The organism is Pseudomonas nabeulensis, from assembly GCF_004682045.1.
GTDB lineage: Bacteria > Pseudomonadota > Gammaproteobacteria > Pseudomonadales > Pseudomonadaceae > Aquipseudomonas > Aquipseudomonas nabeulensis.
On record NZ_QUZT01000046.1, the window covers coordinates 1 to 56,453 of the forward strand.

At 61.1% G+C, this 56,453-nt stretch carries 51 protein-coding genes; 20 read left to right on the top strand and 31 right to left on the bottom strand.

Translation table 11 applies throughout. The features are described 5' to 3' along the window. Positions 1 to 46 precede the first annotated feature (46 nt). The 9 genes from DYL61_RS21505 to DYL61_RS21550 all read right to left on the bottom strand — a co-directional run bounded on the left by DYL61_RS21505 (position 47) and on the right by DYL61_RS21550 (position 10,382). Positions 47 to 2,383, bottom strand: coding sequence for a putative bifunctional diguanylate cyclase/phosphodiesterase (locus DYL61_RS21505; protein ID WP_135310001.1), 2,337 nt, complete (start codon positions 2,381 to 2,383; stop codon positions 47 to 49). Positions 2,384 to 2,580: 197 nt separating this feature from the next. After that, positions 2,581 to 3,753, bottom strand: coding sequence for an ABC transporter substrate-binding protein (locus DYL61_RS21510; protein ID WP_105696415.1), 1,173 nt, complete (start codon positions 3,751 to 3,753; stop codon positions 2,581 to 2,583). Continuing rightward, complete coding sequence (locus DYL61_RS21515; protein WP_135310002.1) at positions 3,750 to 4,724, bottom strand: CobW family GTP-binding protein; 975 nt, start codon at positions 4,722 to 4,724, stop codon at positions 3,750 to 3,752. Before DYL61_RS21515 ends, DYL61_RS21510 begins: the two co-directional genes overlap by 4 nt. A 120-nt stretch (positions 4,725 to 4,844) precedes the next feature. After that, positions 4,845 to 5,138: a hypothetical protein gene (locus DYL61_RS21525; RefSeq protein WP_105696417.1), complete on the bottom strand. Its 294-nt coding sequence runs from the start codon at positions 5,136 to 5,138 to the stop codon at positions 4,845 to 4,847. 13 nt (positions 5,139 to 5,151) lie between these two features. Next, entirely contained in the window at positions 5,152 to 5,901 is a 750-nt protein-coding gene (locus DYL61_RS21530; RefSeq protein WP_135310004.1) for an SDR family NAD(P)-dependent oxidoreductase, read from the bottom strand. A 137-nt stretch (positions 5,902 to 6,038) separates the two neighbouring features. After that, entirely contained in the window at positions 6,039 to 6,800 is a 762-nt protein-coding gene (locus tag DYL61_RS21535) for an SDR family NAD(P)-dependent oxidoreductase (protein WP_135310005.1), read from the bottom strand. A 10-nt stretch (positions 6,801 to 6,810) separates the two neighbouring features. Further along, complete coding sequence (locus DYL61_RS21540; RefSeq protein WP_135310006.1) at positions 6,811 to 8,151, bottom strand: MFS transporter; 1,341 nt, start codon at positions 8,149 to 8,151, stop codon at positions 6,811 to 6,813. Between the two features lie 18 nt (positions 8,152 to 8,169). Beyond that, positions 8,170 to 9,048 (bottom strand): polysaccharide deacetylase family protein, encoded by an 879-nt coding sequence (locus DYL61_RS21545; RefSeq protein ID WP_010212857.1) that lies wholly within the window; start codon positions 9,046 to 9,048, stop codon positions 8,170 to 8,172. An 11-nt stretch (positions 9,049 to 9,059) separates the two neighbouring features. Beyond that, a complete protein-coding gene (locus DYL61_RS21550) occupies positions 9,060 to 10,382 on the bottom strand; it encodes an amidase (protein ID WP_135310007.1) in 1,323 nt (440 codons plus the stop codon). A 337-nt stretch (positions 10,383 to 10,719) separates the two neighbouring features. Between DYL61_RS21550 and DYL61_RS21555 the strand changes: the two genes are divergently transcribed. The 3 genes from DYL61_RS21555 (at position 10,720) to DYL61_RS21565 (ending at position 14,944) form a co-directional block, all read left to right on the top strand. Next, positions 10,720 to 11,709, top strand: a complete 990-nt coding sequence (locus tag DYL61_RS21555; RefSeq protein ID WP_135310008.1) for a GntR family transcriptional regulator — start codon at positions 10,720 to 10,722, stop codon at positions 11,707 to 11,709. 221 nt (positions 11,710 to 11,930) lie between these two features. Next, positions 11,931 to 14,351 carry an endopeptidase La gene (gene lon, locus DYL61_RS21560; protein WP_135310009.1) on the top strand — a complete coding sequence of 807 codons (2,421 nt, stop codon included), beginning with the start codon at positions 11,931 to 11,933 and terminating at the stop codon, positions 14,349 to 14,351. Between the two features lie 203 nt (positions 14,352 to 14,554). Next, entirely contained in the window at positions 14,555 to 14,944 is a 390-nt protein-coding gene (locus tag DYL61_RS21565) for a protease inhibitor I42 family protein (RefSeq protein ID WP_135310010.1), read from the top strand. 1 nt (position 14,945) lies between these two features. On the opposite strand, the gene DYL61_RS21570 is transcribed toward DYL61_RS21565, so the two are convergent. Continuing rightward, on the bottom strand, positions 14,946 to 15,311 hold the full coding sequence (locus tag DYL61_RS21570; RefSeq protein WP_135310011.1) for a hypothetical protein: 366 nt from the start codon (positions 15,309 to 15,311) through the stop codon (positions 14,946 to 14,948). Between the two features lie 175 nt (positions 15,312 to 15,486). Between DYL61_RS21570 and cmoA the strand changes: the two genes are divergently transcribed. Both cmoA and cmoB read left to right on the top strand, forming a co-directional pair. Continuing rightward, positions 15,487 to 16,230 (top strand): carboxy-S-adenosyl-L-methionine synthase CmoA, encoded by a 744-nt coding sequence (gene cmoA / locus DYL61_RS21575; protein ID WP_135310012.1) that lies wholly within the window; start codon positions 15,487 to 15,489, stop codon positions 16,228 to 16,230. Beyond that, positions 16,227 to 17,183 carry a tRNA 5-methoxyuridine(34)/uridine 5-oxyacetic acid(34) synthase CmoB gene (gene cmoB / locus DYL61_RS21580; protein WP_135310013.1) on the top strand — a complete coding sequence of 319 codons (957 nt, stop codon included), beginning with the start codon at positions 16,227 to 16,229 and terminating at the stop codon, positions 17,181 to 17,183. Before cmoA ends, cmoB begins: the two co-directional genes overlap by 4 nt. A 139-nt stretch (positions 17,184 to 17,322) precedes the next feature. Here cmoB and tadA read toward each other — a convergent pair whose 3' ends face one another. From tadA to lptF, 10 genes are all read right to left on the bottom strand, one after another. Further along, positions 17,323 to 17,820 (bottom strand): tRNA adenosine(34) deaminase TadA, encoded by a 498-nt coding sequence (gene tadA, locus DYL61_RS21585; protein ID WP_135310014.1) that lies wholly within the window; start codon positions 17,818 to 17,820, stop codon positions 17,323 to 17,325. Beyond that, positions 17,820 to 19,196: a multicopper oxidase family protein gene (locus DYL61_RS21590; RefSeq protein ID WP_135310015.1), complete on the bottom strand. Its 1,377-nt coding sequence runs from the start codon at positions 19,194 to 19,196 to the stop codon at positions 17,820 to 17,822. Before DYL61_RS21590 ends, tadA begins: the two co-directional genes overlap by 1 nt. Positions 19,197 to 19,471: 275 nt before the next feature. Continuing rightward, positions 19,472 to 20,215 carry a pyridoxine 5'-phosphate synthase gene (gene pdxJ, locus DYL61_RS21595; protein ID WP_135310016.1) on the bottom strand — a complete coding sequence of 248 codons (744 nt, stop codon included), beginning with the start codon at positions 20,213 to 20,215 and terminating at the stop codon, positions 19,472 to 19,474. Positions 20,216 to 20,266: 51 nt separating this feature from the next. Next, positions 20,267 to 20,950: a DNA repair protein RecO gene (gene recO / locus DYL61_RS21600; protein WP_135310017.1), complete on the bottom strand. Its 684-nt coding sequence runs from the start codon at positions 20,948 to 20,950 to the stop codon at positions 20,267 to 20,269. A 149-nt stretch (positions 20,951 to 21,099) separates the two neighbouring features. Beyond that, positions 21,100 to 22,002: a GTPase Era gene (gene era, locus DYL61_RS21605; RefSeq protein WP_016978271.1), complete on the bottom strand. Its 903-nt coding sequence runs from the start codon at positions 22,000 to 22,002 to the stop codon at positions 21,100 to 21,102. Continuing rightward, the gene (rnc, locus tag DYL61_RS21610; protein WP_012722401.1) at positions 21,995 to 22,684 is read right to left on the bottom strand and encodes a ribonuclease III; all 690 of its coding nucleotides are present in this window, start codon (positions 22,682 to 22,684) and stop codon (positions 21,995 to 21,997) included. The genes era and rnc overlap by 8 nt, the downstream gene beginning before the upstream one ends. A gap of 146 nt (positions 22,685 to 22,830) precedes the next feature. Next, positions 22,831 to 23,685 (bottom strand): signal peptidase I, encoded by an 855-nt coding sequence (gene lepB / locus DYL61_RS21615; protein ID WP_135310018.1) that lies wholly within the window; start codon positions 23,683 to 23,685, stop codon positions 22,831 to 22,833. A gap of 5 nt (positions 23,686 to 23,690) precedes the next feature. Continuing rightward, positions 23,691 to 25,490, bottom strand: coding sequence for a translation elongation factor 4 (gene lepA, locus DYL61_RS21620; RefSeq protein ID WP_105700148.1), 1,800 nt, complete (start codon positions 25,488 to 25,490; stop codon positions 23,691 to 23,693). 151 nt (positions 25,491 to 25,641) lie between these two features. Beyond that, a complete protein-coding gene (gene lptG, locus DYL61_RS21625) occupies positions 25,642 to 26,721 on the bottom strand; it encodes an LPS export ABC transporter permease LptG (RefSeq protein WP_135310019.1) in 1,080 nt (359 codons plus the stop codon). Continuing rightward, the gene (lptF, locus tag DYL61_RS21630; protein ID WP_135310020.1) at positions 26,714 to 27,832 is read right to left on the bottom strand and encodes an LPS export ABC transporter permease LptF; all 1,119 of its coding nucleotides are present in this window, start codon (positions 27,830 to 27,832) and stop codon (positions 26,714 to 26,716) included. The genes lptG and lptF overlap by 8 nt, the downstream gene beginning before the upstream one ends. Positions 27,833 to 28,116: 284 nt before the next feature. Between lptF and DYL61_RS21635 the strand changes: the two genes are divergently transcribed. The 5 genes from DYL61_RS21635 to rlmF all read left to right on the top strand — a co-directional run bounded on the left by DYL61_RS21635 (position 28,117) and on the right by rlmF (position 34,878). Continuing rightward, the gene (locus DYL61_RS21635; protein ID WP_135310021.1) at positions 28,117 to 29,607 is read left to right on the top strand and encodes a leucyl aminopeptidase; all 1,491 of its coding nucleotides are present in this window, start codon (positions 28,117 to 28,119) and stop codon (positions 29,605 to 29,607) included. A gap of 145 nt (positions 29,608 to 29,752) precedes the next feature. After that, positions 29,753 to 30,181 carry a DNA polymerase III subunit chi gene (locus tag DYL61_RS21640; protein WP_135310022.1) on the top strand — a complete coding sequence of 143 codons (429 nt, stop codon included), beginning with the start codon at positions 29,753 to 29,755 and terminating at the stop codon, positions 30,179 to 30,181. Between the two features lie 7 nt (positions 30,182 to 30,188). Continuing rightward, positions 30,189 to 30,545 carry a DNA polymerase III subunit chi gene (locus tag DYL61_RS21645; protein WP_105700143.1) on the top strand — a complete coding sequence of 119 codons (357 nt, stop codon included), beginning with the start codon at positions 30,189 to 30,191 and terminating at the stop codon, positions 30,543 to 30,545. A gap of 227 nt (positions 30,546 to 30,772) precedes the next feature. Beyond that, positions 30,773 to 33,619 carry a valine--tRNA ligase gene (locus tag DYL61_RS21650; RefSeq protein ID WP_135310023.1) on the top strand — a complete coding sequence of 949 codons (2,847 nt, stop codon included), beginning with the start codon at positions 30,773 to 30,775 and terminating at the stop codon, positions 33,617 to 33,619. A gap of 239 nt (positions 33,620 to 33,858) precedes the next feature. Further along, the gene (rlmF, locus tag DYL61_RS21655; RefSeq protein WP_135310024.1) at positions 33,859 to 34,878 is read left to right on the top strand and encodes a 23S rRNA (adenine(1618)-N(6))-methyltransferase RlmF; all 1,020 of its coding nucleotides are present in this window, start codon (positions 33,859 to 33,861) and stop codon (positions 34,876 to 34,878) included. Between the two features lie 219 nt (positions 34,879 to 35,097). Here the strand turns inward: rlmF and DYL61_RS21660 are convergent, their stop codons facing one another. Continuing rightward, positions 35,098 to 35,379, bottom strand: a complete 282-nt coding sequence (locus tag DYL61_RS21660) for an HU family DNA-binding protein (protein WP_003188840.1) — start codon at positions 35,377 to 35,379, stop codon at positions 35,098 to 35,100. A 396-nt stretch (positions 35,380 to 35,775) separates the two neighbouring features. On the opposite strand from DYL61_RS21660, the gene yejK reads away from it, so the two are divergent. Further along, positions 35,776 to 36,780: a nucleoid-associated protein YejK gene (gene yejK / locus DYL61_RS21665; protein WP_032893412.1), complete on the top strand. Its 1,005-nt coding sequence runs from the start codon at positions 35,776 to 35,778 to the stop codon at positions 36,778 to 36,780. After that, positions 36,780 to 37,130, top strand: coding sequence for a glutaredoxin family protein (locus tag DYL61_RS21670; RefSeq protein ID WP_135310025.1), 351 nt, complete (start codon positions 36,780 to 36,782; stop codon positions 37,128 to 37,130). The genes yejK and DYL61_RS21670 overlap by 1 nt, the downstream gene beginning before the upstream one ends. Here the strand turns inward: DYL61_RS21670 and DYL61_RS21675 are convergent, their stop codons facing one another. Genes DYL61_RS21675 through DYL61_RS21695 form a run of 5 tightly spaced genes read right to left on the bottom strand, consistent with a single transcriptional unit; the run spans position 37,131 to position 40,894 of the window. After that, the gene (locus DYL61_RS21675) at positions 37,131 to 38,108 is read right to left on the bottom strand and encodes a FecR family protein (protein WP_135310026.1); all 978 of its coding nucleotides are present in this window, start codon (positions 38,106 to 38,108) and stop codon (positions 37,131 to 37,133) included. Then, the gene (locus tag DYL61_RS21680; RefSeq protein WP_135310027.1) at positions 38,105 to 38,683 is read right to left on the bottom strand and encodes an RNA polymerase sigma factor; all 579 of its coding nucleotides are present in this window, start codon (positions 38,681 to 38,683) and stop codon (positions 38,105 to 38,107) included. Before DYL61_RS21680 ends, DYL61_RS21675 begins: the two co-directional genes overlap by 4 nt. Before the next feature lie 10 nt (positions 38,684 to 38,693). Then, positions 38,694 to 39,020 carry a DUF3325 domain-containing protein gene (locus tag DYL61_RS21685; RefSeq protein WP_135310028.1) on the bottom strand — a complete coding sequence of 109 codons (327 nt, stop codon included), beginning with the start codon at positions 39,018 to 39,020 and terminating at the stop codon, positions 38,694 to 38,696. After that, the gene (locus DYL61_RS21690) at positions 39,021 to 40,595 is read right to left on the bottom strand and encodes a PepSY-associated TM helix domain-containing protein (RefSeq protein WP_135310029.1); all 1,575 of its coding nucleotides are present in this window, start codon (positions 40,593 to 40,595) and stop codon (positions 39,021 to 39,023) included. After that, complete coding sequence (locus tag DYL61_RS21695; RefSeq protein ID WP_135310030.1) at positions 40,592 to 40,894, bottom strand: DUF3649 domain-containing protein; 303 nt, start codon at positions 40,892 to 40,894, stop codon at positions 40,592 to 40,594. The genes DYL61_RS21690 and DYL61_RS21695 overlap by 4 nt, the downstream gene beginning before the upstream one ends. Before the next feature lie 169 nt (positions 40,895 to 41,063). Between DYL61_RS21695 and DYL61_RS21700 the strand changes: the two genes are divergently transcribed. From DYL61_RS21700 to fecA, 3 genes are all read left to right on the top strand, one after another. Then, positions 41,064 to 41,552, top strand: a complete 489-nt coding sequence (locus DYL61_RS21700; RefSeq protein WP_135310031.1) for a sigma-70 family RNA polymerase sigma factor — start codon at positions 41,064 to 41,066, stop codon at positions 41,550 to 41,552. Further along, positions 41,549 to 42,490, top strand: coding sequence for a FecR domain-containing protein (locus DYL61_RS21705; protein WP_135310032.1), 942 nt, complete (start codon positions 41,549 to 41,551; stop codon positions 42,488 to 42,490). The genes DYL61_RS21700 and DYL61_RS21705 overlap by 4 nt, the downstream gene beginning before the upstream one ends. Positions 42,491 to 42,581: 91 nt before the next feature. After that, a complete protein-coding gene (fecA, locus tag DYL61_RS21710) occupies positions 42,582 to 44,918 on the top strand; it encodes a TonB-dependent Fe(3+) dicitrate receptor FecA (RefSeq protein WP_135310033.1) in 2,337 nt (778 codons plus the stop codon). A 62-nt stretch (positions 44,919 to 44,980) separates the two neighbouring features. Here fecA and DYL61_RS21715 read toward each other — a convergent pair whose 3' ends face one another. Beyond that, on the bottom strand, positions 44,981 to 45,853 hold the full coding sequence (locus tag DYL61_RS21715; protein ID WP_135310034.1) for a LysR family transcriptional regulator: 873 nt from the start codon (positions 45,851 to 45,853) through the stop codon (positions 44,981 to 44,983). Positions 45,854 to 45,958: 105 nt separating this feature from the next. Between DYL61_RS21715 and DYL61_RS21720 the strand changes: the two genes are divergently transcribed. Next, on the top strand, positions 45,959 to 47,473 hold the full coding sequence (locus DYL61_RS21720) for an MFS transporter (RefSeq protein WP_135310035.1): 1,515 nt from the start codon (positions 45,959 to 45,961) through the stop codon (positions 47,471 to 47,473). A 54-nt stretch (positions 47,474 to 47,527) separates the two neighbouring features. Here DYL61_RS21720 and DYL61_RS21725 read toward each other — a convergent pair whose 3' ends face one another. Both DYL61_RS21725 and DYL61_RS21730 read right to left on the bottom strand, forming a co-directional pair. Continuing rightward, complete coding sequence (locus DYL61_RS21725; protein ID WP_135310036.1) at positions 47,528 to 47,938, bottom strand: HPF/RaiA family ribosome-associated protein; 411 nt, start codon at positions 47,936 to 47,938, stop codon at positions 47,528 to 47,530. Between the two features lie 212 nt (positions 47,939 to 48,150). Then, complete coding sequence (locus DYL61_RS21730; RefSeq protein WP_105696032.1) at positions 48,151 to 49,098, bottom strand: LysR substrate-binding domain-containing protein; 948 nt, start codon at positions 49,096 to 49,098, stop codon at positions 48,151 to 48,153. A gap of 137 nt (positions 49,099 to 49,235) precedes the next feature. Here DYL61_RS21730 and DYL61_RS21735 point away from each other — a divergent pair, with 137 nt between their 5' ends. From DYL61_RS21735 to DYL61_RS21745, 3 genes are all read left to right on the top strand, one after another. Beyond that, positions 49,236 to 50,612, top strand: a complete 1,377-nt coding sequence (locus DYL61_RS21735) for an L-serine ammonia-lyase (protein ID WP_135310037.1) — start codon at positions 49,236 to 49,238, stop codon at positions 50,610 to 50,612. Between the two features lie 62 nt (positions 50,613 to 50,674). Then, positions 50,675 to 51,961, top strand: a complete 1,287-nt coding sequence (locus DYL61_RS21740) for a serine/threonine transporter (RefSeq protein WP_135310038.1) — start codon at positions 50,675 to 50,677, stop codon at positions 51,959 to 51,961. Positions 51,962 to 52,234: 273 nt separating this feature from the next. Next, on the top strand, positions 52,235 to 52,549 hold the full coding sequence (locus DYL61_RS21745; RefSeq protein WP_105696035.1) for a DUF3509 domain-containing protein: 315 nt from the start codon (positions 52,235 to 52,237) through the stop codon (positions 52,547 to 52,549). Here the strand turns inward: DYL61_RS21745 and DYL61_RS21750 are convergent. After that, positions 52,546 to 53,034 (bottom strand): phosphate-starvation-inducible protein PsiE, encoded by a 489-nt coding sequence (locus DYL61_RS21750; protein ID WP_135310039.1) that lies wholly within the window; start codon positions 53,032 to 53,034, stop codon positions 52,546 to 52,548. The genes DYL61_RS21745 and DYL61_RS21750 overlap by 4 nt on opposite strands. A 477-nt stretch (positions 53,035 to 53,511) precedes the next feature. Here DYL61_RS21750 and DYL61_RS21755 point away from each other — a divergent pair, with 477 nt between their 5' ends. Beyond that, a complete protein-coding gene (locus DYL61_RS21755) occupies positions 53,512 to 53,763 on the top strand; it encodes a YebG family protein (protein WP_105696040.1) in 252 nt (83 codons plus the stop codon). Positions 53,764 to 53,816: 53 nt separating this feature from the next. Here the strand turns inward: DYL61_RS21755 and DYL61_RS21760 are convergent, their stop codons facing one another. Then, positions 53,817 to 56,198 (bottom strand): membrane-bound PQQ-dependent dehydrogenase, glucose/quinate/shikimate family, encoded by a 2,382-nt coding sequence (locus tag DYL61_RS21760; protein WP_135310040.1) that lies wholly within the window; start codon positions 56,196 to 56,198, stop codon positions 53,817 to 53,819. Between the last annotated feature and the right edge of the window lie 255 nt (positions 56,199 to 56,453).

The following is a 56,453-nucleotide window of genomic DNA, read 5'->3' on the forward strand; positions in this document are numbered from 1 at the left end:
CTGGCATTAGGGCAAGCCCCCTCCCACATTTGATCTTCACAAGGCTTTAGATCGGGGCGCGCTCGCGGCGCATCCACATCTCGAACGCCATGGCATTCAACGGCCGGCTGATCAGGTAACCCTGGGCCGTGTCGCAATTCCATTGTTTGAGCAGTTTCAGGCTGGGGGCAAACTCCACGCCTTCCGCCACGACTTTCAGCCCCAGGTTATGGCTCATCTCAATGGTGGACCGCACGATCACCCCATCGCCCGTATCGCTGTCGAGGTTGCGCACAAACGACTGGTCGATCTTCAACTCTTGCACCGGCAAACGCTGCAATTGCGCAAGGGACGAATAACCGGTGCCGAAGTCATCCACCGACAGGCTGATACCACAGCCGCGCAGCTGCTCCAGCACGCTGAGGGCCTGTTGCGGGTTGTGCATGATCGCGCTTTCGGTGATCTCGAAAATCAATTGCTCGGCGTCCACGTTGTATTGCATGAGCAAGGCCGTGACGCGAATCGCCAGGTCATCATCGGCCAGGTCGTCCACCGAGATATTCACCGACAACTGCACCAGCAACCCGCGCTGCGCCCACTCGCCAATCTGGCGGATAGCCTCTTCGATCACCCACAGGGTCAGGCTGCTCATGCTGCCGGTGCGTTCGGCCAGGGGGATGAATTCGGCGGGAGACACCTGGCCCAACGTCGGGTGCTGCCAACGCAGCAGGGCTTCGGCCTGGCGCACGTGGCCGTGCTTGAGGTCGAGCTTGGGCTGGTAGCACAGGAACAACTCGCCTTCGACGGCGGCGCGGCGCAGGTCACGGATCAAGGTGATCTGGCGTTGGTGGGCGAGGTCGCGGTCCTGTTGGTAGATCTGCAAATGCCCGGGCAGGCTCGCCGCATCATGACGGGCGATGGCGGCGCGACTGATCAGTTCTTCAACCTGCTGGCCGTCATCCGGGTACGCGGCGATGCCGATGCTCACTTCATGGCGCAACTCGTCGTTGCCGATACGCTGGGGTTCGGTGAGCAACGCATAAAGGCGGTCGGCCCGCGCCACGGCGCGGTCGATCTCGGTGTTTTCCAGCAACAACAGGAATTCGCTGCCGGCAATGCGGGCCGCCGTGTCGCTGGCCAACAGGCTCATGGACAGGCAGCGGCTGGCTTCACGCAGCATTTCCTCGACGCCTTGCGGGCCAAACCCTTCGTTGATCACCCGGTAGTTTTCGATCCCCAGATACAGCAGCACCACCGGCCTGCGCGCACTGATCGCGCTGCCCAGCCGCTCCATGGCCAGGGCGCGATTCGGCAGCCCGGTGAGCGGGTCATGCAGCGCATTGTGGGCCAACTGGCGCTCGCGCACGGCGATGCCACTTTGCATGGCATTGAACGCGCGGGCCAACAGGCCGAACTCATCATGGCTGCGCACCCGTACCGGCGTGCGGTAGTCACCGGCGCCAATACGATCGGCCGCCTGCACCAGCGCATTCAGCGGGCGCGACACCCGCCGCGCCAGGAACAACGCACCAGCCAGCGACACCAGCAGCACCGCCAGGGCGATCCCGAGGAATTGCCGGTCCAGCGGCGCAAAGGATTCAAGCGCATGATCCAACGGGCTTTGCAACAACACCCGCACCTCATCGCCATCGCCGGTGTTGGCCAGCGGCAGCACTTGGCTGAGTACGCGCTGGCCGTAAAACAGGTTGATCTGCGGTTCGGGGCTGACCTGTGCTTCGCGCAACAGGCTGACGACTGCGGCCTGATACGCATCGGGCTGAGTGCTGAACAGCGGACCGGGTTGGCCGTTTTGCACGCTGAGGAATGACACTTCCAGATTGCTCATGGAGCGCAGTTCATTGGCGAACAGCTTGTCCATGGGAAAGCCCATGATCACGCGGGCGATGGGCAACGGGTCGAGGACTTCTTCCTGCACCAGCAGGTAGGGTCGCCCGTCCATGGCCACGATCAGCATTTGCAAACCACTGCGGCGCGCATGGCGCAGTGCGTCGGTGTAAGGGAACGGCTGGCCACGGGAAAACACCGGTAATGTGCTGACCATGACCTTGCCATCCAGGCCCAGCACAAATACTTCGCTGGAACGAATACCGGTGCCGTGACGACGCAGGGCGCTCAGGATCGGCCCGGTCTTGCCCTCGGCGACCGCTTGCTTGAAAGGGCCGTCGACGGTCAGCCAATCAAGGCCGTATTGCAGGCGCCGCCCGCGCAAATCCAACAGGCGCTCGAACACCTGGCTACCGGTTTTCAGTTGGACTTGCGCCTGGTTTTCCACGGCGCGGGAGGTGGCGACCTTGACCGCAAAGTAAGTCGCGCCGACCACCACCAGCAACAGCAAGGCCAGCACCCCGGCAATACGGGTTTGGAATGTGTGGCGCCACCTCATTGCAGTGCCCTCTGCCAGCATGCGCCTGTCCTTGCCACTGCGTCCCTTTGTCATATGCTTTCCTGGCAACCGCTGACCTGGCGTCAAAAAAATATCCATTTGAATAGGATATTCGATCCAAGCAGATTAGCTGGGACAAAGCAGAAGTGCACCCAATAAAACCGGGGATTTAGCCGTCATTTTATTGGCGACAAGGATCAACCTCTCGCGCGCATGAAATCCCCCCAGCGCCGCACCAAATAGTTGTGTTCATCCATCACCGCGTTCCACACGGCGATATGCCCCATACGCTGCTCGTAGGAGCCGCCGTCGCGCACTTCGCCGATGTCGATCAGCGGCAAACCATCGCTGCCCAGCAGTTCTTCCCGCGCGGGTTTGCCGGCGTACCAGTAGTCCCACTCGGCGCTGCTCAGATGATCGCGACTTCGCGCCGGGTTGCCGATGTAGTAACCCTGACGCGCCATCACCGCACCGGGCCAGCCGGACAGCCACCAATTCAAATAGGCATAGGCCGCATCCAGCACCGGGCCTTGGGCATGCCGCGACAAGGACAAACCGCCAAACCACGCGCGATAACCTTCACGCGGCACCGCCACGCGGTATTTCACGCCGGCGCGATGCAGGCGCATCAGGGCCGGCGACCACAGGCTCTGGATATCAACGCTGGGGCTGAGCATCAATTGCGCGGCCTCTTCGTCATCCGACCAGAACGCGGCGAAATGCCCTTCCTTCTGCTTGCGCACCAGGATGTCGGCGAGCACGTCGATCTCTTCGATGCTCATGTTGCCGATGTCGTTGAACTGCGCCAGCCCCGCGCCCTGTACGGCCAGCGCGGCATCCAAAGCGCCGATGGCGGCGTCGCTTTGCAGGGCCGTGCGCGCACTCCAGGCCGGGTCGAGCAGCCAGCCCCAGCTCTCGTTACCGTGGCAAAAACCTTCGGGCAAGCGTTCCGGGCGATAGGCAAAACTGTCGGCGTTGTGGGTCAGGGGCAACATGCTGATGCGTTCGGTGACCGTGCTGCCCAGGCTGCCGTCGTGCTGCACGAACAGGCGCTCGCTGGGCACACTGCCGCTGCCGAGGCGGTCGTTGGGCGACAGGCGACCGCGCTTGGGCAGGTCGTTGATTTCGTGCCACAACGCGATGCGCCGAGTGTCGATGGGCTGGATCGCCCGCGCCGGCCACACGAAGTCGACGTTGTGAAACCACTGGTCATACAGGTCGTAGCTGTCGGGCTGCATCACCGCGATGCGCTGGGCCTGTTCGACATCGTGCACCTGGTACACCAGGCGAATGCCCAGCTCTTGTTCGGCGCGCACACGCAGACATTCCAGCAACGTGACCGAGGTACCGAGGACACGCAATGTGATCATGCGGCGAACCGCCGCGAGAAGGCCTCGAACGACCGGCGCAACAGCGCGGGGTCGAGCCCGCGCAGGATAAACACCAGGCGCGATTGGCGGTCACTGCCCGGCCACGCCGGCAAATGGACCGGCGCATGCAGGCAATGCTGCACACCATGGATGACGATGGGGGCGTTACTGGCATTCACGTTGAGCAACCCTTTGACACGGAGGATTCGTTCGCCGTGGCATCTTAACAGCATCGACAACCACACCCCGAACCCCACCCAATCCAGCGGCTGGTCGAAGGTCAGGCTGCACACTTGCGCAGTGCCATGGGTGGCGGTGGTGGTCTGGTGCAATTGCCAGCGGCTGACTTCCACGGCGGGTTCGGCGCTGCGCAGGCCTTCGCCGAGCAGCAGTTGATCGCCGCTGTGGATGTCATGGGTATCGAGGATCGGCGTGCCGGCGTTCAGCGCCTGCAGATGGGCACGCAGGGGCGCGCAATCACCCGCCAGGTCGGTCTTGCTCAGCAACAGGCGATCGGCGGCCGCGACCTGCGCCAACCATTCCGGGTGCAGGCGTTCTTGCAAGGTCGCGTGGCTCGCATCCACCAGGGTGATCACCAGGCCGATATGGAAGCGCCCGCGCAGTTGCACGTCGTTGTTCAAGGTGGCGAGGATCGGCGCCGGGTCCGCCAGGCCAGTGGTCTCCAGGATCACACGCTTGAACGCGGGAATCTCACCGCGTTCGCGGCGTTGCAGCAGGCCGAGCAGCGCGTCTTTCAGCTCGCCGCGGATCGAGCAGCACACGCAGCCGCTGGGCAGCAAAACAGTGTCCGGCGCGACCTCCTCCACCAACAGATGGTCGATGCCGACGTCGCCGAATTCATTGATCAGCAACGCCGTATCGCCGAGGCTCTCGCCTTGCAGCAGGCGCTTGAGCAAGGTGGTCTTGCCGCTGCCGAGGAAGCCGGTGATGACGTTCAGGGCAATGCTCATAACTCATACCTACGAGTGTGGCGAGGGAGCTTGCTCCCGCTGGGCTGCGAAGCGGCCCCAAAAGCTTGGGAGCGCTGCGCACTCCAGCGGGAGCAAGCTCCCTCGCCACAGGGGTTGGACTCAATGTTCAAGATGGTCGAGCAGTTGCGGATCAAGCGGGTCCAACGGGCGGCCGAGCATGGTTTCGGCGGCTTGCCAGAGTTGATCCAGGCCGCTGGCCAGTTCCTGTTTGCCGGTGGCGCCGAGCAGCAGGTAAGACGCACCCTGGAAGTCCTCGACCTTAAGCCGAAACACCGCCAGCACCTGGTTGATCGCTGCAATCCGCCGCAGGCGCTCGCGGCGCCTGGGCAGCTCGTCGCCCAAGGGATCACTCCAGTGCAAGTCTTCGCCGAGCAGTCCGCAGAGTCCACACATGGCTACACCTCGCTCATGGCATGACGTCGCCGGAGTTCGGGCCGAGGGTCTGGCCGACGAACAGGTTGCCGCCGGGCTCGCTGGCCAGCAGCACAGCAGTGGGCGCCACTTCATCAGCCAGGCCGAAGCGGCCCAGGGGCAATTCCTTGGCCTTGGCGCGTTTCCAGTCATCGCTGATACCGCCCACCAACGGTGTTTCAATCGGGCCGGGGGCGATGGCGTTGACCAGCACATTGTCCTTGGCCACTTCCAGGGCCAGGGACTTGGTGAAGCCAATCACACCGGCCTTGGCCGCCGCGTAATGGGTGAGTTCGGCGCCGCCCTTGATGCCCAGTTGTGAAGCCACGTTGATAATGCGCCCCCAGCGCTGGGCGAGCATGTGCGGCAACGCACGCTGGCTGGCGACGAACACGCTGGTGAGGTCGACGCGCAGCATGTCGTTCCACATGTCGAGGGTGAGCTCGACACAACGCGCCTGGGTGAGCATGCCGGCGTTGTTGACCAGGATGTCGATGCCGCCGAACTGTTCGACGCATTTATCCACACTGGCCTGGGCGCCTTCGACGGTGCCCACATCGCCCAGGCATTCGAACACCTCGGCGCCGAGGTTGCGGCAGGTGATCGCGGTTTCGGCCAGGCTCGCGGCGTTGCGGTCGGCCAGCACCAGGCGTGCGCCTTCGGCGGCGTAGGCACGGGCGATGGCGGCACCGATGCCGCTGCCGGCGCCGGTGATCACAGCGCGGCGGTTAGAAAGTTGAGGCATATACACATCTCCTAAATCAGACACAGATCCAATGTGGGAGGGGGCTTGCCCCCGATGAGGGAGTGTCAGTTGACACATCTGTGACTGACCCACTGCAATCGGGGGCAAGCCCCCTCCCACATTTAGACCCCGTACATTCAGTCAGGCCAGCGCACGGTCAAACCACCGTCGATAACGATGCTTTGCCCCGTGAGATAACTCGACGCCTCACTGGTCAGAAACTGCACCAACGACGCCACTTCATCCGCCCGGCCTACCCGTCCCAATGGGATCGCCCGCGCCGCTTTCGCCAATCCTTCCGGCCCCAGCGAATTCTTCGCATCCAACGACTGCGGCGTCTCGATCAGCCCCGGGATCACCGCATTGCAGCGAATCCCCTTGCCCGCCAATTCCACCGCAAGCGAGCGGCACAACCCCGGCACACCGGCTTTGGCCGCCGCGTAGTGGCTGTGTTCCTGCCAGCCATACACACCGCCGGCAATCGAGGAAATCGCCACCAATGCGCCGCCTTCGGGCATATGCCGCGTCGCCGCGCGGAAGGTGCGCATCACCCCCGTCAGGTCGACATTGAGCATCTCGTCCCACAGCGCGTCGGTCATTTCCAGCAGCGGTGCGCGGCGCAGCAAACCGGCGTTGGCCACGGCGTAATCCAGGCGGCCGAAGTGCTGCACGGCTTGCTCGGCCAACGCGTCCACCGAAGCGCTATTGCCCACGTCCAACGGCAACATCAGGCACTCGCCGCCAGCTTTCTCCACCAGTGACACAGTGGTCTGCGGGTCATGGGGATCGGCCGGGTAATACCCGCCGACCACCGCTACACCGTTGCGCGCATAGGCCACGGCAAGGGCTTGGCCGATGCCGCTGGCGGCGCCGGTAATCAAGGCAACTTTACGGCTCATCTTTCACTCCTTACTGAACGGTTTCCGGACGCACATGGCGCGCGGCAAACATCAACACGCCGGACAGGAAGCACGGCACCGCACCGAACCACAGCGCAGCGGTCTGCCAGTCACTGCCGGCGGACAACACCTGAGTCGCGCCGAAGCCTGCGACCACCGCACCAATCGGGCCCATGGCGTGAATGATCGCGCCGCCGGTGGCACGGATGCTGGTGGGGAAACTTTCACTGATAAAGAACAACGCCGCCGAGTACGGGCCGATCAGGAAGAACAGGCCCAGGCTGTACAGGCCGACCACCATCGCCATATTGCTCGGGCCAAACAACATGCCGGCGAACGACAAACCGCCCAGCATCCAGCCCAGGGCAATCACGTTGCGACGGCCGATCTTGTCGCCCATCCAGCCGTGGCTGAGGTAACCGCAATAACCCACCAGGTTCGACAGCACGAGGATGATCAGCGAGTTCTCGAACGAAATGTGGTGCACGCTGACGATCACCGAGGTGCCCAATACGCTGAACACCTGGATCGCCGCCCAGTTGAGCAACAGCGCGGCGCCGATCACCAAGGTGGCGCGACGGGCCGGGCCACGGAACGCGGCTTTCAGACCCGCCTTGCTGTGTTCGTCGTAGTCCACGCCGTAGGTGATGGCGACGTTTTGCGCTTCCTTCACCGCGCCGCTTTTACGCAACTGGCTGATGCGTTCATGGATCTGGAACTGCGGGCTCTCCTTGAGCTTGCGCGCCATGATCGCGATCACAATCGCCGGGATCGCGGCGAAGATGAAGCAGCCCTGCCAGCCAATGATCGGCAGCAACAGCGCAGTCAAACCGGCAGCAATCAACGCACCGACCGGCCAGCCGCCCTGCACCAGGCTGTAGATAAAACCACGGCGCTTGGTCAGCTTCGGGTCTTCCGAGGCGCCGTACAGCTCACTCAGGTACGTGGCGTTGACGGTTTCCTCGGCATAGCCCAGGCCGCCCAACGAACGGATCAGAATCAGCGGCGACTTGCCCCACGCCCCGCCAATCGCGGTCAGTGCCGAACACAGCGCGGAACCTGCCACGGTGAAAATGATGCCTTTGCGACGGCCCAATTTATCGACGATCGGGCCAATGGCGAAGGCGACCACTGCCGTGCCCACCGCGACCCAGGTCGCAATTTCAGCTTGCTCCACTTCACCCCAGCCAAAGTGTCGGCCGATCTCCGGCAACAAGGTGCCGAACAGGATGAAGTCGTACACCGCAAACACCCAGGCGAAAAACGCGATCCAGGTCGCAAAGCGCACTTCCTGGGACGTCAGTTGCCGGGGTTTCCAGCCAGTCAGGTCAAGCTTGTTGTAGATGGACATGGGTCATGCCTCAGGGGGTCAGGTACGCGGTTGGCGGCGGATGAAGTCGTCGGCGATTTCGTCGAAGGTGACGAAGCGCACGCCGGCATGGCTCTGGATGTGTTCGATCAGGCGCTCAAGCATCAGCAGCACTTGCGGGCGGCCGGAGACGTCGGGGTGGATGGTCATGGTGAACACCGCGTGTTCGTGTTCGCGGTAGACCCAGTCGAACTGGTCGCGCCACATTTCTTCGAGGTGACGCGGGTTGACGAAGCCGTGGCTGTTGGGGGCTTTCTTGATGAACATCATCGGCGGCAGGTCGTCCAGGTACCAGTTGGCCGGGATCTCCACCAGGTCGGTTTCTTCGCCGCGCACCAGGGGTTTCATCCAGGTGTCGGGGTGCTGGCTGTAGTCGATCTTGGTCCAGCTGTCGCCCTTGCGCACGTAGTAGGGGTGGAAGTCGTTGTGCATCAGGCTGTGGTCGTACTTGATGCCTTTTTTCAGCAGCAGTTCGTTGGTGACCTTGCTGAATTCCCACCACGGCGCGACGTAGCCGGTGGGGCGCTTGCCGGTGACCTGGGTGATCAGCTCGATGGACTTGTCGAGGACGATTTCTTCCTGCTCGGCGGTCATGGCGATGGGGTTTTCGTGGCTGTAGCCATGCACGCCGATTTCATGACCGGCGTCGGCCACGGCCTTCATCTGCTCGGGGAAGGTTTCCATCGAGTGGCCGGGGATAAACCAGGTGGTACGCAGGCCGTAACGCTCGAACAATTTGAGCAGGCGCGGCGCACCGACTTCACCGGCGAACAGACCACGGGAGATGTCGTCCGGCGAGTCTTCGCCGCCGTAGGAACCGAGCCAGCCAGCGACGGCGTCAACGTCGACGCCAAATGCACAAAGAATGTCTTTAGCCATGATGTGTCTCCTTAAACGTTAAGTGCGGATTCGACGGACAACGCAGCGCGCAACAGGCGTGCGTCCTCCCCCACCGGAGCGCTGAGCAGCAGGCCGGTGGGCAGGCCCTGGGCATCGCGGCCGCTGGGCAGGGTCACGCCGGGCATGTCCAGCAAACTGCCAGGCATGGTCAAGCGCAGGGTGGCGAGGTTGGTTGTTACAAAGAGGTCGTCGTCGGCTTCCAAAGGGGCCAGCGCGGGCGCGACGTGGGCGACGGTGGGGGTGATCAGGAGCGCGCCGTCGAGGTCATCCACCAGTTGCTGTTGCAGGCGGCGGCGGGCGTCGAGCAGGTGCAGCAGGTGGTTGGCGGGCAGTGCGCGGGCGGCTTCGAGGCGGCGGCGCACGCGGGGGTCCAGCCGTTCGGCGTCGGGGCTGTCGAGCATGGTTTCGTGCAGGGCGAACGCTTCGAATGAACCGAGCCAGCCGTGCTGTTTGATCAGGTCCAGGGTGGCCTGGAACGTCGGGCACTCGCGCTCTTCGACCAACGCGCCTTGGGCCTTGAGTTGTTCTACTGCGCGCAACAGGTTATCGCGCACTGCGGGCTCGACATCCTGTTGCGCCAACACAAAACGCTGACCCTTGAGGCTGCGGGCGCTGTGGGTTTGGCGGCGGCCGTGGAGCAGATCGTCGATGGCCAGGGCATCGCGCACGCTGTGGGTCAGCGGGCCGAGGCTGTCGAGGGTGTGGGCCAACGGGAATACGCCGTCGCGGCTGTAGCGTCGGCTGCTGCTGCGGTAACCCACCAGACCATTCAACGCCGCCGGGATGCGGATGGAGCCAGCGGTGTCGGTGCCCATGGCAATGGGCACGATTCCGGCCGCGACGGCAACGGCCGAACCGGAGGACGAACCGCCCGGGATGCGCGGTTGGTCGCTGCCATGGGGGTTATGTGGCGTGCCGAAATGCGGGTTCAGGCCCAGGCCGGAATAGGCCAACTCGCTGAGATTGGTCTTGCCCACGCTGACCATGCCGGCGCGGCACAACAGGCCGACGCTTGGCGCATCCAGCAAGGCGGCGGGGGCGTTGCGGCGATAGGCGGCACCCGCGGTGGTGACGCTGCCGGCCACATCAAACAGGTCTTTCCAGGCCAGCGGCACCCCATCAAACACGCTCAAGGGCTGGCCGGCGCGCCACCGCGCGGCAGCAGCCTCGGCTTCCCGGCGAGCGCGCTCGGCGGTCAGGGAGATAAACACGCTGGGCGCCATGCTCGCGTGAACGAGCACTTGCTCAAGGGCTTGCACCGGATCATTGCGACCGCTGGCGAAATCCTCGGCCATGGAAGTGGCGTCTGACATCTGGCTGACCCTCACAAAACGTACATATTAATAAAATGTACATTTTACAAAGGCAGGTTTCATGCCAGTCTTCATGTAGACGATTTTGCGTGCTACTGGTTTTTCGCCCAGAGCTACGGGATAGATGGTTTAGATCGGTGGAAAAAAATCTTGCCCGAACGTTGAGAAGCACCTTCAATGAAATAATGTATCTTTTATGAATAAGTACATTTTGGTGCAGAAAAGTAACATTCCTACATTCCCAGCCCCAAAAAAGTGCCACCGCTGTGGCGCAGGGTGACAGGCGCAACTTATGAGAGAATCCCCGGCCACCGTCCTACAAGCCCCTGAGAAAGTAATGAAAGCAGTGTCCGCCTCGGCCTCCCGGTACGCGATGATTCACCAAGTGTTGCGCGACGCGATCGTCAATGGCACCGCCCGCCACGGCCTGGTGTTGCTGGAAGCGCCGCTGGCCGAACTGTTCGGCACCAGCCGTGTACCGGTGCGCAAGGCCCTGGACCTGCTGCATGAAGAAGGGTTGATCTGCCGCTTCAATGGCCGGGGTTACCTGATCAACCCCGAAGGCCTGGCCATGGAGCCGTTGCGCCTGCCCTTGAGCCACGCGCACCTGGGGCTGAATGGCGAGGACGAGTTGGTGGACACCCGTCCATTGGGGGAACGCATCGTCGAGGAAATCGGCGCGGCGCTGTCCACCTGCATTGCCTTCGGCCATTACCGCCTGGATGAACAAGCCGCCGCCGACCATTACGGCGTCAGCCGTGCGGTGGTGCGTGAGGCACTGATGCGCCTGCGCGACCGTGGCCTGGTGGAAAAAGAGCCCTATTCCCAATGGCTGGCCGGGCCGTTGACCGCAAGGGAAGTGACCGAAGACTACGAGCTGCGCGCCTGCCTGGAGCCCGAGGCGTTGCGCCAGAGTGCACCGAACCTCGACCGCGAAATGCTTGAAGCCATGTTGCAACGGGTGCTGGATGCCCAGGACAGCGCCCAGTGCAGCCTGGAAGCCATCGAACAGATCGAGGAGGACTTGCACCAACGCTGCCTGGCGGGCCTGCAGAATCGCAAGATCGCCGCGTTGATTCGTCAGGGCCAGAGCCCGATGATCATCAGCCGGATTTTTTACCGTTTACTGGGGATCGGCGCTGATCCGGCGATGTTGGCCGAACATCGCTTGATTCTGGAGTTGCTGCTGCATGGGGCGGTGGATGCGGCGGCGTTGAATCTGCGCGAGCATTTGCAACGGGCTCGGCAGCGGATGTTGCAGCGACTCAAGGTGTTGTCGGTGTTGCCGGAACAACCCTTGCCCAGCTACCTGCACAAAATCAGCTGACTGCACTCGGTTAAAACTGTGGGAGGGGGCTTGCCCCCGATAGCGGTGGTTCAGATAACACAACAGTGACTGACACACTGCCATCGGGGGCAAGCCCCCTCCCACATTTGGATTGGTGACATTCTGAGAATTTGTGCAATTTGTTGCTAACTGCACCTGACCATTGAAACCACCACCGCCCCGCCCCATCTAACCTGCATACTTCCTTATGCAGGTGCCCCATGAGCGACCAGCAAGCCTTCCCCGATTACGACCTGAACGACTACGCCGACCCCGAAAACGCTGAAACTCCGTCGTCGAACACCGGCCTGGCCCTGCCTGGGCAAAACCTGCCGGACAAGGTCTATATCATCCCGATCCACAATCGGCCGTTCTTCCCGGCGCAAGTGTTGCCGGTGATCGTCAATGAAGAACCGTGGGCCGAAACCCTGGAGCTGGTGAGCAAATCCGAGCATCACTCCCTTGCCCTGTTTTTCATGGAGACACCTCCGGAAGACCCACGCCACTTCGACACCTCCGCCTTGCCGTTGTACGGCACCCTGGTGAAGGTGCACCACGCCAGCCGCGAAAACGGCAAGTTGCAATTCGTCGCACAGGGCCTGACCCGTGTGCGCATCAAGACCTGGCTCAAGCATCATCGCCCACCGTACCTGGTGGAAGTCGAATACCCGCACCAGCCTTCCGAGCCCACCGATGAGGTGAAGGCCTACGGCATGGCGCTGATCAATGCGATCAAGGAACTGCTGCCGCTCAACCCGCTGTACAGCGAAGAGTTGAAAAACTACCTCAACCGCTTCAGTCCCAACGACCCGTCGCCCCTCACTGACTTCGCCGCCGCGCTGACGTCGGCCACCGGTAACGAGTTGCAGGAAGTGCTGGACTGCGTGCCCATGCTCAAGCGCATGGAAAAAGTGCTGCCCATGCTGCGCAAAGAGGTTGAAGTGGCGCGCCTGCAAAAGGAACTGTCCGCCGAGGTCAACCGCAAGATCGGCGAGCACCAGCGCGAGTTTTTCCTCAAGGAACAACTCAAGGTCATCCAACAGGAACTGGGCCTGACCAAAGACGACCGCAGTGCGGACGTCGAGCAGTTCGAGCAACGCCTCGAAGGCAAGGTGCTGCCGGCCCAGGCGCAAAAGCGCATTGATGAAGAACTGAACAAACTGTCGATCCTGGAAACCGGCTCGCCGGAATACGCGGTCACCCGCAACTACCTCGACTGGGCCACCTCGGTGCCATGGGGCGTATACGGCGAAGACAAGCTCGACCTGAAACATGCGCGCAAGGTACTGGATAAACACCACGCGGGCCTGGACGATATCAAGAGCCGTATCCTCGAATTCCTCGCGGTGGGCGCCTACAAGGGTGAAGTCGCCGGTTCCATCGTCTTGCTGGTGGGCCCGCCGGGTGTGGGCAAGACCAGTGTGGGCAAGTCCATTGCCGAGTCCCTGGGCCGACCGTTTTATCGGTTCAGCGTCGGCGGCATGCGCGACGAGGCCGAGATCAAGGGCCATCGCCGCACCTACATCGGCGCCCTGCCCGGCAAGCTGGTGCAGGCGCTTAAAGATGTGGAAGTGATGAACCCGGTGATCATGCTCGACGAGATCGACAAGATGGGCCAGAGCTTCCAGGGCGACCCGGCGTCGGCACTGCTGGAAACCCTCGACCCGGAACAGAACGTCGAATTCCTCGACCACTACCTGGACCTGCGCCTGGACCTGTCCAAGGTGCTGTTCGTGTGCACCGCCAACACCCTGGACTCCATCCCCGGCCCGTTGCTGGACCGCATGGAAGTGATTCGCCTGTCGGGCTATATCACCGAAGAAAAAGTCGCCATCGCCAAACGCCACCTGTGGCCGAAGCAACTGGAAAAAGCCGGCGTGGCCAAAACCAGCCTGAGCATCAGCGACAGCGCCCTGCGCGCACTGATCGACGGTTATGCCCGCGAAGCCGGGGTGCGCCAGTTGGAGAAACAACTGGGCAAACTGGTGCGCAAGGCGGTGGTCAAGCTGCTGGATGAGCCGGACTCGGTGATCAAGATCGGCAACAAAGACCTGGAAAGCTCCCTGGGTGTGCCGGTGTTCCGCAATGAGCAAGTGCTGTCGGGCACCGGAGTGATCACCGGTTTGGCCTGGACCAGCATGGGCGGTGCGACCCTGCCGATTGAGGCGACGCGTATCCATACGCTCAACCGTGGCTTCAAGCTCACCGGGCAGTTGGGTGAGGTGATGAAAGAGTCTGCCGAAATTGCCTACAGCTACATCAGTTCGAACCTCAAGTCGTTTGGCGGTGATGCCAAGTTCTTCGACGAGGCTTTCGTGCACTTGCACGTACCGGAAGGTGCCACACCGAAAGACGGCCCGAGTGCCGGGGTGACCATGGCCAGTGCGCTGCTGTCGCTGGCGCGTAACCAGCCGCCGAAAAAAGGCGTGGCCATGACCGGCGAGCTAACGCTGACAGGGCATGTGCTGCCAATTGGCGGGGTGCGTGAGAAGGTGATTGCGGCGCGGCGCCAGAAGATTCATGAGCTGATCCTGCCGGAGCCGAACCGGGGCAGCTATGAAGAGTTGCCCGACTACTTGAAGGAAGGCATGACTGTGCACTTTGCCAAGCGGTTTGCGGATGTGGCCAAGGTGCTCTTCTGATAGATCTATAGTTCCTGGGCCGGCCTCATCGGGGGCAAGCCCCCTCCCACACTGACCGCAGTACTCGGTCAAATGTGGGAGGGGCGGTGCGACGATTCGACTTGCCCCCGATGAGGCCGGCCCTGCCAACACTGCCCCAGCCTGTAACACCCTGTCTCATCTTCGGTTATGCTCGCCGTTCGTCGTGAATGAACGGAGCCCCCATGACCGCTGCCCGCCTGCTTCTCCCCTTGAGCCTTGCCCTGCTGGCCGCGTGCGCCAGTGCGCCGAAGCAAAACATCAGCGTGGACAATCAGAGCGCCTGCCCGCTCCAGCTTAAATCCGGCCAGAACCTGATCCTCAGCCTCCCGAGCAACCCCACCACCGGCTACCGCTGGGCCATCCAGGACTCCGCCGGCGGCGTATTGCGCGCCTTGAGCCCCGAGGTCTACAGCAGTGCAGAATCCGGTGTGATCGGTGGCGGCGGCCAATCTACTTGGCGCTTCCAGGCGTTCGCCCAAGGCCAGGGACGCTTGCGTTTGACCTCCCAGCAACCCTGGGAGCCGGAAGCTGAACCGGTCGAAACCTTCGACTGCGCCATTACGGTGAACTGAATCAGAGCTTGCCGAGTGTGAATTCATAGCTCGTGATGACATACGCCAACTGGTACTCAACCGCCTTTTTAAGCGCGGCTTTTTCTGCATCCTTCTTGGCATTTTTTACCGGATCCTTATCGGGAACGCCGTAGTCCAGGCGGCGTAACTCCAGGTACAGGATCTTCATCGCGTCGGCCAGAATATCTGCGGCATTGCCGATAATGCGCATGTTGTCCCGCACCGCCAGCAGTGAGCTCTTCGCCACCTCGTCATCCGCCTGTTTTCTCAGGTCGATAAACTCGGCGGGGTCGATCTTCTTATCCTTGTTGATCTTTGCCAGCAGCGCTTTCAATTTCTTGTCAGTGACGGTCAATTTCAGGCTCATGGTTCCATCCTCGGAGAGTGTCGGACTTCTGGAATCTAGGCCCGCGTAGATAGGGCGTCTACTGTCAGAGTTAACAGGTAGCGAGCCCTGACGGGCTGACGGTCCGATCAACCATGCACGTCTGGACCAAGTTGGCTAAAATGCCGGCCTTTCCCACATCACCGCCGGAACAACCGTGAGCAAAGAACCCGATCGCCTATTCGCCCAGCCCCTGTCCCAGGTGCCGGACTTCGCCTTTAACGAGGACGTGGTGCGGGTGTTCCCCGACATGATCAAGCGCTCGGTGCCCGGTTACCCGACCATCGTTGAGAACCTCGGCGTACTCGCGGCGCAGTTTGCCCAGCCCAATAGCGTGCTCTACGACCTGGGCGCGTCCCTCGGCGCAGTCACCCAGGCCCTGCGCCGCCATGTACGCACCGACGGTTGCCGGGTGATCGCGGTGGATAACTCGGCGGCGATGGTCGAACGCTGCCGCGAATACCTCAACGGTCAGGACTCGATGTTCCAGGAGCTGCTGCCGGTCGAGGTGGTCGAGGGCGATATCCTCGCCTTGCAGTTCCAGCCGGCTTCGGTGGTGGCGCTGAACTTCACCCTGCAATTTATCGCGCCGGATGAGCGCCTGGCGTTGCTCTCGCGCATCCGCCAATCGTTGCTCCCGGGTGGCGCGCTGATCCTCTCGGAAAAGCTGCGTTTCAATGACCCCGAAGAACACGCGCTGCTCACCGACCTGCATATCGCGTTCAAACGCGCCAACGGCTACAGCGAACTGGAAATCGCCCAGAAGCGCAGTGCCATCGAAAACGTCATGAAGCCCGACAGCCTCGAAGAACACCGCGAACGCCTACTGGCCGCCGGGTTCTCGAAAGTCGTACCGTGGTTCCAGTGTCTTAACTTTGCCTCGTTGATTGCCCTGCCATGATTGATCTGTCCCCCCTCGCCCGCCATTTGGTCGGCACGCCCCTGGCCGTATGGGCCCAAGGCCTGCAAGCGCAACTCGATAGCAAGATGGAAAAAGGCCACGGCGACCTGGCGCGTTGGCAGAGTGCGTTGGATGCATTGCCGAAGATCCAACCCAGCGAAGTGGATTTGCTCAACGGCCTGACCCTCGACACCGATTGCGACGACGCCACCCGCGCACAGATGCATACGGCGTTGATGGGCCTGAGCCCATGGCGCAAAGGCCCATTCAACCTGTTCGGCGTGCACGTCGACACCGAATGGCGTTCGGACTGGAAATGGTCCCGCGTCGCGCCGCATTTGAACTTGAAGGGCAAGCGCATCCTCGATGTGGGCTGCGGCAACGGTTACTACATGTGGCGCATGCTCGGCGCCGGCGCCGACAGCGTGATTGGCGTCGATACGAACTGGTTGTTCTTCTGCCAGTTCCAGGCGGTGCAGCGTTACCTGTCGGAGCCGAAAGCCTGGCACCTGCCCTTCCCGTTCGAAGACCTGCCGGCGAACCTGGAAGGCTTCGACACGGTGTTTTCCATGGGTGTGTTCTACCATCGCCGCTCGCCCATCGAGCATTTGCTGGCGCTGAAAGACACCCTGGTCAAAGGCGGCGAGCTGGTGCTGGAAACCCTGGTGATCGAAGGTGATCAGCAGCAAGTGCTGGTGCCGGAAGACCGCTACGCGCAGATGCGTAACGTGTGGTTTTTGCCGTCGGTACCGGCGTTGATGCTGTGGCTGCGGCGTGCCGGGTTCAGTGATGTGCGGTGTGTGGATGTGAGCGTCACGACCGTCGAGGAACAGCGGGGGACTGAGTGGATGAAATATCAGTCGCTCAGCGATTTCCTGGATCCTGAGGATCACAGCAAGACCATTGAAGGGCTGCCGGCGCCGATGCGGGCGGTGGTCATTGCTCGCAAGTAAACGCCGATCTCCCTGAATACATGGCGATCAAATGTGGGAGGGGGCTTGCCCCCGATAGCGGTGTGTCAGTTAATAAATAAGTGACTGACACACTGCCATCGGGGGCAAGCCCCCTCCCACATTTGACCTCCGGTGTTCTTTAGAGGGGTGGCTTGGCCCGGCGAGCCTTGAAGAATTCGCTCAGCACCGTGCCGCATTCTTCGGCCAGCACCCCGCCTTCAAACAGCACCTTATGGTTGAGAAAGCCCTGGGTAAAAAACTGCCCCTGGCTCTGCACAATCCCCGCCTTCGGCTCCAGCGCGCCATACACCACCCGCGCAATCCGCGAATGCACGATCAAACCGGCGCACATGCTGCACGGTTCCAGGGTCACATACAGCGTGCTGCCCACCAGCCGATAGTTGCTGATGGCTTGGGCGGCATTGCGGATGGCGACCATTTCGGCATGGGCGCTGGGGTCGTTGCCGCTGATGGGGCAATTGAAGCCTCGGCCGATGATTTCACCGTCTTGCACCAGCACGGCGCCCACGGGCACTTCACCCAATGCAGCACCTTGGGCGGCAAGGGCCAGGGCTTCGCGCATAAAATCCTGGTCACGGCTGCGGTCGATAATCGCCGCAGGACGAATCTGGCGCATCACGCCACCTCGATGGCGGCCATCAGGCCGGTTTCCATATGGTCGATCACGTGGCAGTGGAACATCCACACGCCAGGGTTATCCGCCACCAACGCCACGCGGGCGCGTTCGTTCTTGCCCAGCAGGTAAGTGTCGGTGAAGTACGGAATCACCTTGTGCCGGTTCGAGGCGATCACTTTGAAGCTCATGCCGTGCAGGTGGATCGGGTGTTGGTACTGGGTCATGTTCTTCAATTCGAAAATGTAGCTCTTGCCCTTTTCCAGCTTGGCAATGGGCCGATCCGCGCAGGTCTTGTCGGTGATGTCCCAGGCCTGGCCGTTGATCTGCCACAGGCTCGGCGGCCTGCCGTCGTCCACGGAGACCGTGCCCACCCACTCGAAATTGAAGTTGAGTTTCTCCGCATTGGCCAGGTCCGGCTCGGCAATCGGGTTGGCGGGCAGCGCCGGTGGCCACGCGGTCGGCGCATCGGTGTTGGCCACCGAGCGGAAGGTGCCCAGGCGTACCGGGCCATTGCGGATCGACAGTTCTTCACCGGCCGGCGGTGCCTTGATCGCCAGGCAGATGCGCATGCCCGGGCCCAGCCAGTATTCCTTGCCCAGAGGGCGCGGCTCCACCGGGTTGCCGTCCAGCGCGTAGATCTGCGCTTCGACGCCGGGAATGTTGATGCGATAAGTCAGGGTGTTATCGAGGTTGAGCAGGCGCACGCGGGTGATCTGCCCCGCCGGCAAATCGACCACCGCCTGGGACACGCCGTTGATGGTCGACAAGCGCCCGGCCGTACCGCCGCGCGCCGCTTCACGGGGAACGCTGAACGCGACGAACGCGCCCTCCTCGTCCACGTGCCAGCTTTTCAGGCTCAAGGTGCGTTCATGTTTGAAACCGGTGGGTTCGCGCTCCTCGATGATCAGCGGGCCGACCAGTCCCCGGCCAAGTTCTTCGCTGCTGTTCACATGGGGGTGATACCAGTAGCTGCCGGCATCGGGCACGCGGAATTTGTAGTCGAAGTATTCGCCGGGTAGTACCGGCAATTGGGAGACGTAGGGCACGCCGTCCATTTCCAGCGGCAGGCGGATGCCGTGCCAGTGAATAGTAGTCGCGACCGGCAGGTGGTTGATAAAGCGCACCCGCAGCCATTCGCCCTGACGCACCCGCAACTCGGTGCCCGGCGCCGAAGGGCCGAACGCCCAGGCTTCGGTCTTGTGGCCTGGCACCAGTTCCACGTCCAACGGCGCTGCAATCAACTCGTAATCATGCCCCGCCTCGGCCTCGGCAACTTTCCCCAGCCAGTAGCGATAGGCGCCACCGGCACCCACGCCTACGACGGCCAGGCCTGCAAGACCACCCAGGATTTGTCGACGGGAAAAGGATCGGGACACAACAACCTCACGTATCTGCCGCTGGCTCAAGGCCTGCAAAGGGCAGATACGATACACCTGCGTCGGCTAAACAGTAAGGCTTCGCATTGCCGCACGGCTGATTTCAAGTGTTTAGCTGGGTGGTCACAGTCAGAGCTACACCACATATCAACTGTGGGAGGGGGCTTGCTCCCGATGGCAGTGGGTCAGTCACTTATGTGTTAACTGAACCACCGCTATCGGGAGCAAGCCCCCTCCCACATTTTGAATTTCAGTGTTTATCAGACCGTGTTTGCTCAGGCCTTGGCGGCAGCCAGGATCAGGGCTTTCATCTCGGCCACCGCGCCTTTGAAACCGACGAACAGCGCATGAGCCACCAGCGCATGGCCGATGTTCAGCTCGTTGATGCCTTTGATCGCAGCCACGGCTTCAACGTTGTGGTAGTGCAAGCCATGACCGGCGTTGACGATCAAACCTTCACGCAGGCCGACGGCGACACCGTCGATGATGCGTTGCAGTTCGTCGGCCACTTCGGTCGGCGTGGTGGCATCGGCGTAACGGCCGGTGTGCAGCTCGATGGCCGGCGCGCCGACACGGCGGGAGGCTTCGATCTGGCGTTCGTCGGCGTCGATGAACAGCGAAACTTCGCTGCCGATCTGCGACAGGCGATCCACCGCTGTCTTGATCCGCGCCTCCTGGCCAGCCACGTCGAGGCCGCCTTCGGTGGTCAGTTCCTGGCGGGTTTCCGGCACCAGGCAGATATGCGCCGGGCGGATGCGCTCGGCGAACGCCATCATTTCTTCGGTGACGCCCATTTCGAAGTTCATGCGGGTTTGCAGCACATCCTTGAGCACCAGCACGTCGCGCTCCTGGATATGGCGGCGGTCTTCGCGCAGGTGCACGGTGATGCCGTCGGCGCCCGCTTCTTCGGCGTCCAGCGCGGCCTTGACCGGGTCAGGGTAACGGGTGCCCCGAGCCTGGCGCAGGGTAGCGACGTGGTCGATGTTGACGCCAAGAAGAATGCGATTGCTGGTGGTCACGGAAGCGCTCCTGAAAAGGGAAAGAAACGCTGCACAGCATACACGGGGTTGTCAGGGCTTTCGAAACAACTCGCGGCTGACCAGCGGCCTTCCGCCCAAGTGCACGGCCAAGGCCTGGCGCATCAGGCGCTTGGCAGCGGACAAGGCACCGGGGGCGCTCCAGTCGGCTTCGCTCATGGCCAGCAGTTCGGTGCCCTGGAACAGGCCCGGTTGCAGCAAGTAAACACGCTCAAGGCCAGCATCGACTTGCAGGCGATACATACCGTCGGCGGCGATGGGCTCGCCGTGCAGGTCGTTGGCCAGTTCGAAGCCGTAGCCCAGGTCGTCGAGCAGGCGCCATTCGAAAGCGCGCAACAACGGCTCCAAGGGGCGCCCCTCGGCCAGGGCCAGCAAGGTGGCGGCGTAGTGATCGAAGACCGCTGGGTGCGGATCTTCGGCGGGCAACAAACGAATCAGTAATTCATTGAGATAGAGGCCGCTGAATAATGCATCGCCATTGAGCCAGGCAGAAGTGCCGACACTTTCCAGGCGGCCAACGTTTTTCAGCTCGCCCTTGCCACGGAACTCCACGTCCAACGCCACGAATGGCCGCGCCTGCGTGCCGGCCTTGCCCCGTGCGCTGCGCAACACTGCACGCAGGCGGCCTTGGGGCGTGAGGAAGTCCACCAGCGCGCTGGTCTCGCGGTAGGCGCGGCTGTGCAGGACGTAGGCGGGTTGGCTGAGGGGTTGGGACATGGGTTCTCTATCTCGAAAACTACACAAACCTAATGTGGGAGGGGGCTTGCCCCCGATGGCGGTGTTTCAGTCACTTATCTGTTAACTGACCCGCCGCTATCGGGGGCAAGCCCCCTCCCACATTTGTCCTGCTGTGTGCTCAGGATTTGTTACAGGTCGCCGTAGCCCAGCGAGCGCAACGCACGCTCATCATCGGACCAGCCACCCTTCACCTTCACCCACAGGTTGAGCATGATCTTGGAGTCGAACAGCAACTCCATGTCCTTGCGCGCTTCGGTGCCGATGCGCTTGATGCGCTCGCCCTTGTCGCCAATGATGATTTTCTTCTGGCCGTCACGTTCGACGAGGATCAACGCATGGATGTGCAAGGTCTTGCCCTGCTGCTTGAACTCTTCGATTTCCACCGTGATCTGGTACGGCAGCTCGGCACCCATCTGGCGCATGATTTTCTCGCGTACCAGTTCGGCGGCGAGGAAGCGGCTGCTGCGGTCGGTGATCTGGTCTTCCGGGAAGAAGTGCTCGTTCTCCGGCAGGTGCTCGGCGATCACGCGCTCCAGGGCATCGAGGTTGTGGCCGTGCTGGGCCGAGATCGGGATGATCTGGGCGTTCGGCAGTTGTTCCTGCAGCCAGCTCAGGTGCGGCATCAACTCGGCTTTGTCTTCGATGCGGTCGGTCTTGTTCAACGCGACGATCAACGGGCCGGTGACGTACTGCACACGCTCAAGGACCATCTGGTCTTCGTCGGTCCACTTGGTGCGGTCCACGACGAAGATCACCACGTCGACGTCTTTCAACGCCGCCGAAGCGGTCTTGTTCATGTAGCGGTTTAGGGCTTTCTCGCCACCTTTGTGCATGCCCGGAGTGTCGACGTAGACCGCTTGCACGTTGCCTTCGGTCTTGATGCCGAGCATGTTGTGGCGGGTGGTCTGCGGCTTGCGCGAGGTGATCGCGAGCTTCTGGCCGAGGATGTGGTTCAGCAGCGTGGACTTGCCCACGTTCGGGCGGCCGACGATGGCAACATAGCCACAGCGTGTTGCGGTTGAATCAGTCATGGCCATTCTCCACGCCCAGGGCAATCAGTGCTGCAGCGGCCGCTACCTGTTCGGCAATACGACGGCTCACACCCTGACCTCGGCTTTTTTCGTTCAGTAAGGTGATTTCACATTCCACGAAGAACACGCGGCAATGGGGCTCACCCTGGATATCCACCACTTCGTAGCGTGGCAGTTCGCAACCACGGGACTGCAGGAACTCCTGCAGGCGGGTCTTGGGATCTTTGTTGGTATCGACCAGCGTCAGGCTCTCGATCTCGGAGGTCAGCCAGGCGGTCACCCGCTCCTTGGCTGCTTCCATGCCTGCATCGAGGTAGATCGCACCGATCAGCGCCTCGAGGGCGTCGGCCAGGATCGACTCACGGCGGAAACCGCCGCTTTTCAATTCACCGGAACCCAGGCGCAGGTATTCGCCCAGGCCAAAACCGCGGGCCAGCACGGCCAGGGTCTCGCCCTTGACCAGGCGCGCACGCAGGCGCGACAGCTGGCCTTCTCGGGCTTGGGGGAAACGCTCGAACAGCGCTTCACCGGCAACAAAATTGAGGATGGCATCACCGAGGAATTCCAGGCGCTCGTTATTGCGCCCTGCGAAGCTGCGGTGTGTGAGGGCAAGGACCATCAATTCCTGGTCCTTGAAGGTGTAGCCGAGCTGGCGCTCGAGACGTGCTAGAGAAACGGTCACGGTTTACCCATATCTGTTTGGTGGCACCGGCGGCCATCGACGATTGACGCAGTGTTCAAATTCAAATCCTGGTTGGTGCAGCATGAGGCCGAAAATGTCCAAGCCCCAGAAAAGCATTCGGCGCTGTGTCAACAGCGCCGCCTGTATTACTTGATCAGCCCGACCCGCGAGAAGTTCGGCAGGTGGCTGAGCTTGGATTCCGGCCAACTCATCCAGACCGCAAAGGCCTTGCCGACAATGTTCTCGTCGGGAACCATGCCCAGCAGATCCTTGGGAATTGAAGGGTCATCCCAGTATCGGCTGTCATTGGAGTTGTCGCGGTTGTCGCCCATCATGAAATAGTGGCCGGCGGGCACTTTCCATTCACCGCCAGGCTGTGCGCGATAGCGGGTCATTTCCTTACGGATTTCGTGCTCTACCGTGCCGAGTTTCTCCCGGTACAGCTCGGCGCTGCCCAGGGAGTTGGGCTCGGAGCCGATCAACGTCTCGGCCACCGACTCGCCGTTGATGAACAGACGCTTGTCAGCGGTGTAGCGAATCTCGTCACCCGGCAGGCCCACCACACGCTTGATGTAGTTGACGTTCGGATCGCTTGGGTAGCGGAACACCATCACGTCGCCGCGTTGCGGGTCACCGACTTCGATGACCTTCTTGTCGATCACCGGCAGGCGGATCCCATAGGAAAACTTGTTCACCAGGATGAAGTCACCCACTTCCAGTGTCGGTTTCATCGACCCCGAAGGGATCTGAAACGGCTCCACCAGGAACGAACGCAGCACCAACACGATGAACAACACCGGGAAGAACGACTTGCCGTACTCGACCAGCAACGGCTCTTTGTTCAGCTTCTCGACGACCACGGCATCGGGCTGGCTGACGCTGCCTTGATAGGACGCGATAGCCGCCCGACGACGCGGGGCGAAGAACACCAGATCGAGCAACGCCAGGAGGCCGCAGACGGCAACGGCGATAACCAGCAACAGCGGGAAATTTAGTGACATAGGACCTAACTATCCAACCTGAGCACTGCAAGGAAGGCTTCTTGTGGAACTTCCACGTTGCCGACTTGCTTCATGCGTTTTTTACCGGCCTTTTGCTTCTCAAGCAGCTTGCGCTTACGGCTTACGTCACCGCCGTAGCATTTGGCCAGTACGTTCTTTCTGAGAGCCTTGACGGAGGTCCGCGCAATGATCTGCCCGCCAATGGCGGCCTGGATCGCGACGTCGAACATCTGGCGCGGAATCAGTTCTTTCATCTTCTCGGTCAACTGGCGACCTTTGTAGTGCGCGTTGTCCTTGTGCACGATCAGTGCCAGGGCATCGACCTTGTCGCCGTTGATCAACACATCCAGTTTCACCAGATTAGCCGATTGGTAACGGTCGAAATGGTAATCCAGCGAAGCATAGCCGCGGCTGGTGGATTTGAGGCGGTCGAAGAAGTCCAGGACCACTTCGTTCATCGGCATGTCGTAGGTCACTTGCACCTGGGTACCGAGGAACAGCATGTCACGCTGGACGCCACGCTTTTCGATACACAGGGTGATGACGTTGCCCAAGTGTTCCTGCGGCACCAGGATATTGGCCCGCACGATCGGCTCGCGCATGTCTTCAATGGCCGACAGGTCCGGAAGCTTGGACGGGTTGTCGACGTAAATCGTTTCACCGGTTTTCAGCACCAGCTCGAAAATTACCGTTGGTGCGGTGGTGATCAGGTCCAGGTCATATTCGCGCTCCAGGCGCTCCTGGATGATCTCCATGTGCAGCATGCCCAGGAACCCGCAACGGAAGCCGAAGCCCAGTGCATCGGAGCTTTCCGGGGTGTACTGCAACGACGAGTCGTTGAGGGTCAGCTTTTGCAGGGCTTCGCGGAAGTCTTCGAAGTCATCGGAGCTGACCGGGAACAGGCCGGCGTAAACCTGTGGCTGGATACGCTTGAAGCCAGGCAGCACGTCGACGTCCGGGGTGCTGCTCAAGGTCAGGGTGTCACCGACCGGTGCACCGTGGATGTCCTTGATGCCAGCGATGATGAAGCCTACTTCACCGGCTTTCAGATCAACGGTCGCGGTGTGTTTCGGGTTGAATACACCGACGCTGTCCACCAGGTGGATCTTGCCGGTGGACTTGACCAGGATCTTGTCGCCCTTCTTCACGCGGCCGTTTCGCACACGTACCAGGGAAACAACGCCCAGGTAGTTATCGAACCAGGAGTCGATGATCAGCGCTTGCAGCGGACCTTCGATATCGCCGGTAGGCGCAGGAATGGTGTGCACCAGACGCTCGAGCACTTCGTCGACACCCAGGCCGGTCTTGGCACTGCAGGTGACGGCGTCGGTGGCGTCGATGCCGATGATCTTCTCGATCTCTTCCTTGACGCGCTCAGGCTCGGCTTGGGGCAGGTCGATCTTGTTCAGCACGGGCATGACTTCCAGGCCCTGCTCGATCGCGGTGTAGCAGTTGGCAACCGATTGCGCTTCAACGCCCTGGCCGGCGTCGACCACCAGCAAGGCACCTTCACAGGCCGCCAGGGAACGGCTGACTTCGTAGGTGAAGTCAACGTGGCCCGGGGTGTCAATGAAGTTCAGTTGGTAGGTAATGCCGTCTTTGGCCTTGTAGTACAGCGTAACGCTGTGGGCCTTGATGGTGATCCCGCGCTCGCGTTCGAGGTCCATGGAATCCAGTACCTGGGCTTCCATTTCACGCTCGGCAAGGCCGCCGCACATCTGGATGAATCGATCGGCCAGCGTCGACTTGCCATGGTCAATGTGGGCGATGATGGAGAAATTGCGGATATGACTCAAATCACTCACGGATCAACACTCAAAAAGGCTGCAGGCAGATTGCCCGCTGAAAAATAGCCGGGAATTGTACCTGATGCTCGGGCCAGACGTCATCTTTGCTGACCAGAACAAAAATGCCCCGATCTTTCGAACGGGGCATTTTTTGAACATAAGCGCGGAATCAACCGGCTCGGCGCAACAGCCAGAAGCCGGCCAGGGCGCAGATGGCGGTGGGCACCAGCACCGCAAACAGCGGCGAGAAGCCAAACACCAGGCTCGACGGGCCGAGCAGGTCCTGGGCGATGCGGAACGTGAAGCCCACCAATACGCCAGTAAACACGCGCTGGCCCAAGGTTACCGAACGCAGCGGACCAAAGATGAACGAGATCGCCATCAGCACCAGCGCGGCAGTCACTACCGGCTGCAACACCTTGACCCAAAATGCCAGCCAGTAACGGCCGTTGTTCAGGCCCTGGTCCTTCAAATAGTGGATGTAACCCCACAATCCGGAGATCGGCAGGCTTTCGGGGATCATTACCACCGTATTCAACAGTTCCGGCTTGAGGGCGATATCCCACTCCTGGCTCGGCACATTGATCACTTCGGTACTGGCCTTGGTGCCTTGGCCGATGTTACGGAAGTAGGTCGTAGTGACGTCGCTGAGTTGCCATTTTTCGCTGCCGTATTGCGCACGTTTGGCGAAGCTGGACTCCAACAGGTGACGTTCTTTGTCGAACGTGTAACGCGTCACACCAATCAACAGGCCACCCGGCTGCACGGCGTTGATGTGGATGAACTCGTCACCCTGGCGGTGCCACAGGCCGTGCTTGGAGCTTTGTGCATCGCCCGAACCCTGCGCCAGCGCGCGATTGGCCTGGGCGGTGGTCTCGGCGGGTGGAGCGACGTACTCGCCGATCAATACGCTGCAGGCCATCAGCAGCAACATAGGCTTCATGACGGCCCAGACAATTCGACCGATGGACACGCCGGCCGCGCGCATGATGGTCAGTTCACTGTTGCTGGCCAGGCTGCCCAGGCCGATCAGGCAACCGATCAGTGCGGCCATCGGCATCATGTCGTAGAGGCGACGCGGCGCAGTGAGGGCCACGTAGCTCATCACGTCCCACACGGTGTAGGTGTCGCTGACGTTGCCGACCTCATCGATGAAGGCGAACAACGACGCCAGCCCAAGGATAATGCCCAATACCGCCAGGATGGCGATCAGTACGCTGCTACCAATGTAGCGATCGAGCTTAGCCACGAGCCAACTCCTTCTGGCCACGACGGCTCTTCATTTTCAAACGGATCGGTTCCCAATAGAGCAGCCCCAGGCCGATCACCAGGAAGATCCCGTGCACCCACCACAGGCCCAGGGTCGGCGACAGCTTGCCCTTCTCCAGGGCGCCGCGGGCGGAAATCAGGATGGTGAGGTAAGCCATGTACAGCAGGATCGCCGGCAACAGCTTGAGGAAACGGCCCTGACGCGGGTTGACGCGGGACAGCGGTACAGCCATCAAGGTCACGATAAACACCAGCAACGGCAAGGACAGGCGCCATTGCAGCTCGGCAATGGAGCGCAGTTCCTGGCTGCCGAACAGATCGAGCGTAGGGATCGCGTCGCGGTCGGTGACCTCGTCACTGACATCAGGGCGCTCCAGCATTACGCCGTAGGTGTCGTACTTGATGGCACGGTAGTCGGCCTGGCCGGGGCTGCCGTCATAGCGATAGCCGTTCTCCAGGATCAGGTAGCGGCTGCCGTCCGGGCGCACTTCCTGGCGGCCCGAGTCGGCGACCAGGATGGAAATGCCACGGTCTTTCTTGTCTTGCCCCAGGCGCTTCTCGGAGATAAACACGCCGCCGAGGTTGGCGCGGTTTTCGGTCAGGGTCTCGGTGTAGGTCACACGGGAGCCGTCATTGAGCGCCTGGAAACGGCCCGGTTCGAGGGTATCGAACTCGGTCATCGCGTCCTGTTTGTTCAGCACCAGCTGAAACTGCATGGCGCCTTGAGGGGCCAGGCTCAGGCTCAGCCAGGCCACGATCAAGGCAATACCGGCGGCCGGGATCATGGTCATGCCCAGCAAACGTTGCTGGCTCATGCCGGTGGCCGAGAGCACGGTCATTTCGCTTTCAAGGTACAGGCGACCGTAGGCCAGCAGGATCCCGAGGAACAGGCCCAACGGCAGGATCAGTTGCATGAACCCCGGCAGGCGAAAGCCCATGATCAGGAACAGCGAGCCAGGGTCCAGGGCGCCAGAAGCAGCCTGGGCCAGGTATTTGACGAAACGACCACTCATGATGATGACCAGCAGCACCGCACTCACGGCACTCAGGGTCAACAGGACTTCGCGGGACAGATAACGGAAGACGATCAAACCAGACACTCCAGGGTTGTCAGGCTAAGGCGGCCAAACAAGCAAGCATACCGAGTCAGCCCGTTTAAAGGGGCCGGCTAAAAAGATGGCGCATTATCCTGTGATTGGCCGCGCCTGTCACGGAGCAAGCTCTGCACACACGCACAAAGCGTTCTGCAAGGGTTGTCAGGCTCCGTCGGCGAGGTTCAAACTGCGGCCTTTGTCGCTGGCGGCTTACACCGCTGCCATGCATTAAAGCCTGCGTACAGACGCAACGCTCTCAGACCTTGATAAGGGACCCGAAAATGGAATTGGTTGTAAAAAGCGTTAGCCCCGAAACGTTGAAAACCGCCACCCTCGTGGTCGCCATTGGCGAAGGCCGCAAGCTCGGCGTTGCCGCCAAGCAACTCGACGAACTGAGCGGCGGCGCGATCAGCGCGGTCCTCAAACGCGGCGACCTGGCTGGCAAAGTCGGCCAGAGCCTGCTGCTGCAAAGCCTGCCCAACCTTAAAGCCGACCGCGTATTGCTGGTGGGCGTGGGCAAGGACGCCGAACTGGGCGACCGCCCGTTCCGCAAAATTGTCAGCGGTATCCTCAACACCCTCAAGGGCCTGGGCGGCAGCGATGCCACCCTGGCGCTGGATGAAGTCGTGGTAAAAGGCCGCGACAGCTACGGCAAGACCCGCCTGCTGGCCGAAAGCCTGGTGGACGGCGGCTATATCTTCGACCAGTTCAAGAGCACCAAGGCCGAACCCCGCGCCCTGAAGAAAATCACCCTGCTGACCATCAAGGCCGCACAAGCCGAAGTGCAGCGCGCCGTGACCCACGCTACCGCCATCGCCAACGGCATGTCGTTCACCCGTGACCTGGGTAACCTGCCGCCGAACATCTGCCATCCTACGTTCCTCGGCGAACAGGCCAAGGCGCTGGGCAAAGAGTTCAAGGGCCTCAAAGTCGAGGTGCTGGACGAGAAGAAGATCAAGGAACTGGGCATGGGCTCGTTCTATGCCGTGGGTCAAGGCAGCGACCAGCCGCCACGCTTGATCGTGATGCAATACAACGGCGGCAAGAAGGCCGACAAGCCATACGCCCTGGTCGGTAAAGGCATCACCTTCGACACCGGCGGCATCAGCCTCAAGCCGGGCGCCGGCATGGACGAGATGAAATACGACATGGGCGGCGCCGCCAGCGTGTTCGGCACCCTGCGTGCCGTGCTGGAACTCAAGCTGCCGATCAACCTGGTGTGCATTCTGGCCTGCGCCGAGAACATGCCGAGTGGCGGCGCAGCGCGCCCGGGCGATATCGTCACGACCATGAGCGGCCAGACCGTTGAAATCCTCAACACCGACGCCGAAGGCCGCCTGGTGCTGTGCGATGCGCTGACCTACGCCGAACGTTTCAAGCCACAGGCTGTGATCGACATCGCTACCCTGACCGGCGCGTGCATCGTCGCACTGGGCTCCCACACTTCGGGCCTGCTGGGCAACAATGACGAACTGATCGAGCAACTGCTCAGCGCCGGCAAGGCGGCTGACGATCGCGCCTGGCAACTGCCGCTGTTCGATGAGTACCAGGAACAGTTGGACAGCCCGTTCGCCGACATCGCCAACATCGGCGGCCCGAAAGCCGGCACCATCACGGCGGCCTGCTTCCTGTCGCGTTTTGCCAAGAACTTCAACTGGGCTCACCTGGACATCGCCGGCACCGCCTGGACCAGCGGCGGCAAGGACAAGGGCGCCACTGGCCGTCCGGTGCCATTGCTGACCCAGTACCTGCTGGATCGCGCCAAGGCCTGAAACTGAACTGTGGCGAGGGAGCTTGCTCCCGCTGGATTGCGCAGCAGTCCCCCGACTTTTGGGGGCGCTTCGCACCCCAACGGGAGCAAGCTCCCTCGCCACAAAAAGCTCGCCCTAGAGCTTCCAAGGTCGCTCAGGAACCGCAATGACCCAAGTCGACTTCTATATATTGCCCAGCGCCGACCCGCTCGCGCGCCTGGACTTTGCTTGCAAACTCACCGAAAAAGCCTGGCGCATGGGCCACCGCATCTACCTGCATTGCAGCGATGCCGCCCAACGCGACGAACTGGACGCCCGCCTGTGGCGCTTCAAGGGTGAAAGCTTCGTGCCCCATGGACCCGCTGAATCCGAACCCGAAGGCCTGGTGGTACTAGGGCTGGGCGAGAGCTGCGGTGATCACCATGACCTGCTGGTGAACCTGGACCTGAAAGTACCGCCCTTCGCCAAGGCGTTTGCCCGTGTGGCAGAAGTCGTGGTGGAGGACCCGGCTATTCGTCAGGCCGCGCGGGAGAGTTTCCGTTTCTATCGCGAACAGGGCTATCCTTTGCAAGATCACCGGCTACAACGACTTTGAGTACACGATGGACACTCCCAACCCGCTGAAAAAAGACGACCACCTGCTGGATGACCTTGAGTCGATCCGCCAGTTGCTGGGTGATGATGACTTACAGCCGCCGCTGCTGACCGAAACGGTCGAGAGCGAGGTACAGATTCCAATGCTGTTCGATTTGGCGGAGAGCAAGCCCCCTGCGCCGGAGCCTGCCGCTGTCGAAAAAAGCCCCGACGCCCTGCTGCTGCACCTGGACAACGAACTGCGCGCCGCCGCGCAACTGATCATGCAAGACGTGATCGACGACTTTGCCCCGCATATCGAAACCGAGATCAAGCGTCGGCTGGATGCGCGGATGGAGCGGTTGTTGAGCCAATACCAGTCCTGAGGCTTGCATAGATTCCCTGTGGGAGGGGGCTTGCCCCCGATGGCGGTGGGTCAGCCAGTTCATCTTTAACTGACACGCCGCCATCGGGGGCAAGTCGAATCGTCGCACCGCCCCTCCCACATTGGTTTTGCATCAACCTTTAGACCGTCTTCAACTCGCCCTCCACGCCCTCCCCCGTTATACTTGCCGGCTTTCCTGAATAAATGCCAACTAGGGTCCCGCCGCGCATGGATAAGACCTACCAGCCGCACGCCATCGAAACTTCCTGGTACAACACCTGGGAATCCGAGAATTATTTCGCCCCGCAAGGCGCGGGCGATTCCTACACCATCATGATTCCGCCACCGAACGTCACTGGCAGCCTGCACATGGGCCATGGCTTCAACAATGCGATCATGGATGCGTTGATCCGTTTCCGCCGCATGCAGGGCCGCAACACCCTGTGGCAACCGGGCACCGACCACGCCGGTATCGCCACCCAAATGCTGGTGGAACGCCAACTCGAAGCCACTGGCCAGAGCCGTCACGACCTGGGTCGCGAGAAATTCCTGGAAAAGATCTGGGAATGGAAAGACCAGTCCGGCGGCAATATCAGCCGTCAGATCCGTCGCCTAGGCTCGTCCGTCGACTGGAGCCGCGAGCGCTTCACCATGGACGACGGCCTGTCGGAAGCCGTAAAAGAAGCCTTCGTGCGCCTGCATGAAGACGGCCTGATCTACCGCGGCAAGCGCTTGGTCAACTGGGACACCAAGTTGCACACGGCAATTTCCGACCTCGAAGTGGAAAACCACGACGAGAAAGGTTTCCTGTGGAACCTCAAGTATCCGCTGGCCGACGGCGCCAAGACCGCCGAAGGCAACGACTACCTGATCGTCGCTACCACCCGTCCGGAAACCATGCTCGGCGACGCCGCCGTCGCGGTTAACCCGAACGATGAGCGCTACCAGGCACTGATCGGCAAGTTCGTCGAGTTGCCGCTGGTTGGCCGTCGCATCCCGATCATCGCGGACGACTACTGCGACCCGGAATTCGGCACCGGCTGCGTGAAAATCACCCCGGCCCACGATTTCAACGACTATGAAGTCGGCAAGCGCCACAACCTGCCGCTGCTGAACATCTTCGACAAAAACGCCGCCGTACTGCCGGCCTGTCAGGTGTTCAACCTGGACGGCACGCTGAACGACAGCATCGACGGCAAGATCCCGGCCGAATACGCCGGCCTCGACCGTTTCGAAGCACGCAAGCAGATCGTTGCCGCCTTCGACGCCGCCGGCCTGCTGGTGAGCGTTGACGACCACGGCCTCAAAGTGCCGAAAGGCGACCGTTCCGGCACCGTGATCGAGCCGTGGCTGACCGACCAGTGGTACGTGTCCACAAAGCCGCTGGCAGAACCTGCCATTGCCGCCGTGGAAGACGGCCGTATCCAGTTCGTGCCCAAGCAGTACGAAAACATGTACTTCTCGTGGATGCGTGACATCCAGGATTGGTGCATCAGCCGTCAGCTGTGGTGGGGCCACCGCATTCCGGCCTGGTACGACGAGTCGGGCAAGGTCTATGTAGGCCGCGACGAAGCCGAAGTGCGTGCCAAGCACAACCTCGGTGCCGACGTTGCGCTGCAACAGGACAACGACGTACTGGACACCTGGTTCAGTTCGGGCCTGTGGACCTTCTCCACCCTGGGCTGGCCGCAGCAGACCGAGTTCCTCAAGAAATTCCACTCCACCGACGTGCTGGTCACCGGTTTCGACATCATTTTCTTCTGGGTTGCCCGGATGATCATGCTGACCATGCACTTGGTGAAGAACGAGGACGGCACCCCGCAGGTTCCGTTCAAGACCGTGTACGTGCACGGCCTGGTACGTGACGGCCAGGGCCAGAAGATGTCCAAGTCCAAGGGCAACGTCCTGGACCCGCTGGACATCATCGACGGCATCGACCTGGAAACCCTGGTGCAGAAACGCACCTCGGGCCTGATGCAGCCGAAACTGGCGAAGAAGATCGAGAAGCAGACCCGCGACGAGTTCGCCGACGGCATCGCCAGCTACGGCACCGACGCCCTGCGCTTCACCTTCTGCTCGCTGGCGTCCACCGGTCGCGACATCAAGTTCGACATGGGCCGCGTCGAAGGCTATCGCAACTTCTGCAACAAGATCTGGAACGCCGCGCGCTACGTGCTGGATAAAGGCGAAGACTGCGGCCAGAACGGCGAAGCGTATGAGCTGTCCCTGGCGGATCGCTGGATTATCTCGCAGCTGCAACGCACCGAAGCCGAAGTGACGCGCCAACTCGACCAGTTCCGTTTCGACCTGGCGGCGCAGGCCTTGTACGAGTTCATCTGGAACCAGTATTGCGACTGGTACCTGGAACTGTCCAAGCCAGTGCTGTGGGACGAAAACGCGCCGGTTGAACGCCAGCGCGGCACCCGCCGCACCCTGGTTCGCGTGCTGGAAGTGGCACTGCGCCTGGCGCACCCGTTCATGCCGTTCATCACCGAAGAAATCTGGCAGCGCCTGGCGCCGCTGGCCGGTATCGAAGGCAAGACCATCATGCTGCAACCTTGGCCAGTGGCCAATGAAGCGCGCATTGATGAGGCAGCCGAAAGCGATATCGAATGGCTCAAGACCCTGATGCTCGGCACGCGCAACATCCGCGCCGAGATGAACATCGGGCCGGGCAAGCCGTTGGCCGTGTTCGTGAAGAACGCCAGTGCCGAAGACCAGCGTCGTCTCGCCGAGAACGATGCGCTGCTCAAGAAGCTGGCGAAGCTGGAGTCCATCACTGTATTGGCGGCTGACGCCGAAGCACCGCTGTCCGCCACCGCACTGGTGGGCGAGATGGAAGTGCTGGTGCCGATGGCCGGCCTGATCGACAAGGGCGCCGAACTGGCCCGCCTCGACAAGGAAATCGCGCGCTTGCAAGGCGAAGTGCAGCGGGTGGGCGGCAAGCTGTCCAACGCGGCATTCGTCGACAAGGCGCCGGCCGAAGTGATCGACAAGGAACGCGCCAAGCTGGCCGAGGCCGAACAGGCCCTGGGCAAGCTGGCGGAGCAACATGCGCGGATTTCCAGCCTGTAAGCTGGAACCTGTGCAGATAAAGAGGCCTTCGGGCCTCTTTTTTTGGCCTGAAATTCCCCACTGCCAAACTGGCAATGCAATCAATGTGGGAGGGGGCTTGCCCCCGATAGCAGTGTGTCAGCAACCTACAGATTGGCTGATACACCGCCATCGGGGGCAAGCCCCCTCCCACATTTGACCGAGGTGACCTCAAGAATGTGTGACAATACCCGCCACATTGAGCCAACCCCAGAATCATCATGACCGCCCCCAGCACACCCAAGCCTCCGCGCAAGAAGCCTAAAACCGCCGCCACGGCCAAACCCGTCGCGCCGCGCAAAGAGGCCACCCTGCACCCGCGCAACCGCCACACAGGCCGTTACGACTTCCCGGCGCTGATCAAGACCACGCCGGAACTGGCGAAATACGTGATCATCAACCCGTATGGCAAAGAGAGCATCGACTTCGCCAGCCCGGATGCGGTGCGGGTGTTCAACCGGGCGTTGCTCAAGTCCTTCTATGGCATCCAGCATTGGGACATTCCCGCCGACTACCTGTGCCCACCGGTGCCGGGGCGTGCGGACTACGTGCATTTCCTCGCCGACCTGCTGGCCAGCAACAACGACGGCAAGATCCCACGCGGTTCGATCATCAAGGTGCTGGACATCGGCATGGGCGCCAACTGCGTCTATCCGCTGATTGGCTACATGGAATACCGCTGGAATTTCCTCGGTTCGGAAGTCGACCCGATCGCCGTGGCCGCTGCCAGGGCCATCGTGCAGTCCAATGACTTGAGCAAAGTCATTCAACTGCGTCAGCAAACCAATCCCAAGCACATCCTGCTCAACCTGTTGGAAACAGGCGAGGCGTTTGACCTGACCATGTGCAACCCGCCCTTTCATGCGTCGATGGAGGAAGCCACCAAGGGCAGCGAGCGTAAATGGCGCGCCCTGGGCAAGGCCGATCCCAAGCGCAAGTTGCCGGTGTTGAACTTCGGTGGCCAATCCGCCGAGCTGTGGTGTGAAGGGGGTGAAGCGCGATTTGTGACCCAGTTGATCGCGGAAAGCGCCAAGGTCGCGCATCGGGTACTGTGGTTCAGCACACTGGTCTCGAAAGCCTCCAACCTGCCGGCCATTGAAACCGCGCTGAAAAAGGCCGGTGCGTTGGAAAGCCAGGTGGTGGAAATGTCCCAGGGCCAGAAACAAAGCCGTTTTGTCGCCTGGACGTTCCAGACCAAGAACGAGCAGAAAATCTGGCGTCAGCGCTGGGTTCGCGACTGACTCACTGTAGTGAGCGGGCTTGTCCCGCGCTGGGCTGCGAAGCAGCCCTAATTCGGTCGACGCGTTCTGCCAGTTAGAACCTGATTGCCTGGTTTTGGGGCCGCTTCGCGGCCCAGCGCGGGACAAGCCCGCTCACTACAATAAACCTGCACCTGCAAATCGCAGGCAACAAAAAACCGTGCCCGGATCGCTCCGGTGCACGGTTTTTTTTGCTGCGTCTTACTTGTTAACAGCGTCGGTCAGGCCTTTGGCCACAACCAGCTTGATAACTTTCTTGGCAGCGATTTCGATGGCAGCGCCAGTCGAAGGGTTACGGCCAGTACGGGCAGGACGCTCGGTCACTTTCAGTTTGCCAACGCCTGGCAGAGTGATTTCGCCGCCGTTTTCCAGCTGGTCAGCAACAACTTGGCTCAGTTGGTCCAGCAGAGCGCGCACGGTAGTTTTCGGTGCGTCTACTGCTTCAGCCAGGTCAGCGATCAGTTGGTCTTTAGTAATAGCCATTGTGGTGTTCCTTCCCTATCAAATTCATATGGATTGCAGAGTGCAGTGTCAGCCATCGAGCCCGACCGTCAAGGCCTGGCACCCCCGACCATAACCACGAAGTTCGGGGTTATAGATGCTTGAAACGGGGATTGGTTCGACCTGACAGATGCTGAATGCACGCTTAACGCCGAGACTTGGCGTAAGACGGGGCAAAACTAGCACAGAGACGGGGAAATATCCGCTTCTACCTAGCCATTTGGTCAGCTTTATCGCTCTAAACCGTGAAAAAAAGGCATATGCCCCGTCGGACAGCGCCCAAAACACCCTTCGACGGGTGTCTTGGCCAATGGGTGCGGTACACTGGGCGACTTTTCGGGGAGGCAACCGCTCCCCGCTCAACCAGCCGAGAAGCCCATGCCGATCCGTCATTGCATCGTCCACCTGATCGACAAAAAACCCGACGGCACACCCGCAGTTCTCCACGCCCGTGACACGGAGTTGGCCGAATCCGCCGCCATCGAGAACATGCTTGCCGACCTCAACGAGAGCTACAACGCCAAACAAGGCAAGGCCTGGGGTTTCTTCCATGCCGAGTCGGGCGCGCACCCGTTCAGCGGCTGGTTGAAGGACTATTTCGACGGTGGCCAGGATTTCACCACCTTCAGCCGTACGGCGGTCGAGCACCTGCAAAAACTGATGGAAGAGTCCAACCTCTCCACCGGCGGCCATGTGCTGTTTGCCCACTACCAACAAGGCATGACCGACTACCTGGCCATCGCCCTGCTGCACCACAGCGAAGGCGTGGCGGTGACCGATGAGCTGGACGTGACCCCTTCGCGTCACCTGGACCTCGGCCAACTGCACCTGGCGGCGCGCATCAACGTCTCCGAATGGCAGAACAACAAGCAGTCCAAGCAGTACATCTCGTTTATCAAGGGCAAGAACGGCAAGAAGGTCTCGGAGTACTTCCGCGACTTTATCGGCTGCCAGGAAGGTGTCGACGGCCCCGGCGAGACCCGCACCCTGCTCAAGGCGTTCAGCGATTTCGTCGAAAGCGAAGACCTGCCGGACGAATCCGCCCGCGAAAAAACCAAGACCCTGGTGGACTACGCCAGCAGCCAGGCCAAGCTCGGCGAGCCCATGGGCCTGGAAGAATTGTCCGGTTTGATCGATGAAGATCGGCCCAAGGCGTTCTACGACCATATCCGCAACAAGGACTACGGCCTGTCGCCGGAAATCCCGGCGGATAAACGCACCCTTAACCAGTTCCGCCGCTTCACCGGCCGCGCCGAAGGCTTGTCGATCAGTTTTGAAGCGCACCTGCTGGGCGACAAAATCGAATACGACGAAGCCGCCGGCACCCTGATCATCAAGGGCCTGCCGACCCAATTGACCGACCAGCTCAAGCGCCGCAACTGATGCTCGGCGGGGTCTTCAAGAAAGTCCTGCTGGTATTGCTGGTCGTGGTGGTGATCCAGAACTGGGGCAAGATCGAGCGGCTGTTCAATCCGTCGCAGGTCGCGCCCGAACACGTGCGCGCTTCGGCGCGCGTGGTGCTCTATTCCACCGAATGGTGCGGGTACTGCAAGCAGATCCGCCGCTTTCTGGATCAGAAGGGCATCCCGTACCAGGCCTTTGATATCGAGAAGGATGCCCAGGCGCGCAATGCGTATGAAGCGCTGGGGGGTGGGGGGATTCCGTTTGTGGACGTAAACGGCTCGTTGATCCGCGAATACAGCCCCGAAAAGATCATGGCCGCGCTGAAGTAATCAGCGCACCACGATCATCCGCCCGAGCACGTTGTGCTGCTCAAACCCCAACACCGCCTGCAACGCATTCAGCACCGCCTGCGGGTCCTTGCTCGGGAAACTGCCGCTGACGCGCTTGGCGCCCATTTCTTCGTTGAGCAACAGGATGCGGCCAGGGTAGTAGCGGCCCAGGTCCTGGATCACATCGGCCAGCGGCGCCTTGTAGTAGTTCAGCCAGCCGTCCCGCCAGGCCAGGCGGGACTCGCTGTCTACGGGGTGCATCGCATCGGCGCTGCCGTCGGCGTAGGCCACTTGCTGGCCGGCGGTCAGAATCTGCTGTTGGGCTTGCTTGGACGGCGTCACCCCCACCCGCCCCGATAACACCGTTACCTGGGCGCCCGCCGGTTGCAGGCGCACTTCGAATTGCGTACCGAGCACGCGCGCTTCACCACTGCCCGCCTCCACCACGAACGACTGACCGGTGTGGGTCACGCTGAAAAATCCTGCGCCGCGACGCAACTGGATATGCCGCTCGCCATGGCTGAAATCCACGGCAATCGCGCTGTCGGCATCCAGCGTGACCTGGGATTGGTCGGCCAAGGTGACGGTCTTCACTTCTCCCGGCGCACTCACATAGTCGGCGCCAAAGTCGTCGACCCAACGCGATGGCTGCCAACCGGCGCCCATGGACACCATCAACAGCAGGCACGCGGCCATGGCCAGCGCGCCGGACCAACGCACTACCCGTGAACGTTTCGAGGTGTTCATTGCCTTGAGGTAGCGCTGCAAGGCCAGTGCATCTTCGTCCGCCAGTTGGCGCGCGGGCACTTCGCTCAACTCCCACACGACCTGGGCCTGTGAATAGGCCTCGACATGCGCCGGGTCGGCCCGCAGCCAACGGCTGAACGTGGCCTGGTCGCCGCTGCTGGGTTGGTCGTGCAACAGGCTCAGCCAGGCCAGCGCGGCTTGTTCCTGGTCGGGCGTGGGGATGGGGTTCACGGTGCTTTCCCTGGCGTGCGTGGAGAAGAGGGTTCACGAAGGCTGGCCTTGCAGGCTTCGAGGGCACGCATCATATGTTTTTCCACGGCACTTTGGGACAGGCCCATGGCCTTGGCGATTTCCGCGTACTTGCGACCGTGAATGCGGTTGAGCAGGAAAATCTGCCGGGTGCGCTCCGGCAAGCTGCGCAGCGCGGCTTCGACATGGCGCAGATCATTGCCCGCTTCGAGCGCCGCCTGGGGTTCCGAACTCTGGTTATCTGACGGTTCCGGCAGCCAGCCTTCGCTGCTGCGCGCACGAGCGCCTTCGCTGCGCAGGTGGTCGATGGCGATGTTGCCAGCGCAGCGCAGCAAGTAAGTACTGAGCTCTTCGACCTGTACCAGCGGTCGGCGCCAGAAGCGCAGGAACAGGTCCTGCACCAAGTCCGCCGCCGTGGCTCGGCAACCTACCCGCCGGCTGACCAGCGCTTCCATCTGCGAACGCTGGGACAAAAACACCTGAAGGAAATGCGCACGCCCGCCCGCCGCGTCAGCGTGCGGGCTGTCTTGGGACTCGGGCGGTGTGCTGATCATCATCGGGTGGGGCTCAGAGGGTGGCGAAGGCCGCAACGGGGCTGGCCAGCAGGCCAACGCCCGCCAGGATCAAGGCCAGCCTTGGCCGATACGGCAACAACAGCACCAACAGCAGTGCGCTGAGCATCAGTACCGCGCACCACTCCACCAAACCCTGGCTCCAGCCGGCGACGGTCACAGCAGGCCAGATCGACGCGATCAGTAATAACCAACCGGCTGCGCGCAACATCCGCCGCCGATGGGGCGACGGTTTACTGTGCAGCAATTCACCATGGTGGCGGTCGGTGGACAGACACAGCGCGGTGAACCCGACGTAGCACATCAACAGCGCGAGGAGCATTCAGTGCGCCTCCTGCTTGAGGGTCAATGCGCGTGCCCGTTCGGCCTTGGGTTGCGGCGCCGTACGGTGCTGCATTTTCCACGCGGCCCACGCGAGGAACACACCGCTGGCCAGGCATGTCAGATCAAAGCCGGCCATGGCCCAGTCGCCCTTGGCCAACGAGGCGCCCAGATGGTAAGGCGTGGTCAACGCGTTGAGCAGTGGAATCGCCACAAACAACAGTGCGCCGACACTCAATTGCTCGACCCAACCCTGGCGCCCACGACGCAATAGGGCGTGCAGCAGGCTCAGGCCCCAGGCGATAAAGAACGTTTGCACTTCCCAGTCGGAGCGTTCGGCGAAGCTCACCGGCAGCAGGCGATTGGCCCAGAAGAACGCGGCAATGGCGATCATCAGCCCGGACATGCTGGCGATATTCAGCACTTCCACCAGCCGCAACTCAAATGGCATCACGCCGGTTTTCGCGTGCTTGAGCTGGCGCTTGCCGAGCCAGATGACCAGCCCGGTGCCGATCATCGCCGTGCCGGCCAGGCCGCAGATAAAGTACAGCCAGCGCAACACCGGGCCGGCGAAATGGCCCATATGCAAACCGTAGAAACTGCCGCCGATGACCGCCGGCAGCGACGGCTCGCCACTGACCCGCAAGCGCTCGCCAGTGGTGCCATTGAACGACACGGTACTGCCAAAATCGTGCACCACGCTGTCGGCACCGGCGCGGAAGACGTTGACCGACGCGTTGACATCACCGGGATTGTTCACCGCTACTCGCCCGACATGGCCGCCCGCCCATTGCTCGCGGGCGTTCTCGTACATCGGCCCCAATGGCAGCAGTTGTCCCGGCTGACCGAGCGCAGGCGCGTTGTTGGTATTGGGGAACACTTCATTAAAGAAGGCGCGGGCGTCATTGCCATAGGAGGCGAGGATTGGCGCAGGCATCACCATGCTCATGAAAATCACCAGGCTGCTGTAGGTGATCATCAGGTGAAACGGCAATACCAGCACGCCCACGGCGTTGTGCCCGTCGAGCCAGGAGCGCTGGCCTTTGCGCGGGCGGAAGGTGAAGAAGTCCTTGAAGATTTTCTTGTGGGTGATGATGCCGGTGATCAATGCGATAAACATCACCATCGCCGCCGTGGTCGACAGCCAGCGCCCCCACGGGTGAGGCATTTGCAGTTGGAAGTGGAAACGATAGAAGAATTCGCCGCCCATGCTTTCACGGGCTTGCACGGCTTCGCCGCTGACCGGGTCGAGGGTTTTCTGGATGAAGTTGCCGCGCTTGCCAGGGTCGACCTTGTCTTGCCACATCACCGACAGGCCAGGGTCGCGGCGGTCTGGCAGGGTGATGAACCAGCGCGCGGCGGTCGGAGCCACTTGCTGCAAATAGGCTTGGGCAACACCCAGGCTACGGGCATCGTCGAGCGGATGGGCCTGTACTTCGGGTTGCATCCAGTGGCTGATTTCATCTTTGAAATACGACAGGGTGCCGGTCAGGAAAATCGCGAATAGCAGCCAGCCAAAGATCAATCCGGCCCAGGTGTGCAACCAGGCCATGGCCTGACGGAAACCCTCTTTCATGTGCGCACCATCCACATGCCTACGCCAGCCAGGGTGGCAAAGGCGGCACTGGGCAGCATCACCCCAAACCAGGCGCGCCACGCCGTACGGCAGGCGAAACACCAGAGCACCGCCAGCAGATAGAACACAAAGGAACTCATCATCCCGGTGATCACCGCATCGGCGCGGGACGTGGGCATCCACAACGCCAGGCAGATCGCAGCCAAGGACGCCATCAGGTAGCCGCCGACCACGGCCGCGAGTACGCGGGACGTGACGGCCAGACGGTACAGCGCGGGAACTGAGGTTTTGCTTTTCATGCGGGAGGCGCCAGGTTCATCAGCCAGCAATATTAATGATAAATATTCTCATAAGCAAAACAGAACGGATAAAACACCTGCCCTGACGGATTGCCGAACCTTACTCAGCCGCCTACAATGCGAACAATTCTTGTTCTCTAAAGCATGCTCGTAGCGCAGGGTGACCCCGTTGCCGCCGTCCAACACTGTCGAAGTTTTGTACAACGACCATCATCACTGGCTCACCGGCTGGTTGCGACGCAAACTCGGCTGCCCGGAAAGTGCTGCCGACCTGGCGCAAGACACCTTTATCCGCGTGCTCACTGCCCGCGAAACACCGACGCTGATCGAACCCCGCGCCTTTCTCACCACCGTCGCCAAGCGCGTGCTGTTCAACTTCTACCGTCGCCAGGACCTGGAACGTGCCTACCTCGACGCCCTCGCGCAGATGCCCGAACACGTGGCGCCGTCTGAAGAAGAACGCGCAATCATCCTGCAAACCCTGGTGGAACTCGACCAACTGCTCGACGGCCTGCCCGTCCAGGTCAAACGCGCGTTTCTGCTGGCCCAGCTCGATGGCCTGACCTATGCGCAAATCGGCGCGGAACTGGGCATCTCCATCGCCACCGTCAAACGTCACCTGAGCAAAGCGGCCATGCGCTGCTACTTCGCCCTATGAACTTCTCGACCCAAGTCGCCGAACAAGCCGTGCATTGGCTGATGGAAATGCAGCAAGGCGCGCTCAACCCGCGCCAACAAGCGGCCTGGCAGCAATGGCTGAATGCCCACAGCGAGCACCAGCGCGCCTGGGACCACATGCAGCGCGTCAACCAGCGCCTGCGCGGCATGCCGTCGCCGCTGGCGCATGCGGCCTTGAATGCGCCGACCTCCACCAGCCGTCGCCAGGCGCTCAAGCTGCTGCTGATCCTCGGTGCCGGTTCCGCCGCTGCGTGGAGCCTGCGCCAGCAACATATCCTGCCGCCGCTGACCGCCGACTACCGCAGCCCCGTCGGCCAGCGCCGCAAGGTGCAGTTGGCGGATGGCAGCCAGTTGCAGCTCAACACTGGCAGTGCAGTGGATGTGCATTTCGATGGCCAGCAACGCCTGATCCGCCTGCTCGAAGGCGAGATCCTGCTGACCGGCGTCAAAGGCAGCGCACCACTGAATGTCTTGACCGGCCAGGGCCTGCTCACCAGCCAGGCGGCGCGGTTCAACGTGCGACAGTTCAACGACCACTCCCAACTGGCGGTCCTCGACGGCCAGGTCGAGGTGATGCCCAACACTTACAGCGGCCTGCCGCTGACGGTCCAAACCGCGCATCAAGTCAACTTCACCCGCAAGGGTTGGGACAGCCCGCGCCCTACCGACGCCAACAGCGGCGCCTGGGCCGATGGCATGTTGATGGCTGCGCATATGCGCCTGGAGGACTTCCTCGGTGAATTGGGGCGCTATCGCCGCGGCCAGCTCAATTGCGATCCGCAGGTGGCCAACCTGTTGATCTCCGGCAGTTACCCGCTGGATGACAGCGAACGCATCCTGGACCTGCTGGAAGTGAGCCTGCCGGTCAAAGTGCGACGCTTTACCCGCTACTGGGTGACGGTGCAGGCACGCGCCTGAAATTATTTTCGACAACTGTGAGCCGTTTTCCACACCTCGCGTGACAGAGAAGGAAAGCCACCTTGATCCTTCCTTCTCAGGACCGCTCTTCATGCCCCAGCAACCGACGCTTCTTGCCCGCACCCTGCGCCAACTCCTACTCGGCGCCAGCCTGAGTCTTACTGTGCTTCCTACAGTGATGGCTGCCGAAGCCAAGCCTTATCACATCGCACCAAGTTCGCTGGAAGCTGCACTGAACCAGTTTGGCCGTGAAGCCGGCGTGCTGATTTCCTTCGGCTCCGAAGTGACGGCGGGCATGCAGAGTCGTGGTTTGAACGGCAACTACAGCGCCGCCGAGGGCCTGCAAACACTGCTGGAAGGCACCGGCCTGCAAGCCCGCGCCGAAGGCGACAATGCCTACAGCCTGCAACCGGCCAATGCCCCCGCCACGATCGAGTTGGGCACTTCCAGCGTGGTCGGCGACTGGCTTGGCGATGCAGCGCAGACCAACGTGTTCGAACACCCCGGCGCCCGCGACGTGATCCGCCGCGAAGAATTCGAACGCCAGGGCGCCACCCAGGCCCGCGATGTGCTAAACCGCATCCCCGGCGTCAATGCCCCGGAAAACAACGGCACCGGCAGCCATGACATGGCGCTGAACTTCGGCATTCGCGGCCTCAACCCGCGTCTGGCGTCGCGCTCTACGGTATTGATGGACGGTATCCCGGTGCCCTTCGCACCCTATGGCCAGCCGCAACTGTCGTTCGCGCCCATCAGCATGGGCAACATGGACGCCGTGGACGTGGTGCGCGGCGGCGGCGCCGTGCGGTACGGCCCGCAGAACGTCGGCGGCGTGGTCAACTTCGTGACCCGTGCGATCCCGGATGCGCCCACCGTCAAAGGAGGCTTCCAGACCGAGACCAGCCCGTCCTCCAGCCATGACGGCTTCAAGACCACCGCCAACCTGCTGGCCGGCGGCACGGCGGATAACGGCTTGGGCGGCGCAATCCTCTACTCCGGCACCCGTGGCGGCGACTGGCGCGAAAACAGCAACACCCGCATCGATGACCTGATCCTCAAGGGCAAATACCAGCTGGACGAGGCCAACAGCTTCAACGCCATGGCGCAGTACTACGAAGGCCAGGCCGATATGCCTGGGGGCTTGAACGTTGCGGACTACAAGGCCGATCCTTATCAGTCGACCCGCCCCTACGACAAATTCTGGGGCCGCCGTACGATGTTCAACGCCGGCTATCGCTACCAGGAAGACCGCCGCGAATTCACCGTGAATACCTTCTTCACCACCACCCTGCGCAACGGTTACCTGGACCAGACCCGCTTCCTGTCCCTGTCGCCCCGTGAGTATTGGGTGCGCGGCCTGGAAACCCGTTTCGCCCAGGGCTTTGACCTCGGCAACACCAGCCACGAAGTCGGCGTGGGTTACCGCTACATCAACGAAGCCGGCCACGAGATGCGCTACACCACGCCGATCACCGCCAACCAGCAGATCCCGACCACCAACAGCAAGAACGACCGTGACACCCGTGGCAGCACCGAAGCCAACGCGTTCTTCATCGACGACCGCATCGATATCGGCAAGTGGACCATCACCCCTGGCGTGCGCTACGAAATGGTCAAGTCCGAGCAGACCGACCATATCAACAACCTCAATTACAAAGGCGACTACAACACCGCGTTGCCAGCGTTGAACGTGCTCTACCACCTCACCGACAGCTGGAACCTCTACGCCAACACCGAAGGCTCGTTCGGCAGCGTGCAGTACAGCCAAATGGCCAAGCGCGTGCCCAAGGGCGAAGTCAAACCGGAAAAAGCACGCACCTGGGAAATTGGCACCCGCTATGACGACGGCACGTTGCGTGCTGAAATCGGCGCATTCCTGATCAACTTCGACAACCAATATGAAAGCAACCAGACCGACGATTCGGTGATCGCCCGTGGCGAGACTCGCCATCAAGGCATCGAGACCAGCGTCAACTACGCCCTCGATGGCTTGAGCCCCGCACTGGCCGGGTTCGATGTGTACGCCACCTACGCGTATGTCGACGCAACCATCCGCGAAGACGGCCCGAACGAAGGCAACCGCGTGCCCTTCTCGTCCAAGCACAAAGGCACACTGGGCGTGGGTTACACCGAAGGCCCCTGGAAACTGAACCTGGACAGCAGCTTCCAGAGCAGCCAGTTCGCCGACAACGCCAACACCCGGCAGGAAAGTGCCGACGGCAGTACCGGACGCATCCCTGGCTACATGTTGTTCAGCAGCCGCGCGGCGTACGACTTTGGTCCGCAGCTGTCGGACTTGAACGTGGCGGTGGGTGTGAAAAACATCTTCAACACCCAGTACTTCACCCGCTCGTTCGATGACAACAACAAGGGCAAGTACGTGGGTGAGCCGCGCACCGTCTACGTACAAACCTCCATCGCCTTCTAAGCACACAGGAGTCTGTGGCGAGGGAGCTTGCTCCCGCTGGGCCGCAAAGCGGCCCCACCCCATCAGCTACCCGCCAGACAACTGGGAGTCGCCGCAACCAACGCGTCAATAGCACAACGGATCTTGGCCGGCATATGCGGTGCGGTCGGCCAGATCACATGAATCGGCGACGGTTGTTCGCGGTAGCTGGGCAGTACCGCTTCCAATTGACCGCGCAGCACGTAATGCGCGATCAACCAACTCGGCAACCAGGCCAGGCCGACGCCTGCGATAGCGGCATCGGCCACGGCCTGGAGGTCGTCCAGCACCAACGGTGATACCAGCCGTGAACGGTGGGATGTGTTGGTTCTGTAGGCAATGCCTCGATGGCTTGTCAGATCCTCGGAAGTTTGGATTTTTCCCACGCGCTGTACGTAAGCCGGTGACGCGGCCAGGCCCATGACCTGTTCCCCCAGGCGGCGTGCGCTCAGACGATCGGTGTCGGGCAGGTCGCCGATCCGCACGGCAATATCGAAGCCTTCCTGCACCAGGTCGGTCATGCGGTCAGAGAAACAGATCTCGATCTCCAATTCCGGATATCGCTCCATCAACCCCCACAGTGCAGGCGCCGCATAGTGATGCCCAAACGCCAGCGGCACGCTTGCCCTTAACCGGCCGCGCGGCTGTTGCCGGCCGCTTTCCAGCACCGATTCCGCAGCCTCAAGTTCCGCCAAGGCTCGTAGACAATGTTCGTAGTACGCCTGCCCATCTTCGGTCAGATATTGGCGCCGGGTTGAGCGCTGCAACAGACGTGTACCCAAGCGCGCTTCCAACCGCGCCAGGCCCTTGCCCACGGCGGAGCGGGTGAGGTTCAGCCGCTCGGCGGCCTCCGTCAGATTGCCGCTCTCCACGATCTGTAGGAACAGTTCAACGCCGTCAAAACGCGGGATCGCCATGATTGGATTGTCGCCCTTTATTCCCTTATCAACGGAAAAACTATCACGAATACAGCGCTGAATTCCCCTGAATATGAACCGACTTTATCTTTTCAGGAGAATCCCATGCCACCCGCCGCCACCTTATCGGCCAACAGCACGCCTGGCACTGCCAGGAACGGCCTCGCCCTCACCGCCGTGTGCCTGGTGGCCCTGATGTTCGGCCTGGAAATCTCCAGCGTGCCGGTCATCCTGCCTACGCTGGAACAGCAACTGGGCACCGGTTTCCAGGATGCCCAATGGATCATGAATGCCTACACCCTGGCCTGCACCAGCGTGCTGATGGCGGCGGGCACGCTGGCGGATCGCTTTGGTCGGCGGCGCGTGCTGGTGTTATGCCTGTGGTTATTCGGCTTGGCTTCGTTGGCCTGCGGCCTGGCCGCAGACGCTTCGACACTGATCACGGCACGTTTCGTACAAGGCGTGGGCGCAGGCGCCATGATGATCTGCCAGTTCGCAATTCTGTCGCACCTGTTTCGCGAACCGGCAGCGCGGGCTCGGGCCTTTGCGATATGGGGTGTGATTGCCGGCATCGGCTTGGGGTTCGGTCCGATGGTGGGGGCGTTGATCCTGGCAATAGCGGACTGGCGCTGGGTATTTCTCGTCCATGTGCCGCTGACGTTGCTTACCCTGGGACTGCTGCATATCAGCGTGCAGGAATCCCGCGACCCGGCCAGCCATCGCCTGGATATCGCCGGGATGCTCACCCTGACGCTGGCGGTGTTTGCGCTGGTGTATTTCATCACCCAAGGCAGCGAATACGGGTTCGGCACACCGGCCATGCTCGGCTGGGCGGGGCTGTCGCTGGCCGGGCTGCTGCTGTTCATCGTGATGGAACGGCGCAGCTCCCACCCGATGTTCGACTTCTCGGTGTTTCGCATCCAACGTTTCAACGGTGCGTTGATGGGCTCTATCGGCATGAATTTCAGCTTCTGGCCATTCATGATCTACCTGCCACTCTATTTCCAGGCGGGCCTGGGTTACGACACCCTCACCACCGGCGGTGCCCTGCTCGCCTACACGCTGCCCACCTTGCTGGTGCCGCCATTGGCCGAACGCCTGGCGTTGCGCTACGGCGCAGAACGCATCATCCCACTAGGGTTGGGCCTGATGGGCGTAGGTTTTTTGAGCATGTTTGCGGTCAACAGTGCGGCACAACCGAGTATCTGGCTGCTCCTGACAAGCTGTGTGATTGCCGGGGTGGGCCTGGCCTTGACCAATTCACCCACCACCAACACCACCACCGCATCGGTATCGGCCGACCGCGCAGGCATGGCGTCAGGCATCGACTTCAGTGCACGGCTGATTACCCTGGCGCTGAACATTGCGTTGATGGGACTGGTCTTGCTGCTGGGCATCGGCGATCAACTGGCCAGAGTGCTTCCCACCAGCACGGCGTTGGAGTGGCCGGTCATCAGTCAGCACATCGCGGCGGGCAAACTGGCAGCAACCACCGGCTTAACGTTCATCGATGCCCAGACGGCACTGCGCAATGGCGTTGGCTGGGCGATGTTGTTTGCGGGAGGGGGCGCTTGTGGGTTGGCGCTGCTGAGCCGGTACTTTTTCCGACGTAGCCGCTAAACGCAAACGGGCCTGCAGATGCAGGCCCGTCTTTAGTGGGAGTAGAAAAATCTGTCAGCCGTTAAAGACCGCACGTTCCTTTTCCAGAAACTCCTGTTCAAGTTCGTCTTCATTCACTTTGGTGGTTGGCTGGTTTTTCCCGGCAGCGCGTGGCTTGCCTTGCAGTTTGCCAAACAGATGTTCCAGCGCATGGTCCAGCTTGGTGGCCGCACCGTCGATGGCCTGTTCCAGGCTATCAGCCTTGTGCAGCACCGACAGCGCTTGATGGCCTTTTGGCCGCGCTTCCAGACGGCAACTTAAATCGTGGGGACCGGGCTTGTCGCCGTTCTCATCCCGCAGGTAGACCTCCACTCGGGTCAGGTCTTCTTCGTAACGTTCGAGCGTGCTCTCAATGGTAGTTTTTACCCACTCCTCCAGTCGGATGCTGCTTTCAATATGGTTATCGCTATTGACTTGGATTTGCATAGTTCTTCCCTTATTTCAGCTAGCTCGCGAGAGATCACAACTGCCCCACCGATGCGGTGAAACCATGACCTCTTGGTTACACAATTGAGCACTGCGCGAAACAATTCAAGCCCTTTGAAAAGATAAATCCCACATTACAAATTAACTCTGACTACAAGCAAAAACACTGTTAGGGTGGGGAGTTAGTTACATCTTCTTACGCCCAGCGAACCTCATAATTGCCCCTCTGCCAACGGGTGCAAGCTGCGAAAAATCTCCGCTTCCTCCACCAGCCAATCATGCACCGCCCGCACGCCCGGATGGCTCAACGCGCCCGGCGCATACAGCAACACGTAGCGTTTATGGTTGGGCACGGCCAGGCCGAATGGCACGATCAAGGTGCCGCGCTCCAGTTCATCGTTAAGCAAGGTGCGCCGTGCGATGGCCACGCCCATTCCGGCGATGGCGGCCTCAATGGTCAGGTGGTTACGGTTGAAGGTATGGCCACGGCGAACGTCGGCGACGTGATAGCCGATGGCATTCAGGTAAAACTCCCACTCGGCATACTCATAACTCCCACGCCACGCGGTAATGTCGTGTAGCAACGGGAAGTGCACCAAGTCGGCCGGGCCATGCAACGGTGGGCGACCGCGCAACAGGCTGGGTGCACACACTGGGAAAATCTGCTCATCCAACAGGGCTGTGGATAACAGGCCAGGGTAGCTGCCATCGTTCAAGTCGATGGCCAGGTCGAAGTCGCCTTCATGCAGGGCGATGCTGCTGTCTTCGGCGACCATGCGCAGTTGAATATCCGGGAAACGTTGCTGCAAGCGCGGCAAACGTGGGGTCAGCCACTTGCCCAGGAACGATGGAATCGAGCGCAGTCGCAGGGTTCCGCTGATCATCCCCGCATCCAGCCGCTGCAATTCCGCATCGATGCTGCCGTAGGCCTCCCCCACCGTCGCCGCCAGGCGCTGCCCCTCGGCACTGAGTTCCACCCCCCGTGCGCGTCGATGGAACAAACGAAACCCCAAACGCTCCTCCAACTGACGAATCTGCTGGCTCACCGCCCCCGGCGTGATGTGCAGTTCTTCGGCGCAGCGGGTAAACGACAAATGCCGCGCCGCGCAGGAAAACACGTGCAACCAGACGTAAGTCTGGCCATGGAGGGGGCGGGTCATAGGGTTTAGTCCTGCTAAAGGGTGTCTTAGGATAATTCGTTGGTCAGTGCCGATCCAGAGGCTCAGTATCGCGCCAATTCCGCTCGTCCTACAAAACATGGCAGCGATTCCTACTCCATTGCTTGTAAGGCTTTAGCATGGCTATCAGTGTTTTCGATCTATTCAAGGTGGGCATCGGCCCGTCCAGCTCCCACACCGTGGGTCCCATGCGGGCGGCGGCGACCTTCGCCCAAGGGCTGATCGACCAACACTTGCTGAGCGCCACTCGTCGCGTCGAAGTGCGCCTGTACGGCTCGCTGTCCGCCACCGGCGTCGGCCATGCCACCGACCGCGCCTGTGTGATGGGCTTGATGGGTGAATGGCCAGACAAAGTCGACCCGACGTCGATCAATGCACGCATCCAACAACTGCGCGAGTCCGGCAGGCTATTGCTCGCAGGCACTGAAGACATTGCCTTCAACTGGCACAGCGACCTCCTGCTGCTGGACGAAAGCCTGCCCTACCACCCCAACGCCATGTCCCTGCACGCCTATGGCGACAACGGCCTGTTGAGCGAACAAACCTATTACTCGGTGGGCGGCGGTTTCATCATCGATGCGGCGGAGGCGGCCTCGGGTATCGCGCCGACCAGCGATGTGGAATTGCCCTACGACTTTTCCAGCGCCGTCGAGTTGCTGGCCTTGTGCAAAAAACATGGCCTACGCGTTTCCGAACTGATGATGGCCAACGAACGTGCCTGGCGCAGTGACGAAGACATTCGCAGCGGCCTCTTGCATATCTGGTCGGTGATGCGCGAATGCGTGGAGCAAGGCCTGCGGGATGAAGGCATCTTGCCGGGTGGCTTGGACGTACCACGCCGTGCGGCGAAATTGCACCGCAGCCTGCTGGAAATCGGCAAGCCGAATGTGATCACTTCGACCTTGTCGGCCATGGAATGGGTGAACCTGTTCGCCCTCGCCGTCAACGAGGAAAACGCCGCCGGCGGGCGCATGGTCACCGCGCCGACCAACGGCGCGGCGGGCATCATTCCGGCGGTGCTGCATTACTACATGAAATTCAATCCACAAGCGTCCGACGACGACGTGGTCAATTTCTTCCTGGCCGCCGCCGCCGTCGGCATCCTGTGTAAGAAAAATGCCTCGATCTCCGGCGCCGAAGTCGGTTGCCAGGGCGAAGTCGGTTCGGCCTGCGCCATGGCCGCCGCCGGGCTGGCCGATGTGCTCGGCGCCACCCCGGAACAGTTGGAAAACGCCGCCGAAATCGGCCTGGAGCACAACCTTGGCCTTACTTGCGACCCGGTGGGTGGCCTGGTGCAAGTGCCGTGTATCGAGCGCAACGCCATCGCCGCCGTCAAGGCGATCAACGCCACGCAAATGGCCCTGCGTGGCGACGGCAAGCACTTCATTTCCCTCGACCGGGTGATCCGCACCATGCGCGATACCGGCGCCGACATGCATGACAAATACAAAGAAACTTCACGGGGCGGCCTGGCGGTCAGCTGGGTGGAGTGCTGATCGGAGCACTTCTACCCGCCCCATACGTGAGCCCGCGCAAAAATAATAACGAGGCAATAACGATGACCGATGTACGTACACCCGCCGTAGAAAACCCTGCTGTAGAAACAACCGTGACAAAGGGCTGGACCCCACACGACACCACCTGGATGCTCGGCCTCTACGGCACCGCCATCGGCGCGGGCACCCTGTTCCTGCCGATCAACGCCGGTGTCGGCGGTTTCTGGCCGCTGATCGTGCTGGCACTGCTGGCCTTTCCGATGACCTTCTTCGCCCACCGTGGGCTGACGCGCTTTGTGCTGTCAGGCAAATCCGGGGATATCACCGAAGTGGTCGAAGAACACTTCGGCGTCGGCGCGGGAAAACTCATTACCCTGCTCTACTTCTTCGCAATTTTCCCGATCCTGCTGGTGTACAGCGTGGCGCTGACCAACACCCTGGGCAGTTTCATGGAGCATCAACTGCACATGACGCCACCGCCGCGCGCGATTTTGTCGCTGGTGCTGATCCTCGGCCTGATGGCCATTGTGCGCTGCGGCCAGAGCGTGATCGTCAAGGCGATGAGCGTGCTGGTCTACCCATTCGTCGCCGCACTGTTGTTGCTGGCACTCAGCCTGATCCCCAACTGGAACGGCGCGTTCTTCGCCTCCGCCGGTGAGGGCATGCCCCTGCCGTTGTTCTTCAAAACCCTGTGGCTGGCGATTCCGGTGATGGTGTTTTCCTTCAACCATTCACCGATCATCTCCGCGTTCGCCGTCGACCAAAAGCGCGTGTACGGCGCCCAGGCCGAGCGCAAAAGCAGCGGCATTCTCGCCACGGCCCACGGCATGATGGTGTTGACCGTGATGTTCTTCTGCTTCAGTTGCGTACTGGCGCTGTCGCCCGCCGACCTGGCAGCGGCCAAGGCGCAGAACATCTCGATTCTGTCGTACCTGGCGAATCACTTCCAAACTCCGGTGATCGCCTACGCAGCGCCGTTGATCGCGCTGGTGGCGATTACCAAATCCTTCCTTGGCCACTACATCGGCGCCAGCGAAGGCTTCCAAGGGTTGATCGTCAAATCGTTACGCGGGCGTAACCGCTCGATATCGGCCAAATGGCTGGAGCGCAGCACCGCACTGTTCATGGTGTTGACCTGCTGGGCCGTGGCGACCTTCAACCCCAGCATCCTCGGCATGATCGAAACCCTGGGCGGGCCGATCATCGCGTGCCTGCTGTTCCTGATGCCGATGTATGCGATCCGCCGCGTGCCATCGCTGCGCCAGTATTCGGGTCAGGTATCGAATGTGTTTGTGGTGGTGATCGGGCTGATTGCGCTGTCTGCGATCGTTTTTTCAGTATTGCCCTGAAACAGGTCACCACCCTCAAGAACAACTTGGGTCACTGTGGGAGGGGGCTTGCCCCCGATTGCGGTGCATCAGCCAATGAATACTTGGCTGACACACTGCAATCGGGGGCAAGCCCCCTCCCACATTTGGACCACATGGTCAGGTAGATCGCTGTACGGCACGCCCCTTGCTGTACAGGTAGCGAGGGAAGTGAATGGCCGGTGGTCAGGCAACGCGAACTAATCCCGACACCGGTCGTCAATGACTGCATGTTCTTATCAGGCGGTACGCACCATGGACAATCCTTTTCAGATCATCACCGACACCTTCACCCCCAAATACCGCGTCAATCTGAGCATCCAACGGCTGGATGGCAGCATCATGCTCACCCTCTCCGACGAGGCGGGCGTGGTGGCCAAGCGCATGATCAGCGCCGAACAGCGCAACGACCCGCAGCGGCTTAAACGCCTGGTGCAAAGCATTCAATTCGGCATCGCCATCGAACAGGGCCACAGCGCCATGGAGATTTTGGCGGTGATGACAGACGGCGATCACAAAGTGTTGCAGCGACCGCCTGTACGGACGCTGCCCTTTAGCGTCGGGCTTTAAAGCTCGCCTTTCTCGGTTTCCAGGCTCGCCTCGCCCTTGCGACGCGGGCTTTCGACCTTCACCGAGGGGAACGCCGACGACGCATAGCGCACCACCAGGATCGAGAACGCCAACAGCAGAATCCCACCGCACAGGTAGATGATGCCTACGTCTGGCGGGTTGTGGTGGGACACGTTGGAGATCAGCAGGCGCGTGAGCGCGGTGATCGCCACGTAGATCAGGAAGCGCACCGGCATGTGGTTGGTCTTGAAGTAAATCCCGACCATTGCGCCCAATTCCAGGTAGATGAACAGCAGCAAGATGTCATCGATCTTGATATGCCCGTTCTCCAGCATCCCCAGAAACTCCATCACCGCCGCCCAGGCCGTCACCGCACCAATGGCGAACAGCGCCAGGTAGTGGAACGACTCCACAAACAGGTTACCCAGGGACTCAGCCAGTTCATGCACGTTCTGGCGCAGCCTTTCGGCCCAGTTGATTTTCACGATGATGCTTCCTTAGGTCGGCTCGACCGGATAATGCGGGTTGGACGTGACGGTTGTTCTGCATGCAGAAAAAAGGCCAGGCAGTGCAGAGTGAGATGATGGCGGGGTGATATGAGGCACACAGACCTAAACCTGACACTAAACCTGTGGCGAGCGAGCTTGCTCGCGCTCGGGCGCGAAGCGCCCGCAAAACCAGGCGATCGGTTACGACTGCCCGAACGCGGCGCTTTGCATTGGGGCTGCTGCGCAGCCCAGCGGGAGCAAGCTCCCTCGCCACATTGATGCCCACCCTGTAGCAATCGCTTAATTCCCAACTACATTAAAAACCTGCCACCCCCACACCAAGGTTGACTTATCTTTTTTACTGTATATAAATACAGCATCTTTCAGCCCCACCCTGCTGGATAACTGGCCGGCTTCACCCCTGGGCCAGCATGAAGTACTCCGACCAACACTGGACAAAACGACGAGGCCACTATGGCTGTTGAAACCCTTTACCGCAGTACCCGCGATTTGGAGACTACGTTCGTGGACCGCAAACTTGCCGATGCGCATGATCAGATGCTGGAACTGGCTGAGGAACTCGCCAAAGTGCTGATGGCAAACGTGCCGGACCTTTCGGAAGATCAGGCTGAAAACGCGAGTATCTTCATGGCGAAGAACCGTGCCGTGTTCGCGGCCGCGTTCAAGAGCAATGCCTCGGCCTTGAGCGAGCTTTCTGCCGAGTAAGAAGGGATGGGAAGTCGACGCCGCGATTGCGACGTCGCTTCATCAGGCCGTAATCAGCAGGTTGTGAGAACGGCCTGGCGCATTATTTCGCCGCGTCGGGCAATGCGTCCGCGGTTGTCGTTGGTGTTGGTGCGGGTTGCACCGCCAACGGTGATGACCACGTATTGCTTGCCATCACGGCCCACGTAGGACATCGGAGCGCCCTGCCCGCCGACGGGCAGGCGACCGCGCCACAGTTCTTTACCGCTGTCGTTGTCCAGGGCACGGATGTAGTAATCCAGGGTGCCATGGAAGAACGTCAGCCCGCCCTTGGTCACCAGTGGGCCGCCCATGGTCGGCATGCCCAGTGGCATGTTCACACCGGGGACGATGCCGTGTACCGGTGCGTCCTGGATGCTGCCCATCGGCACTTGCCACTTGGTTTTGCCAGTGGTCAGGTCGATGGCGGTCATGGTGCCGAACGGTGGTTTGAAGCACGGGACGCCCAGGGGCGAGACGAACATCGAGCGTTCAACACCCCATGGCGTGCCGAGTTGCTCGGAGTATTCGCCTTCGGTGCTCGGCTTCAGGCCGATCTCTTTGGCCTTTTCACGCTTGATGAAACGGCCCCACTGCGCCATGCGGATGTCGTTGACGATCAAGGTGCCGGTAGACGCATCGATCGCACCGCCGCCCCAGTTGATACCACCGTAGTAGCCTGGGTAGATCAGCGTGCGCTGGCCTTCGACGATAGGGGTGAACTCACCTTCCCAACGCATTTCCTTGAAGTCGATGCGGCACAGCAACTGGTCGAAGACCGTTGCGCCCCACATATCCGACTCTTTGAGTTTTTCAGCACCCACGGACAGCTGCGAGTACGGCTGGGTAGGCGAAATACGCATGCCCGGCACACCATCGGTGGCGACTTTGCGTTGTTCTACCGGGAACACCGGCTTGCCGTCGCGACGGTCGAGCACAAAGATCTGGCCGCGCTTGGTCATGGCGATGATGACCGGCGTGGTGCCGCCTTCCTTGTTCGGCAGGTCGTACAGGATCGGCTGGGCCGACACGTCGTAGTCGAACATGTCGTTGTTGGCGGTACGGAAGTGCCAGGCGTCGACGCCGGTTTTCACGTCGATAGCAACAATGGAGTCGTTGTACTCGTCCGAACCTTCGTGGCGGTTACCGTTCCAGAAGTCTGGGGTCTGGTTGCCGGTAGGAATGTAAACCAGGCCGAGTTTCTCATCGAAGGCCGCAGTGCCCCAGAAGTTCGGCGACTCTTTCGGGTACAGCTCGCCTTCCGGCAGCGGTACGCCACGCTTGGGGTTACGCGCATCCCAGGCCCACAGCAGCTCGCCGGTACGCACGTCGAAACCACGGGTCACGCCGGACGGCTCGTCGGTTTTCAGGTTGTCGTTGATCTTGCCACCGACCACGATCACATCACCGGCCACCAGAGGCGCAGAGGTGAGGTAGTAGGAGCCATCGGTGTTCGGGCCGATGCCTTTGAGCAGATCGACCACACCGTTCTCGCCAAACGACTCGCAGAGTTTGCCTGTCTTGGCGTCCAGCTCGATCAGGCGCGCGTCGACGGTGGTGGTGACGATACGCTGGCGGCATTCACCACCCGCCGCCGGTGTCGCACTGGCGGTGGCTTTGTCGGCATCAAAGTAGCCGACGCCACGGCAGCGTTTCCAACCGGCGTTGGCCGGGGTTTCCTTGATGTGTGCGTCGAACTTCCACTTCTGCGCGCCCGTGATCGGGTCCAGCGCGAAGACGTTGTTCAAGGGCGAACACAGGTAAACGGTGTCATCGACCTTCAGCGGCGTGCCCTGGTACTCGGCGCCGTTGATGGCCATGTCGCCGGTGTGGAAGGTCCACGCGACTTGCAGGTCTTTGACGTTGGCCTTGTTGATCTGGTCGAACTGGGCAAAACGCTCGCCATGGGTATTACGCCCGTAAGCAGTCCAATCGTTGCCATCGGCCACACCGGCCTCGGGCGCAATGACCTTGGCAGTGGCGCCAGGTTCGGCCACTACGGTCGGATGCGGCTGGAACATGCCGTAGCCAATTCCCGCGATGCTCGCGACCAACGCCAGGCACACCACGCCACGAGGGCCAGCGCCGAGCAGGCGACGATTGCCGTGCAGTGCAGGCACCAGCAGGGTCAGCACCAGCGCAATGACGATGAACGTCATCAGGCGCGGCACCAACTGCCAGAAGTCGAAACCGACCTCCCACAGCGACCACACCAAGGTGAAAGCCAACAAGAGCAACGCCAACCAGGTCGCCGCGATCTTGCGGCGCACCAGGCATATGCCACTGGCAACCATCAACGCCCCTGCCAGCACGTAATACCAGCTCCCTCCCAACCAGGCGAGCTTGATGCCCAACCCAGCCACAGCAATGCCGATCAAGGCCAGTACGGCCCCGATCAGTAGTGTCAGTACTCTCATTTTTTTTCCCGTTGAGTTAAGTGAAGCAACAGCAGGGTTTTTCCAACCCAATAAGAGAGCGCTCTCATAAAATAAAAGAGAGCGCTCTCTTATTGAGTCAAAAAAAAGCCCTTACATCGCTTAGGGCCTTGATCTAGACGCTTGCGTGCGTCCTGAACGAAGGCGGGCAATGGTAAGGACGGATGAGAATCACGTCAATTTAAAGTGCGGCAATCGGCCACACCTCAGCGCAAATCACTTTCGCGCAAATGCCAG

Coding starts and splice junctions, on each gene's coding strand:
- DYL61_RS21570 (WP_135310011.1), bottom strand. CDS start 15,311: ATGAGCCTGAAATTGACCGTCACTGACAAGAAATTGAAAGCGCTGCTG.
- DYL61_RS21640 (WP_135310022.1), top strand. CDS start 29,753: ATGACCCAAGTCGACTTCTATATATTGCCCAGCGCCGACCCGCTCGCG.
- DYL61_RS21645 (WP_105700143.1), top strand. CDS start 30,189: ATGGACACTCCCAACCCGCTGAAAAAAGACGACCACCTGCTGGATGAC.
- DYL61_RS21525 (WP_105696417.1), bottom strand. CDS start 5,138: ATGTGTGGACTCTGCGGACTGCTCGGCGAAGACTTGCACTGGAGTGAT.
- DYL61_RS21690 (WP_135310029.1), bottom strand. CDS start 40,595: ATGAAAGAGGGTTTCCGTCAGGCCATGGCCTGGTTGCACACCTGGGCC.
- DYL61_RS21735 (WP_135310037.1), top strand. CDS start 49,236: ATGGCTATCAGTGTTTTCGATCTATTCAAGGTGGGCATCGGCCCGTCC.
- DYL61_RS21545 (WP_010212857.1), bottom strand. CDS start 9,048: ATGGCTAAAGACATTCTTTGTGCATTTGGCGTCGACGTTGACGCCGTC.
- rlmF (WP_135310024.1), top strand. CDS start 33,859: ATGACCGCCCCCAGCACACCCAAGCCTCCGCGCAAGAAGCCTAAAACC.
- DYL61_RS21760 (WP_135310040.1), bottom strand. CDS start 56,198: ATGAGAGTACTGACACTACTGATCGGGGCCGTACTGGCCTTGATCGGC.
- recO (WP_135310017.1), bottom strand. CDS start 20,950: ATGTCCCAACCCCTCAGCCAACCCGCCTACGTCCTGCACAGCCGCGCC.
- DYL61_RS21670 (WP_135310025.1), top strand. CDS start 36,780: ATGCTCGGCGGGGTCTTCAAGAAAGTCCTGCTGGTATTGCTGGTCGTG.
- era (WP_016978271.1), bottom strand. CDS start 22,002: ATGACTGATTCAACCGCAACACGCTGTGGCTATGTTGCCATCGTCGGC.
- DYL61_RS21555 (WP_135310008.1), top strand. CDS start 10,720: ATGAAAGCAGTGTCCGCCTCGGCCTCCCGGTACGCGATGATTCACCAA.
- DYL61_RS21680 (WP_135310027.1), bottom strand. CDS start 38,683: ATGATGATCAGCACACCGCCCGAGTCCCAAGACAGCCCGCACGCTGAC.
- DYL61_RS21635 (WP_135310021.1), top strand. CDS start 28,117: ATGGAATTGGTTGTAAAAAGCGTTAGCCCCGAAACGTTGAAAACCGCC.
- DYL61_RS21745 (WP_105696035.1), top strand. CDS start 52,235: ATGGACAATCCTTTTCAGATCATCACCGACACCTTCACCCCCAAATAC.
- DYL61_RS21730 (WP_105696032.1), bottom strand. CDS start 49,098: ATGACCCGCCCCCTCCATGGCCAGACTTACGTCTGGTTGCACGTGTTT.
- DYL61_RS21650 (WP_135310023.1), top strand. CDS start 30,773: ATGGATAAGACCTACCAGCCGCACGCCATCGAAACTTCCTGGTACAAC.
- DYL61_RS21510 (WP_105696415.1), bottom strand. CDS start 3,753: ATGATCACATTGCGTGTCCTCGGTACCTCGGTCACGTTGCTGGAATGT.
- tadA (WP_135310014.1), bottom strand. CDS start 17,820: ATGCGCCAGATTCGTCCTGCGGCGATTATCGACCGCAGCCGTGACCAG.
- DYL61_RS21565 (WP_135310010.1), top strand. CDS start 14,555: ATGACCGCTGCCCGCCTGCTTCTCCCCTTGAGCCTTGCCCTGCTGGCC.
- DYL61_RS21720 (WP_135310035.1), top strand. CDS start 45,959: ATGCCACCCGCCGCCACCTTATCGGCCAACAGCACGCCTGGCACTGCC.
- DYL61_RS21685 (WP_135310028.1), bottom strand. CDS start 39,020: ATGCTCCTCGCGCTGTTGATGTGCTACGTCGGGTTCACCGCGCTGTGT.
- DYL61_RS21550 (WP_135310007.1), bottom strand. CDS start 10,382: ATGTCAGACGCCACTTCCATGGCCGAGGATTTCGCCAGCGGTCGCAAT.
- lon (WP_135310009.1), top strand. CDS start 11,931: ATGAGCGACCAGCAAGCCTTCCCCGATTACGACCTGAACGACTACGCC.
- lepB (WP_135310018.1), bottom strand. CDS start 23,685: ATGTCACTAAATTTCCCGCTGTTGCTGGTTATCGCCGTTGCCGTCTGC.
- DYL61_RS21725 (WP_135310036.1), bottom strand. CDS start 47,938: ATGCAAATCCAAGTCAATAGCGATAACCATATTGAAAGCAGCATCCGA.
- cmoB (WP_135310013.1), top strand. CDS start 16,227: ATGATTGATCTGTCCCCCCTCGCCCGCCATTTGGTCGGCACGCCCCTG.
- DYL61_RS21515 (WP_135310002.1), bottom strand. CDS start 4,724: ATGAGCATTGCCCTGAACGTCATCACCGGCTTCCTCGGCAGCGGCAAG.
- DYL61_RS21695 (WP_135310030.1), bottom strand. CDS start 40,894: ATGAAAAGCAAAACCTCAGTTCCCGCGCTGTACCGTCTGGCCGTCACG.
- DYL61_RS21530 (WP_135310004.1), bottom strand. CDS start 5,901: ATGCCTCAACTTTCTAACCGCCGCGCTGTGATCACCGGCGCCGGCAGC.
- DYL61_RS21755 (WP_105696040.1), top strand. CDS start 53,512: ATGGCTGTTGAAACCCTTTACCGCAGTACCCGCGATTTGGAGACTACG.
- yejK (WP_032893412.1), top strand. CDS start 35,776: ATGCCGATCCGTCATTGCATCGTCCACCTGATCGACAAAAAACCCGAC.
- DYL61_RS21535 (WP_135310005.1), bottom strand. CDS start 6,800: ATGAGCCGTAAAGTTGCCTTGATTACCGGCGCCGCCAGCGGCATCGGC.
- DYL61_RS21540 (WP_135310006.1), bottom strand. CDS start 8,151: ATGTCCATCTACAACAAGCTTGACCTGACTGGCTGGAAACCCCGGCAA.
- DYL61_RS21705 (WP_135310032.1), top strand. CDS start 41,549: ATGAACTTCTCGACCCAAGTCGCCGAACAAGCCGTGCATTGGCTGATG.
- DYL61_RS21505 (WP_135310001.1), bottom strand. CDS start 2,383: ATGAGGTGGCGCCACACATTCCAAACCCGTATTGCCGGGGTGCTGGCC.
- DYL61_RS21740 (WP_135310038.1), top strand. CDS start 50,675: ATGACCGATGTACGTACACCCGCCGTAGAAAACCCTGCTGTAGAAACA.
- fecA (WP_135310033.1), top strand. CDS start 42,582: ATGCCCCAGCAACCGACGCTTCTTGCCCGCACCCTGCGCCAACTCCTA.
- DYL61_RS21715 (WP_135310034.1), bottom strand. CDS start 45,853: ATGGCGATCCCGCGTTTTGACGGCGTTGAACTGTTCCTACAGATCGTG.
- DYL61_RS21660 (WP_003188840.1), bottom strand. CDS start 35,379: ATGGCTATTACTAAAGACCAACTGATCGCTGACCTGGCTGAAGCAGTA.